Raw genomic sequence first — 57,671 nt, 5'->3', positions numbered from 1 at the left:
GTGCCGGTGTCGCCACTTCGCCGGGTGCGCTGCCCTCTCCGGCCCCTGTCCAGGGGCACCCGTACCGGACCGCCCCGGCCCGGCGGAGGGCGCCGCCGCGTCCCCCGCACCGGCAGGAGGACCTGCGCTCCACCCCGGGCGATGCCCACCCTGCCTCCGTACCGGCCACCCGGCCGGTACGGCACACCCCTCCACGCCTTTCCCCACCCCATGAAGCGGGCCCGTCCACCGCTACCAACGAACAGACGGGCCCTTGATCGGATCGAGGTCCAATCAATGAACGATGGTAGGTCCACCACCCCCGAACCCACCACCATCCCCGGCTGGCGGCTCATCCTCAGCGACGCCGGACGGCTCTGGGCCAGCCGGGAGCAGCCCTTCTCCCCGGCCGCGTTCCACGCCGGAGCCGAACGGACCGTCGACGGCGACAGTCTGGAGGCGCTGCGGGCCGAGACCGACCGGCAGGAGGCCCTCGCCCAGGAGGCCAACACCCAACAGGCCAACGCTCAGGCGGCTGCCGTCACGGAGACCGCCACCGGGCAGGTGATCTCATGATCCGGCGACGGCCCACCCGTCCCCGGGGCCGCCACCGCGACGGTGTGGCCACCGCCCCCGTACCCCGGTACACCTGGGACCACGAGGCCCGCGCCGAGGCCGCGATGCTGGAGATCACCTGGCCCGGCTGGTCCGTCCTCTACGGCACCGGTAGCCGCCTCTTCCACGCCATCGCCACCTGGCCCACTCCCGAGCCACTGCTCCTCTGCGACCGGACCATCGAGGGCCTGAAGACCCAGATGCGCGAGGCCGAGATGACCGCCCTCCTCCAGCGCTGGGCACCGACCTCCGCCTCGGCCGGCATCGGCCACTTCTGAGCAGGCACGGCGGCCCTCCCTTCCCCGGTCCGGGCCGCCGTGCCCTTGACGACGTACGGCACAGGGGCGAAGAGGCGCCCGCGCGGTACGTGACGCGGGCGGAGCTGTCCGGCCCGCTCGCGTCCTCCAGGCAGGAGAGACCCCTGGGTGGCCGACCCGACCCGCGAAGGTCAGGTACCGTCCGGCCCCTCGCGGTGCCACAGCCGGAGTTGCAGGTCCAGCACCACCCGGTCGTCGGGGTCGTCGAGCCGGTATCCGCCCACCTGCTCCAGCCGTGCCAGCCGGTAGCGGATGGTGTTGGGGTGCACGAGCAGTGTCCGTGCCGTGGCGCCCACATCGCCGAACGTGCCGAGGTAGGCGGCGATGGTCTCGATGAGACAGCTGTGGTGGCTCCGGTCGTACTCGACCAGACGGCGGAACCGCTCGTCGCTCAGCAGATCCGTCACCCCCAGCGTGGTGAGCGCCTCGGAGAGCAGCACCGCCGTGAGCTCGCCGTCGAGACTGATCACCGGCCGGTCGGGCGTGTACGCGACGGTCTCGCACACCCGGTCGACCTCCGCGCGGGCCGCGGCCACGGTCGGCACCGACAGGGACGAGGCGATCGCCGCCCGGAAGGTGGTCCCCAGGTGCCGCTCGAACGCCGTCAGGGTGCGCCGGGCCCAGTTCAGGTAGCGGTCCACCTCGACCCGGCCGGGGAGGACGGCGTACAGGCGCAGCCCGACCGGGGCCACCATCGACTCGTCGCGGACGGAGTGGGCGTGCACGGTCAGCATCGTCACCGCCTCGGTGGAGGAGAGCCACTGGCGCGCGCCGGCGTCGCCGACCGCTTCGAAGGCCACCACGGCGAACTCCTCGGGGGCGTCGAGGCTCAGCTGCCGGACGAACCCGGCGTCGTCGCGCTGCGGGTTGGGGGCGAGCATGCGCTGCACGAACTCGGTGCCCATGTTGTGGATGAGGCGGCTCTGGCCGACGAGCCGCGCGGCGAAGACCGATGCCGCGACCAGGTGTTCCTCGGTCTGCCGGGAGAAGGACCGGTCCGTCTCCTGCGCCCAGACGGTGCCCAGGTACTCGCCGGACCGAGGATCGTGCATGCCGACCCCGAGCCTGCGCCGAAACCCGATCTTCTCGTTCAGTGTCACCGTGGTACGGGGACGCCGCAGCCGGTCGTAGACCCGCATGGCCTGGAGTTCCGCCATGTGTTCCGCCGGGGGCTCGCGCCCGAGGATGGTGCGGCGCCGGATGTCGTCGGCCTGGTCGCTGTAGGGCGAGAAGGCGAGCACCCGTCCCTGCACGTCCTCGATGGAGATCAGCGTGCCGGTCATCATGCCGAGCGCCTTGGCGAGCCCGAAGAGGTCGTTGTGCTCGCCGAGCGCGGGGCCGGCTCCCTGCGGGAACCGCTCCTCGAACTCCCGGCCGAAGCGTTCGACCTCGGCGACCAGGCGCCACCACGGCGCCCGGTCGGTGACCCCGAGGACCGGGACCGGCACGTCGCGCAGCGACCACGGATCGACGTCCCCGAGTTTCACGACGAGCGCCCCGGGCCGGTGGCGGGCGAGGTCGGCGACCGCATCGGCCGCCGCCGGCCCGCCGGTGCCGAGCAGCAGCACGACGGCGCCGTCCAGCTCGTGATCATCGGGCAGGTCCGTCCCGTCGGACAGGTCGAGAACGACGCAGCCGCCGATGGGGACGTCCAGGCCTCCGGGGGCGTGGACCGCCGACACGAAGGGGTCGCGTACCGCGTCGAGGAGCTCGGTCAGGGTGGATGACCAGCGGGGATATCTGGTTTTCACAGGACTCCGGCACGTTGTGACTCGGGTGTAACCTACCTGTCCGAGTATCCAGCGAACTGGACAAAAATATAGAGGACTACACAAAGCCCCTAGGCCGTTCGGCATTTTAGGGTGACAGCACTCCCCCCGGCCGACCGGCCGAAACCCCAGGAATCAGGAGGACCGACATGACGTTGGTTCGCACCCGTCGCACCCGGCGCGCCCTCCACGTTGTCGCCGCAGGCGTGCTCGGCGCCGCCGTCCTCTCGGCGTGTGGCAGCTCCTCAAGCGATTCCGCGTCCGGCCCCGAGGCCGGTTCCGGCTCAGGCTCCGGCTCCGGCTCGCAGGTCTACACCATCCCCCAGCAGATCGGCGTTCCGCCGTACAGCTTCCTGGACGAGAGCGGCAAGCTCGTCGGCCTGCTTCCGGACCTGTCCACCGCGCTCGGCGAGGAGATGGGGGTGACCGTCAAGAATGAGCAGGCGTCGTTCGAGAACTCACTCCTGGGCCTGCAGCGCGGCACCTACGCCTGGGTGCCGGGCGCCGACGTCACGGCCGAGCGGCTGAAGAAGTTCGACTTCGCCACCACCCTCGTCGAGAGCTACGGCTTCCGGGTCAAGGCCGACGGCATCACCATCGGTGACTCACTCGACGACCTGTGCGGGCTCTCCGTCGCGGTGACCGCAGGTTCGAGCCCGGTCTCGACTCTCACGGACCAGTCCGGGAAGTGCGAGGCCGCCGGGAAGAAGCCCATCGACGTGCAGACCTTCGCCGACCAGGCGACCGCCGACCTCGCGGTCAAGAGCGGCCGGGCCGACACCTCCACGGCCACCGCCAGCGGCCTGGGCTACCAGACGCGCACCGAACCCGGCGTGTGGAAGATCACCGGGCCGACGTACCAGGCGATCGACATCGGGTTCGCCTCGATGAAGGGTGACGGCATGGCGGCCAAGTTGCAGCAGGCCACCGAGGCGCTGATCAAGAACGGTGGCTACGCCAAGATCCTCGCCAGGTACGGCACCGAGAACATGGCGATCACCACCTCGGTGATCAACCCAGAACCGAACGCATGAGTGAGATCCGGGCAGGTGGGGCCGGCGCGAGCGCCGTCCCCACCGGCCAGGCCGGGCCGGACGGGCCAGGCGGGGCGGCGGAGGAGTGGCGCCGGCGGATGGAGGAGATCTCGCGGCTTCCGCACGGGCGCCCGCTCCACCTCGGCCGGCTGATCATCGCGGTGCTGATGGTGGTCGCGGTCGCCGGCCTCGCGGTCAGCGTCGCCCGCAACCCCGCCTTCGAGTGGGCCACGGTGGCCGATTACTTCTTCTCCGAGCGGGTGCTGAACGGCCTGCTCAACACCATCACGCTGACCGCCCTGTCGATGGGGCTGGCCCTGGTGGTCTCGGTGGTCATCGCGAACATGCGGCTCTCGGCGAATCCGGTGCTGCGCGCGGTCAGCGGGACGTACGTCTGGTTCTTCCGGTCCATCCCGCTGCTGGTCCTGCTCATCCTCTGGTTCAACGTCTCGCTGATCTATCCGACGTTCAGCCTGCCCAACCCCTTCGGTGGCGACCTGTTCGCGCTGCAGACGCGCAACCTGATGACCGCCTACTGGTCGGCGGTGCTGGCCTTCGGCCTCCAGCAGGCCGCCTACACCTCGGAGATCATCCGTTCCTCGCTGCTGGCGGTCCCCAAGGGGCAGCGCGAGGCGGCGCTCGCCCTGGGCATGACGCCGTTCGACATCTTCCGCCGCATCGTCTTCCCCCAGGCGATGAAGATCGCGGTGCCGCCGGTGAGCAACGACCTCATCAACCTGATGAAGGCCACCTCGCTCGTCGCCTTCATCTCGGTCTCTGACCTGCTCTACAGCGTCCAGCAGATCTACAACCGCACGTTCGAGGTCGTCCCGCTGCTCATGGTGGCGACCATCTGGTACATGATCCTCGTCAGCGTGCTGTCGGTCGGCCAGTACTACCTGGAGCGCGTGCTCGGCAGGAGCACCGCCACGACGACGCGCCGCGCCGGACGAGTGAGGGCCCAGCCATGACGACGCCGCTGATCAGCGCACTGAACGTGCGCAAGTCCTTCGGCCAGCACACGGTCCTGCACGACGTGTCGCTGGACGTCCACCAGGGGGAGGCGGTCTGCCTGCTCGGCCGCTCCGGCAGCGGCAAGAGCACCTTCCTGCGCTGCCTCAACCTGCTTGAGCGCACCGACTCGGGAGTGGTCATGCTCGACGGCGAACTGCTCGGCTACGAGGAGCGCGGCGGCAAGATCCACCGGCTGTCGGCGAAGCGGGAGGCCAGGCAGCGCCAGCGCCTCGGCATGGTGTTCCAGCAGTTCAACCTGTTCTCGCACAAGACCGTGCTGGAGAACGTGGTCGAGGCGCCCATCCGGGTGCTGCGCCGCCCGGCCGACGAGGCGCGCCGTGACGCGCACGAGCTGCTCGACCGGGTCGGCCTGGCCGAGAAGGCCGACGCCTACCCGGCCCAGCTCTCCGGTGGTCAGCAGCAACGCGTCGCGATCGCCCGCGCCCTGGCCATGAAGCCCCAGGTGCTGCTCTTCGACGAACCGACCTCGGCGCTCGACCCCGAGATGGTCAACGAGGTGCTGCAGGTCATCCGCGGCCTGGTGCTCGACGGGATGACCACCATCATCGTCACCCACGAGATCGGATTCGCCCGCGAGGTCTGCGACCGGTTCGTGTTCATGGAGGACGGCCGCATCGTCGAGGAGGGGCCGTCCAGCCGGCTGTCCGGCGAGGCCGAGCACCCGAGCACCCGCGACTTCCTCAGCAAGGTCCTCTAGCCCCGGCGCCCGCGAGCGCCGCACACCATCGTGCCGCGGCACGAACTCGACAGAGAGAGGCAAGTCATGCCATCGACGGGCGGAGCCATGCCCTCTGTGGCCGTGATCGGCGGCGGGTTCGCCGGACTCGCGGCGGCCCACCAGCTGAAGCGGCACGGGTATTCGTTCACCGTGTTCGAGACCGAGGACGGGCCCGGCGGCACCTGGCGGGTCAACCGTTTCCCCGGTGCCGAGGTCGACACGCCGGCCCCGATGTACTCGTTCTCGTTCGCCCCGTACGACTGGTCACGGTCCTACCCCGGCCAGGCGGAGCTGCAGTCCTACCTTGAGCACGTGGCCGACCGATTCGACCTCAGGGCGCACTTCCGGTTCGGCCGCACCGTCCGGCGGCTGGTCTGGGAGGAGGACGGTCAGCAGTGGGCCGTGCACCTCGACACCGGGGAGGTGCGGCGTTTCACCGCCGTGGTGACCGCGGTCGGGCTGCTGAACGTCCCGAACGAGCCCGCCTGGCCCGGCCGCGAGCTGTTCACCGGCGACATCTTCCACACCGCGCGGTGGCGCCCCGACGTGGAGATCGACGGACGCCGGGTGGGAGTGGTCGGCACCGGCTCGACGTCCGCCCAGATCGTCGCGGAGCTCGGTGGCCGCGCCGGGCACCTGACGGTGTTCCAGCGCCAGCCGGCCTGGGTGGACCCGAAGGTCTCGCTCCCGTTCACCGAGGAGGAACGCGCCCGGCGGCGCCACCCGGTGACGCGGCGGCTCATCCGGTGGCGGCTCTTCCTGGAGCTGGAGCGCAAGTGGCTCGGTGGCCGGATCATCCGGCCCGGCGGGACCGTCGACACCCGGGCGGTCAAGGTCTGCCAGGACTACCTCGAAGAGGTGTTCGGCGACCACCCCGACCTCAAGGCGGCGCTGACACCGAACTCGGCCTACCTGGGCAAACGGGCGATCCACAGCTCCACCTTCTACCCGACCCTGCTCCGCGACGACGTCACCCTCGTTCCCCACGCGGTGGAGCGGATGACCGGGACCGGGGTGGTGGACGCCGCGGGCCGGGAGCACGAGCTCGACGTCGTGATCACCGCGACGGGCTTCCGCGCGGCCGAGTTCCTCTGCGGTCTGGAGGTACGCGGACGCGGCGGGCGTGACCTGCGGGAGAAGTGGGGCGACGACCCCATGGCGTTCCTCGGGATCATGGTGGACGAGATGCCGAACCTCTTCATGATGTACGGCCCCAACACCAACTACTACGCCCCGGTGTTCAACTTCGAGCAGCAGGCGAAGTTCGTGGTCCGGTCGCTGCGGGAGATGCGCCGCCGGGGGGCCTCGGCCGTCGAGGTCCGGCCCGAGGCGGTCAGGCGGTTGAACCGGTGGTTGAAGCGCCGGCTGGACGCCAGCTCGTTCGCCCAGGCACCGAACTACTTCCGCTCGGCGAGCGGCCGGGTGGTCACCCAGTGGCCGGACGGCGCCTCGGTCTACTGGTTGCTGACCCGGACCCAGCACGCCCGCGCCGCGCGGTTCTTCCACGCTCCGATGGCATCGGCGTCGTCCGAACCGTCACGCCATGGCTGAGTGACAGATACGGGGGCACGTCACGGCTCTGGCACGTTGGCTTCGACGAATGCGGGAGCCAGCAGTCGGATGCGTTCTTCCTCCATATGGCTCCGGAGTGACATGGCAACTATCGGTAATCCATGAAGAGTTGCCAGAAACAGCGAGTTGCCAAGGTTTGGCAACTCGCCGTTTCTGGCAAGTTTGACCAGCTGCGGGCCGCAGGTGGCTAGTTCTTTCGTGCGGCGGGGCGGATCGAGGTGGTCAGCGGCCGAGCAGCGTCAGGGCGGCGTCGACGATGGAGGCGGTGTCGATGCCGTGGATGCGGTAGGCGTCGTGCAGGTCGCTGGACTGGCCGAAACCGGAGACCCCGAGGTTGCGAATCCGGTCGCCGCGCACGCCGGCCAGGAAGGACAGCGTGTGCGGGTGCCCGTCGAGCACCGTGACGAGGGATGCGGGATGGTCGGCGGGGAACAGGACGTCGACGATGCCGCCGCCGGACGCGCCGAGGGAGCCCCGGGCCTGGAAGGACCGGTACACCAGGTCGGCACTGGTCAGGCAGACCACGCCGGCGACGATCGAACGCTCGGCCAGGTGTTCGGCGGCGGCGATCACCTCGGGCATGACGGCTCCCGCGCCGACGAGGGTGACCTGCTCGGCCGCCGGGTCGTGGTCGGTGATGCGGTAGCCGCCCGCGACGGCGTGCCGACGGCGTCGTTCGAGCAGTAGCTCGTCCTCGGGCACGCGCGCCAGGTCGGGGTTCAGCGGCCGGGTCGACAGCCGGAAGTACGAGGACGTGCCGCCCTCGACACCGACCCGCTCCATGGCGGCCAGCATCGTCCACTCCAGGTCCTGGGCGAACGCCGGTTCCCAGGCGATGCAGCCCGGCTGCTCAAGACCGATGGACGGAGTCGTGATCGACTGGTGCGCGCCGCCCTCGGACGACAGCGTCACACCGGACGGCGTACCGACGATGATCGACTGCCCGCCGGCGTAGATGCCGTACGACCACGGTTCGAGCGCGCGTGAGATGAACGGGTCGTAGAGCGTGGCGATCGGGATGAGACGCTCGGCCCAGCGACTCCAGGTGGCGCCGAGCTCGCCGAGCAGACCCACCAGGTTGACCTCGGCGATGCCGAGTTCGATGTGCTGGCCGCCGGTCCCCTCCGACCAGCGCAGCAGGCGTTCGGTGTCGTCGGCGAACCAGTCGTGCCGGTCCTCGATCGACCACACCCCGGTCTTGTTGATCCACCCGCCGAGGTTGGTCGAGGAGGCGACGTCCGGGCTGCAGGTCACCACCCGCGCGCCGGCCTCGGGGGCGGCGCGCAGGAAGTCGACGAGGAAGCGGCCGAGGGCGGCCTGGGTCGAGATCGGCGAGCGGTACGAGCGGCCGAGCGTCTTCGGCAGTGGGCCGAGGGCCTTGCCGGTGATCTGGGGGCGGCGCAGCGCCGCGCCTTGGGTGGCGCACAGGTCTGACGCGGCGGTGCCCGGTTCGAAGGCGCGCCAGGGGGCGGCGAGGTCGGTGCCGCAAGACTCGGCCAGCGCGAGCATCTGCGCCTCGGTCAGCAGCGCCGAGTGGTTGTTCGGATGTCCCTCGGTCGGCAGGCCGCGCCCCTTGACCGTGTAGGCGAACACCACCGTGGGCCGGGTGTCGTCCACCTCCCGGTAGGTGTCGAGCAGCAGGTCGAGGTCGTGGCCGCCGAGGTCGCGGACCGCCCGCGCCAGCTCGGCGTCCGGCAGGGACGCGACCAGGGCACGCAGTGTCGCGCCGCCGCGTTCCCCGACGAGTCGCGGCCCCACCTCGGCGGCGTCGACCCGCAGTAGGCGCTGGTACTCCTCGTTCGGCATCTGTTCGAGCCGCTGCCGCAGCTCGTCGCCGCCTGGCCGCTCGAACAGGGCGGTGATCGCGCGTCCCCACTTCAGGGTGATGACCTGCCAGCCGGCCGCCTCGAACATCGCCCGCAACCGGTGGATCTGCACGTCCGGCACCACCCGGTCGAGCGACTGGCGGTTGAGGTCGACGATCCAGAGCAACTCGCCCATCCGGGCCACGGACGGGTCGGCGACGGCCTCCCAGATCGCACCCTCGTCGAGCTCGGCGTCCCCGAGCAGGCTGACGAAGCGTCCCGCCGCCGGAGCCGACGCGAAGCGCGAGCGCAGGTAGCGGTGGGAGATGGCGGCCCATAACGGCGCGGTCGCGCCGATGCCGACGGAACCGGTCGAGAAGTCGACGGTGTCGGGGTCCTTGAGCCGGCTCGGATAGCTCTGCAGCCCGCCCAGCTCGCGCAACCTCGGCAGATAGGAGACATCGAGGTCGTCCAGCAGGTAGTTGATCGCGTGCAGCACCGGCGAGGCGTGCGGTTTGACGGAGACCTGGTCGAGGTGGGTCAGCTCGGAGAAGTACAGCGAGACCATGATGTCGACCATCGAGGCGCTGGAGGCCTGGTGACCGCCGACTTTCACACCGGTGTCGTTGGGCCGTCCGCGGTTGGCGGCGTCGACGATGGCCGCGGAGAGCCAGAGCACCCGCTGCGCGATCTGCCGCAGCACCTCGGTCTGAGCGGATGCCCTCGCACGCTCGTCGGCGGGTGGGGTCAGGTGGATCGCCATCATCTGTCTCTTTCCTGCGGAGACGTTCATTGCACCCGGAGGTGCCTCACAGGGCAAGAAAGACGCAGGAACCCGCCCCCTATCGCGTGTTCAAGCGGTCAGGCGGCCTGGGGTGCGCATCTTTCCACCCTCTCGGCGCTACCATCCACTCATGCCTCCGAACGCCGAACTGGACTCGACCGACCGCCGGATTCTGGACCTGCTCGTCGAGAACGGGCGTCGGAGCGTGCGCGACATCGCCATCCGGGTGCGGCTCTCGCCGAGCCCGGTCAAGCGGCGGATCGAACGGCTGGAGCGGCTCGGCGTCATCGTCGGCTACACCACACTGGTCGACGAGGGCCTGCTCGGTGACACTATCGAGGCCTTCGCGGAGGTCCGCTTCAGCGGCAACACGGACGTCGAGTCGATCACCGCCTCGGCCAGCCGCATCCCCGGGGTCACCGAGGTGTTCACGGTGGCCGGCGACCCCGATGCCCTGGTGCACTTCCGGGTCGACAGCCTCCAGCACCTGCACCGGTTGATCGACCAGATCCGCCGCGACGAAAACGTCATCGGCACCAAGACCCTCATGGTGCTGGACTCCTGGCGCCGGGTCGAGCGACCGTTCTGACCCGCGCGGTCGTCTTCCCCGTGTCACCGGCCGGTGCACGGTTGGCCATCTGTACGGCGCGATCAGCTTCATCAACGCCAGCACATCAGCGGCGTTGTCCCGCCCCTCGGCCCCGATCTCCAGCTGAATGTTGATCTCTGCCTTACCTCGCACCAGCGTGGAGAACGCGGCGTTGTCCTCGCCACTGGGACGCCTGAAGTAGTAGCCGGTGACCCCGGGGAGGATCTCCGGCAGCGGTGTGGCACCGCCTTCGATCTGCTCCTCGACCGGCCCCGGATATCCTCCCGGCGTGAGGTTGATCAGCAGCACATTCAGCCGCTCGCCCTCTCGCTGGGAGACCACACAGCCTCCAATTTCTCCGCTGCGGATGCCTGTCAGGAAGTTGTTCCAGGCCATCGGGGAGAAGGTCAGCATCGGGCCGGATGGGTTCTTGCTGTCGCGTACGGCGATGAGGCCCGGAAGGTTCGTGGCTACTTCCACACAGTCGTCTCCGTTGGGGCCGCTGTAGCTGGACTCGCGGAACTCGGCGCCGGACAGGTCAGGGGAAATCATACTCACTCCTCACAAGGAGCCGATCGGCTACTTAGAGTGACAGAAGTGCAAGGGTGTCCGACCGGCATCGCAGCCATCCATTGGTTACCTACGGTGTGGTTCCTTAGCTCAAGGTGAGGATGTCATGACACTTGCGGACCGATCCACGCAACGGTTCCACCTGTTCAAGAAGGTCACAGTGGGCTCGGCCCGCATGAACCTCTCAGAGAGCTGATCAGTCGGCAGGCGGAACGTCTTCCGGACGCGAGGGTTCTGCTTGCGGGTCGATGTACGTCCCTCTTCCGACCACGGTCCTGATCAGGCCACGCCCACGTAGTTCCCGCATCGCGCGCCGCACTGTCAGGTATGCCACCCCGTATTCGGAAGCAAGATCACGCTCTGCTGGGAGTCGCTGACCCGGCCGTAGGTCGCCGGCATCGATCAACGCCTGGATGTGATTGGCCAGCCGGACATACATGTATTCCGGGCTGTCCTCTTCTGGATCGAACGGCGAGACGCTGCTCATGACTTCACCGTATGGCTATGGTGACCTGCTGAAATCTATGGAAAGCCATGCATCGCTATACATGGCTATGCTCAATCGCGTAGCCTCTGGCCAAGTACAAAGTGGACGTCGGTACGCCGTCACGACGTTGCTGGAACCGGTCGCCGGACATCCCGCGCCGAAGGTTCGTTGACTGTTTTAGTTGATTGCTGGAAGTCGTTTCGAACTTTTTGCCGAGAATGGCAGGATATCGGCCATGCTTCCCCTTTATCGCATCGCGGCCGGATTCCTCATCACGTCCCTCGCGCTGAGGATCAACGGGTTCGACCTCCTCGTTGATGTCATTGGATGGGTTCTCGTGGTCTTCGGGCTGTCACGCATGGAGGCATCGGTCGATCCCGCCTTCCGCAGGGCCCGGGTAAGCGCCATCGTCACGGGGGTGATCTCATGTGCCGTACCCATCGGACTGACTGTGAACTCCGTGATCGGCCTGCTCTATACGCTCAGCACCCAGGTCACGATATGGCTGATCGCGGAGGGCATCATCGCCCGGGCGCGAAATGCCGGCGATGCCTCCACGGCCTCGACCTTCAACGTTCTCCGCTGGATTCTGGCCACGGTCATCGCCGTGGGATGGCTGGTGAGCTACGCGGTGACCTCGCCACAAGGCCTGGGAACCATCGCACTCATCCTTGCGGTCGTCGGATTCGTTGCGACCATCTGGTTCATCATCCGCCTCTACCGGTCGGCACGCCTGCCTTACCTTGCTTGACCTCTCAGTCACGTGCTGACACGAAGTCGGCTCTACCCTCGGGAGCCGGCCTGTGATCACGGTCCTCCGTGCTCCGTCATCCACACCCCGCGGGAACGGCTGCCGAAGGTGTTCGCCGAGTTTCACCGGGTGCCGGCGCCGGGCGGCCATGTGCTGCTCGCCTTCCAGGTCGGTGACGAGCCGCTGCACCTGGATCGGCCGTTCGGCCACCCGGTGTCGCTCGACTTCCACCGGCTGCAGCCGGACCACATCGCCGGCCTGTTGAGCCAGACCGGGCTGGTCATGCGTGCCCGGCTGCTGCGCGAGCCCAATGAGAGCACGGATACAACACAGCAGGCCTACCTGCCGGCCCACCGACCGGCATAGCTCAGCCGAACGTCGTGAACAACCAATCGGGTGGTCACCGGCTCTTGGGGGGCTCTCCTTCCAGCGCGCTCCTGATCATGGCGAAGCTCTCCGTGATCTTCCCGGCGAGGCTGCGCGGAATCTCAAGGAAACCCACCGTGTCGGCGTCGGCCCAGTAGCAGTAGGTCCCGTCGTCGGTGTTCCGGCAGGAGGCCGCGCCGCGGAGCGGGCCGGTTCCCACGTAGACCCAGTCCGTCTGCGGGTTCTCCCTCTCACGGTCCTGAGCGGTCAGCCAGTCCACGGCGGCCTTGGGGTCGGTCACCTCGGCCTGCGCCCCGGTGGCGTAGAAGGATTTCAGACGCGGGGTGTCCTGGTAGAGCGTGGTGAGCTGGGTGCCGAGGATCTTGTGGTGCGGCCCGTCCGGGAGCTTGAAACGTTCCTCGGCGGGGGTCGCCGATACCAGGTCCAGCGCCCCGATCGCGGTGGGGAAGGGGGTCGCGAAGGTTCCCGGGGGTTTCGGTGGGTTCTGGGCCGATGAGGCATTCTCCTGATCCGCTTCGACGGTGAAGGTGCATCCCGCGAGAACGCCGGCCGCGAGCGTCATGAGGGAGATTCTTGCGATGTTCATGACGTGAGGATGATCCAGTGCACTTGTGCACTGGTTGGATCTCCCTGAGAGCCGCCACACTCAGGTGCCTCACATCTGCGGTCGGGAACGGAATTTCCCACTCTCCTGGCGAACGCAGGATGGAGCAGGACGTTCGGACCAAAGAGATCCACGTCCTGCTGTTACATTTGTGGGCTTTCGCCCAGATATCGATTCCCCGCTTACCTGGGTGCCGGGGAGAACCGGGTGGAGGCCAAGAGACCTACGGCCGAGACCCGAAGCCCGCAGGGCCTTGCGGGTGATGGTCGGATTTCTGAGCGGGATTCCAGGGCCGCGCCGCAAGGATCGCTCTATCCGCATGACCGGCCTCGCACAGCAGGAGGACCGCCCATATCAGGGCGTGGATGTCACCGGCCTCGGTACGGGCCCGCAGCCAGGTGATTGCCTCCTGGGCACGGCCTGTCTCGTACATCAGGTCGACCGCGTGCGCCAGGGCGTCGGGGTAACCCGCCTCGGCACGGGTCCGCAGCCAGGTGATCGCCTCCTCGGCCCGATCCAGCTGGTACAGCAGGACGGTGAGCCGCCTGAGGGCGTGGGTGTCGCCGGCCTCGGCGCGGGTCCGCAGCCAGGTGATCGCCTCCTCGGCACGCTCGGACTCCTGGAGCAACTCGACCGCCTTCCACAGGGCGTCGATGTCGCCGGTCTCCGCCCGGGTCCGCAGCCAGGTGATCGCCTCCTCGGTCCGGCCCACCCGCTGGAACAACTCGACCAGCCGCCAGCGGGCGTCGGTGTTCCCGGCTTCCGCGGCGTGCCGGTAGGCGGCGATCGCCTCCTCGGTCCTGCTCGTCTCCTGGAGCGGTTCGACCAGCCGGCGGCCGTCGCGGGTGTGTCCGGCCCCGGCGGCGCGGTTGTGCGCGGCGGGGTCCTCTCCGTGCTGTCCCGCCCCATCGGGGAAAGCAGCGGTCCAGTTGGAGATGTCGGGCGGCCGCCGGAGCTGACCGCCGCTCTCATCGCGGCTCATCACTCATTGCCACTCGTCGCAACATCATCACTCCGTATGGAGCCTGCGGACGGCGAAAATAGACAATATTAAGGTGGCATAAGTAATTCCACCATCTCGTGAAGATTGGTTTTCTGCCTCCCTTTTGGGGGGCAATAATAGATATTTAGGTGTTGTCTAATATGATTTAGGCGATATTCCCGGGATTAGCGGGTGGTTTTGTGGGTCTGCCGGGCCCGTCAAGTTGGCCGAACGCCCGCTTCACGACGCCACCCGAACCGAACACCCCCTACGGCGTGGTCGGGATCCGCGCGGCGCGGGCACGCTGACCGTCCTGGCGGGCTGCTCGAATCGTGGATCCCTGACCCGTGCCCGGGCGCCGGTTCGAGCAGCCTCGATCACGCAGAGCCAGTGACAGGGCCAGTGACGGGGCCGGTAACGGGGCCGGTGACGGAGACGAACCCGGAACCGGGACGGTAGTCGGGGGACTGGTGCCTGAAGTAGGTGTTGTAGACCTGGCAGTAGTGACCACCGCGAGCCAGCAGCGTGCTGTGGTCACCCTCCTCGACGATCCGGCCGTGATCCAGCACGATGATGCGATCGACGTGCTCGATCGTGGACAACCGGTGTGCGATGACGATGGAGGTGCGGTCGGCCAGCACCCGGTCCAGGCCCTCCTGGATCTGGGCCTCGGTCAGCGGATCGACACTGGCGGTGGCCTCGTCCAGGACCACGATCGCCGGATCCTGGATGAGCAGGCGGGCCAGCGCGACGAGCTGGCGCTGACCCATGGACAGGGCGCGGCCGTGTTCGCCGACGTCGGTCCGCAGGCCGTCGGGCAGGGCGTCGATCCAGTCGCCGCCGCCGACCGCCGTGGCGGAGGCGAGCACCTCCTCGTCGCCGGCCTCCGGCCTCGGGTATCTGATGTTGTCGGCGACAGTGCCGCTGAACAGGAACGGAACCTGCGGAACCGCGCCGATCTGCCGCCGGTACCCGGCCAGATCCAGCGTGCGGATGTCACGATCGTCGATGTTCAACCGGCCGTCCTGGAACTCGTAGAACCGGGTGATCAGCTTGCTGAGCGTCGACTTGCCCGCACCGGTGTGACCGACCAGCGCGACGCTCTCGCCCGCCTCGATGGTGAGGTTGAAGTCCCGCAGGACGGTGCTGCCGGCTTCGTAGCCGAACCGGATGTCGCGAAACTCGATGCGGCCCGTCAGCCTGCCGACCGGCTGAGGGTCGGTCTGCACGACCCGGGATGGCGCGTCGATCAGGGCGAAGACCCGCTCCGACGCGGACAGGCCCTGCTGGAACTGGGACCAGAACGCGGCGATGGAGGTCAGCGGGAACCAGAAGAGCGCGACGCCCTGGAGGAAGAGGTACCAGTCGCCGGCGGACAGACCGCCGCCGAGCACCGTGGTACCGCCCAGTTGGATGAGCGCGACCGTGGCAAGCCCGGCGACGAGAAAGAGCACCGGGAAGATGCCGGAGAAGACGAAACCCTGCCTGAGCGTCACCTGGTAGCTCTGCTCGTTGATGGGCCGGAACTCGTCGTATACCCGCTGCTCCTGGCGGAAGTTCTTGGCGACGGTGATTCCGCCCATGGTCTCCTGCAGGGTGGCGTTCACCCGGCTCAGCGAGCGTTGCGCCCTGCGGGTGCTGCTGCGGGCGACCCGCCGGAACAGCAGTGCGATGCCCACCACCACCGGCACCACGAGAAGGGTCAGCAGGGCGAGCTCGACGCTGCGCAGGAAGAGCAGAATCGTGACGAAGCCAACCATCAACACCTGGCTGATCAGGTCCATCGTCAGGGTGGAGACGGTCGCGAAGTCATCGGTGTCGGAGGTGACCCGGCTGACGATCTTGCCCGACGGGTTCTCGTCGTAGAACGACAGGTCACGCTTGAGCACGGCGTCGAACGCGTCCTCGCGAAGACGCAGCACGATGTCTCCGGTGACCCTCGCGCTGTACCACTGGCGGATGAAATTGAACAGCCAGCCGAGCACCCCGGCGAGCAGCAGGCCGACGGTGAGCTGTCGGCTCACGTCGGCGATCGTGCCGTCCTCGATCCCGTCCACGCCCCAGCTGACCAGCAACGGCATGGCCGCCTGGGTCAGTGAGAAGAGCACGATCATGATCGCGACCAGGACCATCGCGCCCAGCTTCGGCCGGAAGTAGGAAAGGATCCGGCGGAGTAGATCACGATCGTTGTAGGTGCGGTCGTAGTCCTCGGCGTCGAGGCCGTCCATGATGAAGCCCATCAGCCCTGCCCTCCCTGCTCGCCCGCGAGGACCACGCCCGGGTCGGTGGTGCCTGTCAGGTCGACCTCGTCGTAGTGGGCGAAGATCCGCCGGTAGAGGCGACTGCGGGTGAGCAGTTCGTCGTGCGTGCCGTAGTCGACCAGCTCGCCTCGGCGGAGCAGCAGAACCTTGTCGGCCCAGCGGATCTGGGAGAGCCGGTGGGTGATCAGGAGCGTGGTGCGCCCGTCGAGAACGCGGTCGACGGCCTGTTGGATCCTGTCCTCCGTGGCGGAGTCGATTGCACTCGTCGAGTCGTCGAGCACGAGGATCGCCGGATCCGTCAGCAGTGCCCGTGCGATGGCCAGGCGCTGGCGCTGGCCGCCGGAGAGGGTGATGCCGCGCTCACCGATGACCGTGTCGTAGCCGTCGTCGAGCTCGCCGATGAACTCGGCGGCCTGGGCCTCCTCCGCAGCCTTCACGACGGCGCCCCGCTCCACCTGCTGGCCGACTCCGAAGGCGATGTTCTCGGCCACCGACCTGGAGAACAGCACGATGTCCTGCTCGATGGTGGAGATCTGGGAGCGCAGCGAGTCGAGGTCCCACTCGCGCACGTCCACGCCGTCCACCAGGATCCGGCCGGCGGTGACGTCGTAGATCCGGGGGACCAGCTTCGTCAGGGTGCTCTTGCCCGAGCCGGTCTCGCCGACGATCGCCACGGTCTCGCCCGGTTGCACGGTGAACGTCACCCCGCGCAACACCGGATCGTCCTCCCCGTAGCCGAACGTCACGTTCTCGAAGTGGATCGCCCCGCTGATCGGTGCGGCGTGGCCGTCGGCGCGCCGCCCGAATTCGGTCTCGGCGTTCATGATGCTCAGGATCCGGCGGGCGGACACGATGCCGAGCTGGACCAGCGAGAAGGTGAAGATCGACATGTTGGTCGGGAAACCGATCATGCTCATCAGGCTCATGAAGGCGACCAGTTCGCCGATCGTGATGTCGCCCGCGGCCCGGAGGTAGAGGCCGTGCCAGAGCGACCCGGCCATCGCGAAGGCGAAGAGCAGGGTCGGCAGGTAACGGGCCTGGACCAGGCCGTTGTGGACGAAGGAGTCGCGATAGCGTCGCGCGCGTGCCCGGAACCGTCGCCGCTCCTGGTCCTCCTGCGCGGACACCTTGATCACCTCGATGCCGCGGACCGCCTCGTTCAGCCCGGCGTTGAGATCGCCGAACTGCTCACGCATGCGGGTCGCCACCGGGTTGAGCTGCCTCATGTAGTGCCAGAGCGCGAGAACGAAGACGACCGCGAAGACGCCGGGCACCAGCAGCAGTCGCGGGTCGATCGCGGCGATGAAGACCAGGGGCACGAGGCCGGTCAAACCGGAGTCGACGATCAGGTCGATGCCCGGGGAGATCATGATGGAGAGCTGCCGGATGTCGTTGGCCGCCCGCGCCATCAGGTCGCCGACCCGCTGTCTGTTGTGGAAGGCCTGGCTCTTGCCGAGCAGGCTGACGTAGAGCTCGTCCCTGGTGTCCCGCTCCAGCCGCTTGGCCAGAACCTCGCCGGCCAGGCGCGCGATGAGGTCGAAGGCGCCGCGGGCCAGCACGATCGCCAGTAGTCCCAGCGAGATCAGGCCCAGTTCCCGTGCCCCGCCGCCGTCCTCGCCCAGCACGGCGTCGAAGGCCGCGCCGGTGAGCCCGGGGACCGTGGCGTTGAGCACGACCATGATCAGCGATGCGCCGAGGAATCCGGTCAGCTGGAGCGGATGGCGGCGAACATGGGACCAGAACCAGCGCACCGGACCCCGCCTGTCATGCGGGCGGCCGGAGATGGAGAACTCCGAACTGCTGGTGGTCACAGGCCCGCTCCCGAGCAGGTCAAGGATGAAAGTCGAACTTGCTTTCTATCATCGGGCGCCGACACTTTCCCACGCATTTTCTCGGCCCCGCCCTGCTCGTCACGGGCGGACGCGCGGGCCGACCCGGATATCGGGAGGCCGTCAGGCGAAATCGGCGGGGGCGCCGCTCGGCCTGTTCCGGGGCCGCCGCCTGCCGCCGAGCCGGCTCCTCGTTGCTGGAGGATGCCGCACTGCGCACTCGGGGGCGTCGGGTTGACTCTCCCCCGGGGGGAGAAGCGACGGTGGGTGGACCAAAGTGTGTGATTGGGGTTGGCGATGGCTCAGCTTGTGTTGATCGGTACGTTCTCGACCATGACCCGGCTGTCGGTCAAGGCATTGCGCCGCTACGACGAGCTGGGTCTGTTGCGGCCGGCGAAGGTCGACGCCTCCAGCGGCTATCGCTACTACGCGCTCAGCCAAGCAGGCAGGGCGGAATCGATCCGCAGGCTACGGGCACTCGATATGCCGATCGAGGAGATCAAGCGAGTGCTGGCCGCGTCCCCAGCGGACGTCTCCGGCTTGTTGGCCGAACACCGGCGACGCCTGCGGGTGGAGCGCGACCGCCACGATCACATGCTGGCCGTCATAACCCGATTGATCAACGGCGAGGAGAGCCTCATGCACTACGCGATCACTGTCGAAGCCCTGCCCACGCAGACCGTGGCCTCGGTGCGCTGCCATACCGACCTGGCCGGTATCAGCGCAACGATCGCCGAGGGCTTCGGCACCCTGATGGGGGTTCTCACGGAAGCCGGTCGGCACCCGGCCGGTTCCCCCTTCCTGGTGTTCCACGATGTCATCGACGCGGACAACGACGGCGACATCGATGTCTGCATACCGATCGAGTCGCCTGTTGCCGCGCCCCCTCCTGTGCAGGTCGGCCAGATGGCTGCGGCCACCGCTGCGGTCACCACCCACAGGGGCCGCTACGACGAGATCGCTTCCGCCTATCACGCCCTGACCACCTGGATCGCCGAGCACGGTCACGAGATCGCCGGTCCGCCCCGGGAAACCTACCTCAACGATCCGGCCGTGACCGCCGAGGCCGACCTGCTCACTCAAGTGGCATGGCCAATCCGATGACCAACGGAGTGATCATGCAAATCGACCGCTTCGCCGGAGGGGCTCATCGCCCCGGCTGAGCAGGCCGCGGGGCAGGTGCCGGGGGCCGAGATCGCTCGGCGCTGTGAGAATCCGCGCGGTGCGGTGTTCGTTCGGGCCCGTGCGGGGTGCGGCATGGCTGCGCCGTACGGGACCGCTCGGGCATGGCCGCCTGGTGTCGGGGCGTGAGCCAGATCCCAGGTCAAATGAACGACCGTGCCGCACGCCGGCCTGTGCACCGGCCATGACCTCTACGTTCGGTAAAGAACCGGTCTGGCGCGGGCCGGCCGGGGTGTCTACTCGGATGTCGGTCGTGGGTCCGTGATCTGCTGGTTTTTAATCCCGTCAAATGTCGGTGATTGATGTGCGATCTGCCGGTTTTAAGTGCCGCCAAGTGTCGGTTTGGATTTATGCTGGACTTAACCGTCGCAGAGGGGAGCCGCAGTGCCCGAGCTGGTCTCACGTCGTGTAACCGGTCATGCCGAGGAGTTCCTCGACGCCTTCAGGGTAGTGATCGTCAACGGACCGAGGCAGTCGGGCAAGACCACCCTGCTTCGGCAGCTCAACGGGGGAAGAGAGGGGACGTATCTCACCCTGGATGACGGCTCGTTGAGATCGGCGGCGCAGGCCGATCCCGCTGTCTTCATCGCCGACGGTGCGCGTCCGATGATGATCGACGAGATTCAGCGGGGAGGAGACGAGCTGATCCTGGCGATCAAGGCGGAGGTCGATCGGAAGACCGAGCGAGGGCAGTTCGTTCTGGCGGGTTCCACGAGGTTTCTGTCCACGCCGTCGTTGAGCGAGTCGCTTGCCGGGCGCGCGGGCATCCTTGAGGTCTGGCCCTTCGCCCAGGAGGAGCTTGCCGGAACGGGGGAGTCCTTTCTTGTGACGGCCTTCAACGATCCTGAGGCGCTGCGGTCCTCATCGCTCAGTGACTACGGCCGAAGGGACTACTTCGAACTGGTCTGCCGAGGTTTCTATCCGGAGGCGGTCGCGATGAGGTCGGAGTTCACCCGGGACAGGTGGTACCGGACCTATGTTCAGTCGGTCATCGACACCGACATCAGGGAGATGGCGCGAGTCGACGAGCCGAGTAGTCTCCGGCAACTGCTCAACCTCGCCGCGGCGAATACGGCGCAAGAGCCGAACACGGTCAAGATCGGCAGTGATCTCCAGCTCCATCGGAGTACGGTCAACCGTTATGTCGGCCTGCTGGAGACCGTCTTCCTGATCCGTCAGGTTCCAGCGTGGTCTCGGAACCTTGTGGCCCGGGCGGTTCGCCGTCCCAAGCTGCACGTCACCGATACCGGCCTCGCCGCTCATCTGATCGGTGTCGACGCGGACGGCCTGGCTGCCAGGGTCTCGCCCGCACGAGGCCCTCTCGTCGAGTCGTTCATCGTCAACGAGATCGCGAAGCAGGCCACGTGGGCGCCGTTCCGAGTCGGACTCCATCACTGGAGGGTCAGCCAGGGCGCTGAGGTCGACCTCGTACTCGAACGGAACAACGGACGGATCGTCGGTGTGGAGGCCAAAGCCACCGACTCTGTCAACAAGGACGACTTCAAGGGCCTGGTGGCTCTACGCGAGAGCCTCGGCGAAGATTTCGTTCACGGGTTCGTCTTCTACACCGGAGTGAGATCGCTCTCTTTCGGAGACCGGCTGACCGCGTTGCCCCTCAGTGCGCTCTGGGACAGGTAGTGCTTCGGGGGTGACCATGTGGGCCCCACGTCATACCGCGGTGAGGGGGCGCGGGGAAGGCTGCTCTGCGGTGAGGAAGGGGATCGAGTTCGGTGTCGGCGCCCTCGACCGTGACGCCCCCGGACGACGGCGTTCATGACCTGCCGGTGGCGGCGGGTGGTCGATCTCGGAGGCGGCTGCCGCGGCACCCTATGTCACTCCGTACCGGGGGAAATCGGAGTGCCCAGGAGAGAGAACAGCGGGTACCCTGCGCGAGGACCTGCGGAAGGGAATTGTCGTGGGGCACGTTGAGGTTGGCCAGCCCACTTGCAAACCGTGACCCCCATGAACCCCAGTGGTTTATCAACCTGATATGGGCTTCGTCCTTTCCAGCCGCGCGAGCCCTGTATTCCGCACGTGACCCCGATTGACCTGGGGTGATTACCCGCTGCACTGGATCATATATAGCTGCTGACCTGCGACGACGCGGCACGTGCGGAAAACGAGGCGAGCCGCCGTCTACTCGGTGGCGGTAATCCTGTGTCCGGCCGTAACAGGGTCGTACACTGCGGCTATGAGCGCGATGCGTGAGGAACTCCATCTGCTGGTGGACGAGTTGCCGGAGAGCCGGGTGTTGCCGGTGCTCGCGCTCGTCAGGGAGAACGTGTCGTCATCCCGTCGGCGGGAGAAGGCCGCGGTGGCTCTGGAAGCCATCCGTAACCGGATGCGAGGGGTGACCGAGGTGGACGAGGAGTTGGACCGGCTCCGGGACGAGTCACGTGGCTGACGCCTACATCGTTGACACCGGCGTCTTTCTGCGCTGGTTCGTCGATCAGCCTGGGTTCGAACATGCTCGCGAGATCCAGGAGGCCTTCTTGGGCGATCTCGTCGGGTTGGAGACAGCGGACTTCGCCCGGATCGAGGTGGCCGGAGTGCTGCGGAAGAAGGGGCTTCTGGCGGGCCGCCTGACAGCGGAGGAGTTCGCGATGGCCGTACGCGTCATCGACGATCTCGGTGTGACGGTTCACCCGATCGGTGCCGACCATCTGGAGCGGGCTGCCGGTCTGGCCGTACGGCTGACGTTGCGCATGTACGACGCCGTCTTCGCCCAACTGGCACTTGACCGGGGAGTCCCCCTGCTCACGACGGATGCCAAGCTCTGTCACGCGGTCGAAGGCGTGGTGAAGACCGAACTGCTCCGAGGCATGGGAGAGGTCTGATCTCGTCTGGTCACTGAGGCTGGTCGCGGAGCATGGGCTGGAGCGATCGCAGACTTTGGCGCCTCGTCGGCCGCGGGCTCCGGTCTGGTGTGAACGCGCGGTGCCGTGACGGCGGGAAACGAAGCGTTCTCGCTCCTCCTCCATGCGAACGGTTAGGCATTAACCGTTCGTATGGAGGTTCTGTGTGAACTCCTTGGGGTTGAGAGCGAATCAGCAGCGGGCAGTTCGGCTCACGTCGCCGGGTTACACCATGTCTCGCCCTACTCATGTCATGTTAGGAATTTCATCCCCGCATGTCCCGCTTGAGCTTGACGCAGAGGGTGACGGCGAAAATCGAAATGTCCGAGAGACCGGCTGGCGGGTACCCTGCGCGAGGACCTAGGAAGGGAATCGCAGTGGGGCACGTTGAGGTTGGGCATCTGACGTACGTTCTGCCGGACGGGCGGCCGTTGCTGGACGATGTGTCCTTCCGGGTCGGCGAAGGGGTCAAGGCGGCACTCGTCGGGCCCAACGGGGCGGGCAAGACGACGCTGATGCGGCTGATCGCGGGTGACCTGCAGCCGGTCGACGGGAGCGTCGCCAGTTCCGGGGGCCTGGGGATCATGCGGCAGTTCATCGGCAGCATCCGCGACGGCAGGTCCGTGCACGACCTGCTGGTCAGCGTCGCCCCTCAGCGGGTGCGGGAGGCGGCGGCGAAACTTGAGGCCGCCGAGCTCGTGATGATGGAGCGCGAGGACGAGAAGGCCCAGATGCGCTACGCGCAGGCCATCACCGACTACAGCGACGCCGGCGGTTACGACATCGAGGTGCTCTGGGACACCTGCACGATGGCCGCGCTCGGCATGCCGTACGACGGCTGCAAGTACCGCGAGGTCAACACGCTCTCCGGCGGCGAGCAGAAGCGGCTGGTGCTGGAGGCGCTGCTGCGCGGTCCCGACCAGACGTTGCTGCTCGACGAGCCGGACAACTATCTCGACGTGCCGGGCAAGCTCTGGCTGGAGCAGGCGCTCCGGGAGACTCCCAAGACGGTGGTGCTGGTCAGCCACGACCGGCAGCTCCTGGCCAACGCGGCAGATCGGATCATCACCGTCGAGTCCGGCAACATCTGGGTCCACGGCGGAGGGTTCGGCGGCTACGCCCAGGCGCGCAGGGAACGCAACGAGCGCCTCGACGAGCTGAAGAAGCGCTGGGACGAGGAGCACGCCAAGATCAAGCGGCTGGTCCTGATGCTCAAGCAGAAGGCCAAGTACATGGACACCATGGCCGCCGCCTACCATTCGGCCCAGACCCGGCTGCGCAGGTTCGAGGAGGCCGGACCGCCGGAGGCGGCGCCCAAGGAGCAGTTCATCAGCATGCGGCTCAAAGGTGGCCGGACCGCCAAGCGGGCGGTGATCTGCGAGCGGCTTGAGCTCACCGGCCTGATGAAGCCGTTCGACCTGGAGATCTGGTACGGCGAGCGGGTCGCGGTGCTGGGTTCCAACGGCTCGGGCAAGTCGCACTTCCTGCGCCTGATCGCCGGGGAGGAGGTCGGGCACACCGGCGTGGCCAGGCTCGGTGCCCGGGTCGTCCCGGGGCACTTCGCCCAGACGCACGCCCGCCCGGAGCTCATCGGCCGGACGCCCTGCGAGATCGTCATGACCGAGCACGCCCGGCTCAAGAACGAGGCGATGAAGGCGCTGTCCCGCTATGAGCTGGCCGGAACCATCGCCGAGCAGCGCTTCGAGACGCTCTCCGGCGGGCAGCAGGCCCGGCTGCAGATCCTGCTGCTCGAACTGTCGGGCACCACCCTGCTGCTGCTGGACGAGCCGACGGACAACCTCGACCTGGCCAGCGCCGAGGCTCTCCAGGAGGGGCTGGACGCCTTCGACGGGACCGTGGTCGCGGTAACCCATGACCGCTGGTTCGCCGATGACTTCGACCGGTATCTGGTCTTCGGGGCCGATGGAAAGGTCTACGAATCATCCGAACCGGTATGGGATGAGGCCAGGGTGGTCCGCCAGAGGTAAAGACTCGGGTCGTTCCCGGCGCGTCGGAGTGGGAGGGGGAGCGCCACCGGTTATCACGGCTAGGTGACGCACAGCACTCGAATCGTCGGCGCCCTCGCCCTCCTTCTCCTCATCGGAAGTGCCGGATGCACCGAGGATGAGGTGGAGAAGAAGCGGGCCGCCGCTCTCCAGCCGATCGCGGTCAGGGAACAGGCATCGTCCATCATCAAGGGTGACGATGGGTATGTGGTGAACTGGGCAGGAGTGCTGGCCAACACCAACCCGTGGCACTTCGGCGAGCACATCATGGCCACCGTGGTGGCCAAGAACGCCGAGGGCCGGGAGCTGGTCCGGCTGGAACAGCCGCTGGACGCGGTGCCTCCCGCCGGAACCCTGCCCTTCACGGGGCAGGTGGTGACCCAGGACAAGCCCGCCAACGTGAGCATCGCGTACCGCCCGGCACGCTGGCACCTGGCCGGCCGGATCGTCTCGGCCTTCCAGCCCTTCCCGGTCCGCGGTGTGCTGACCGACCGCACCGCCGACGGCAACTATCTCGTCACCGGCTACGTCGGCACCCCGTACGTGATGCCGACCCGGAGCCTGGCCGTCACCGCGCTCCTGCGCGACAAGCGGGGCAAGCTGCTCGGCGGTGGGAGCACGTTTGTGGACAACATCCAGGCGGGCGAGAACCGCCGGTTCATCCTGCAGATCAAGAGCGTCCAGAACACCCGTGACATCGCCTCCGCCGAGGTGACCGCGCGCACCTGGGGGTCGAGCAGCCGCCCCTTCGAGCAGCTCGCCCTCGGTGGCGCCCTGCCTCTGCACACGGTCAAGCCGAGGATGCCCCCGTTCGCCAAGGACCGGGGCAGGCAGGCCCCGCTCGCGAGCGTCGTCCGCCCGTGATCGGGACCCTTTCCCCGACATACCGGTAAGCGCAATTAATTCGACTAAATAGCCATTCTTTAGCATTTATGATTACGGATCGCGAGGGGCTGTTTACAGGATTGATTGACTCTGTGGAGACAGTTGCTGTCACCATGGAGAAAAGGCTGGAACTTATGGTCGCCAAGCGCTTACCTTCGGTCACATGACTGACGGTGTCCTGGTCGAAGCGCTGCGCGCGAGGGAACCTGCGGCTCTTTCCGGCCTCTACGACTCGTACGCGGAAAGCGTCTACCGATACTGCCATTCAATGCTCGGCGTCCCGGCGGGCGCGGAACTGGCGCTCCTTGACACCTTCGCCGCCGCCGAGGCCCATGTTCACGCGCTCGCCGACTCCCGTCGGCTGGAGGCGTGGCTGTACGCACTCGCTCGGGGGGAGTGCGTACGGCGCCGTCTCGCCGGGGAGTTCGACCCGCAGGTCGCCGTCCCGGTGGTCACCGGCGAGGTGGACCTGCGGGTGATGGCGTGGAACGCCACCCGGAGCCTGTCGCCCGAGGACCGGGAGGTCCTCGACCTGAGCTGCCGACACGGGTTCGGGCCCGTCGACCTCGCCGCGGTCCTGGGCGTCACCACCAAGGTCGCGGGCGCGCTGTACGAATCGGCGAGAGAGCACCTGCGCGACGTCGTCACCGTGGAGGTCCTCGTCCGCAAGGGGCCCCACGACTGCGCGAGCCGAGCCCGCATGCTGGCCGGCTTCACCGGCGAGCTCACCGCACAGACGCGCGAGCGGATGATCCGCCACGTGACCCGGTGCGACACCTGCGCTCCGCACCGGGTCAGGCAGGTCTCCGCGGCCAAGGTCTTCGACCTGCTCCCGGAGGCCACGCTGCCGCCGACGCTGCGCGCGCGGGTGATGGGCTGCTTCACCGACCCCGAGCGGATCCCCTACCGGCATGAAGTCGCCCACCGGGCCGGCCCTCTCGACAGTGCCGGGTTCCCCGCCGGTACGGCTCGCGGAGGTCGGCGCCGGCCCTACGCGACGGCCGGTACGGCGGCCGGTACGGCGGCCGCGGTCGCCGCGGCGGCGGCGCTCGTTCTGTTCCTCACCCAGACCACGCTCGTCCCCGAAGGGGCGGGTCCCGGTGTCGCCTCGGAGGTGTTCTCGACGGCGGCGGAGCCCCCGGTCGCCCAGAGGCCGGATGAGCACCGGAGATCAGAGGAGCCTGGTCGGCTGGAGGAGCCTGGTCGGCTGGAGGAGCCTGGTCGGTCGGGGGAGCCTGGTCGGTTGGGGGAACTCGGTCGGTCGGGGGAGCCTCGACGGGGGGACCTGCCGCCGACGCCGGAGCCCGTCGGGCGGATCGGTTCGCTCGGGTCGACGGAGCCGGTCAGCGTCACCGGACCCGGCTCCGTGATCGACCGGCGGATGCCGGTGCCGGGCCCGACCGGTCACCCGGCGGAGACCCCGCCCCTACCGCCGGGCAACGGACCTTCGGGGCGTGGACCGGCCGGCAGGCCGGCTGTTCCCGCGGAGAGTCCGCCCCTGCCGGTGCTGCCGGGGGCCGGCGCGCCGGACCGGCACCCTCCGCACCGCGACCACCACGGACAGCGGTCCTTCCGCCCCTGCCGTGGCACACACCGATCGGCGGACCCGGGCACTCCGCAGGCGATCCCGACGCCCTGGCGGGGGAGTCAGAGGCCTCCGAGAGAAGAGCACAGGCCACCCCGAGCGAACCCCCGGCCCCCGCAAGGCGACCCGAGCCCCCCGCGGGCGAATCCTCGGCCGTCGCTTGCCGACCCGCGGATTCCGTCCACCGGTTCCAGGCCGTCGCGGGGAGACCTGAGGCCTCCGTACCCCGGGCCGCGGAGAAACCTCAGCCATCTGATGCCCAGCCATCCGAGGCCCGGTCAGGGGTGGTCCCCGGACACTTCCCGACCGGCTTTCACCGGATCGAACACCGCCCCACCCCCAACGCCCGGCTCTCCCGCGTTCTCCGGGCCGTCCGCCTCCTCCGAAGGGCCGGTCGCGCCCCTCGCCGAGCGGCGGCCTCCAGGCGGTGACGGGACGCCGGCCGCCTGAGCGCCGAGACGCTTTCGGTATCCCGTCGACGGTAGGGGCCGAGCCCTTCGCGAGCGGCGGTATTGTGGCGGGCGATGACTACGTGGCGTGAGTGTCATGTGTGCGTAGAGTGACGAATGGGAATGTTGAGATAGGCCGCCTGGCAGGCGGCGACGCGCCGCGTTCTGCGGTGAGACCGCGGCAAGCGGTGTTTCACGGGGGACTCCGGGGGGAGACGCATGCATTCAGTCAGACGGCGCCGTCATGCCGCCGCGGTGGCGGGCCTGGCCTGCTGCCTGATCGCCGGTCAGGGGCTCCCCGCCGGCGCCGTGCCCGGCCGGTCGGGGCCGGCCGACGACGCCGCGCCTGGCGGCGTGTCGGGCCCGTCGGCCGAGGAGGTCGCCGAGGCGAGGGCCATGGCCCGCGAGCGTGGTGAGAGGCTCGGCGCGACCACGGTCCTGGTCGCCGAGGCACGGGCCAGGCTGGAGGAGCTCGTCGCCGACGCGGAGAGGCTCGTCGAGGCGTACAACGGTGAGCTGGTCAGGACGGCTCGCGCCAAGGAGTTCTCCGGGCAGGCGGCCGAGCGGGCGAAGATCGCCGGCTTCCAGGTCGGCAAGGCGCGTGAGGCGGTGGCCGCGATCACGGTCCGGAGCTACGGCGGGCTGGACATCGCCCAGCCCATGATGGCCATGATGACCGGCAACGGGGGACCCGCGGACGACGGCTACCTGCGCAGGGCCAGCATTCTGGCCCATATGGGCGGGGGGCAGGCGGAGACGCTCAAGCAGCTGCGGGAGTCCCAGGAGGTGCTCGCCATCCTCCAGGCGCAGGCGGATGACGCGTACGCCAAGCAGCGGGAGGCACAGGCGGAGGCCGAGGAGGCGAAGCAGGCCGCGGAGGAGGCCGTCGCCAGGCAGGTCGACGAGACTCGGCGGATCGAGGAGGAGCAGGCGCGGCTGGAGAAGCTGGCCGACGAGGCACGGAGCACGGCCGAGAAGCTCGCCAGGGAGCGCGAGGTGGCTCTGGAGCAGGCCAGGATCGCCAGGGAGAACGCCGAGCGGGCCCGGTTCCAGGCGGCCGCGATGCGCCGCGAGGCGGCCCGGATGGGGGTGGCCTCAGGGGAGCCCGCGTCGCGCTGGGCGCTCAACATGACCGCCGAGTCGGCCAGGGGCGACATCGCCGCCGACTGGGCGCTCACCCAGCTCGACAAGCCGTACGTGTGGGCGGCAGACGGGCCGGCCGCCTACGACTGCTCGGGGCTGACCATGCGGGCCTGGGAGAGGGTCGGGATCGTCATGGACCACTGGACCGGCACCCAGTGGACCTCGGGCCCGCACGTGCGGCTCAGCGAGCTCCGCCGGGGCGACCTGCTCTTCTACGGCCAGGCCACGGGGAATCCCGGCGACATCCACCATGTGGGGATCTACGTCGGCCGGGGGCTGATGGTGCACGCCCCGCAGACGGGGGACGTGGTCCGGGTCGCGCCGATGTGGCGCAGCGACCTCATCGGCGCGACCCGTCCCACGTGACGGCGTGAAAGGACCGACCCGTCCCGCGTGGTGGCTCAAGGGTGTTGAGCCATCCCGTGTGACGGCGTGAAAGGACCGACCCGTCCCGCGTGGTGGCTCAAGGGTGTTGAGCCATCCCGTGTGACGGGCGGAAGACCGGCCTGTCCGGTGGTGACGGCCCGGCAAGCACTGAGCCGTCACCCGTGACGGCTCAGTGCTTGCCGGGGTCCTCGTCCTGGGCGCGCTTGATGGAACGGACGATCTCCTCCTCGGCCTCCACCCTGCCGACCCAGTTGGCGCCCTCGACCGACTTGCCGGGCTCCAGCTCCTTGTAGACCTCGAAGAAGTGCTGGATCTCCAGGCGGTCGAACTCCGGCACGTGATGGATGTCGCGGATGTGCTCCATCCGGGGGTCGGTGGCGGGGACGCACAAGACCTTGTCGTCGCCGCCCTTCTCGTCGGTCATGCGGAACATGCCGACCGCCCGGCACTTGATCAGGCAGCCGGGGAAGGTCGGCTCCTGGAGCAGCACCAGGGCGTCGAGCGGGTCACCGTCCTCGCCGAGGGTGTTTTCGATGAAGCCGTAGTCGGCGGGGTACTGCGTGGAGGTGAAGAGCATCCGGTCGAGCCTGATGCGGCCTGACTCGTGGTCCACCTCGTACTTGTTCCGTTGCCCTTTGGGAATCTCAACGAGAACGTCGAACTCCACCGCGGTTCCTCCACTCAAGGCCCCCCGGGCACCCCCGGCTGGGCGTTAATGTCTCGTAGGCGCTTTATGCCTGATGGATACGATGATGAAAGGTCGACGAGATCATGCGGCGTGAGCAGTGGGTGGCCTTGGTCACTCTCTTCCTGCTGCAGATTTTCGTCGTCGCGGCCGGGGCACACCTGCTCACCAGTGATGTGCTGGTCAAAGGTGAATCCGCCGAGCGTGCCATGTCAGCGGCGCCGCCCCCCGTCCCGGTCATCACCGCGGGTCCGGTGCTGGCCGCTGGGGGGAACGGACCTCTCCCCGCCAAGGGTACTTTGGCAGGGCGGTTAACCGAAGCGTTGGGTGACCCCGCCTTGGGGGGAAATGTCGGGGCCACGGTCATCGACGCCGAGACGGGCGCCGTGCTGTTCGGCAGCCACGGGACCAAGGGCATCACCCCCGCCTCCACCACCAAGGTCGTCACCGCTGTCGCGTCGCTGGCCTCGCTGGGGCCCGACGCCAGGCTCAGCACCCGGGTGGTGCGGGGCTCCGCGCCAGGCTCGATCATCCTCGTCGGCGGCGGTGACCCCACCCTGGCGAGTCCGAGGACGGCGGCGAGCCAGGTCTATCCCAAGCCCGCATCTCTCGCCACCCTCGCCTCGCGCACCGCCAGGGCGCTGGCGGCGGCGGGGACGTCCAAGGTGACGGTGGCCTACGACGACTCCCTCTATATGGGGCCGCGCACCGCGGTGTCGTGGAAGCCCGGCTACGTACCCGAGGGCAGCGTCGCCCCCGTCACGGCGCTCATGGTCGACGAGGGCAGGATCTCCCGCGGCGGCCAGAGAGCCTCCGACCCCTCCCGTGCGGCGCACGCCGCGTTCGTGTCGCTGCTGTCGAAGTACGGCGTCACGGTTTCCAAGTCCGCCAAGCGGTCCAAGGCGCCGGCCGGTGCCAAGGAGATCGCCCGGGTCGAATCCGCGCCGGTCTACGCCCTGGCCGAGCGGGCACTCACGCTCAGCGACAACGACCTCTCCGAGGCGCTGGCCAGGCACGTGGCGATCAAGGAGGGTGAGCCCGCCTCCTTCGACGGCGGCGCCGCGGCCGTCGGCAAGGTGCTGGCCAGGCTCGGCGCGGAGAAGGGCGTGCTGGTCTTCGACGGCAGTGGGTTGTCACCCAGAAACCGCATCACCCCCCAGGCCCTGGCCCACCTGGTCGCGGTGGCGGCCTCCCCGGCCAACCCCGGCCTGAACCCGATCGCCAGCGGCATGCCGGTCGCCGGCTTCAGCGGCACCCTCGGGCACAGGTTCGACAAGATCCGCTCCGCCCACGGGCTCGTCCGCGCAAAGACGGGCACCCTGGACGGGGTCAACACGCTGGCGGGTATGGCCACCACGCGTGGCGGGCGCCTGCTGACCTTCGCCTTCATGGCGGACGAAGTCCCACCCGGCTGGGGCAAGGCGGAGGCGGCCCTCGACAGGCTCGCCGCGGTGGTGGCCGCTAGTTGATCATGGGTTCCGGGTGCGCGGCCCGGGAAGGGAGCACGTACGGTGGACGGTATGCAGGTGATCGACTGGGATCTTGCCGTAGCGACCGGAACGCGCCTGGTGCGCCCCGGGCCGCAAGTGAGCCGAGAGGAGGCCCGGCAGGCCGTCGCTGATTTGCGGCGGCTCTCGCGCGAGGCCGAAGGGCACGTCCGAGAGTTCACCCGAATCGACACCGAGACCGCGCCGCAGCCCGCGACCGTCGTCGACAGGCCCGGCTGGATCAAGGCCAACGTCGATGGGTTCCGGGTGGTGCTGGAGCCGCTCACCGAGCGGATGGCCGCCCGCGGGATCCAGACGCCGGCGATCGTGGGCGCGGTGGGCTCGCGCATCACCGGTGTCGAGGTGGGTGCGGTGCTGGCCTTCCTCGCCTCTCGCGTCCTTGGGCAGTACGAGCTGTTCCTGCCGCCGGATCCGACCGGCCAGGCGGCCACGGGACGCCTCACCCTGGTGGCGCCCAACATCGTCCACGCCGAGCACGAGCTCAACGTCAACCCGGGTGACTTCCGCCTCTGGGTCTGCCTGCACGAGGAGACCCACCGGGTGCAGTTCACCGGCGTCCACTGGCTGCGCGAGTACGTCAGGACGCAGACGACGGACTTCCTGCTGGCCTCCGACATCGATCTGCCCACCCTGCTGGAGCGGCTTCGCTCGGCCGCCGGCACGTTCACGGACGTCGTCAGGGGCGGCGAGGGCAATCTGATCGACGCGATCCAGACGCCCGAGCAGAGGGTGATCCTCGACCGGCTCACCGCGGTGATGACCCTGGTCGAGGGGCACGGCGACTACGTCATGGACGCGGTCGGCCCCTCGGTGGTCCCCTCGGTCGCCGACATCCGGGCCAAGTTCCACCATCGCCGTGAGGGTGGTTCCCGCTTCGACCGCACCATCCGCAGACTGCTCGGCCTCGACCTCAAGATGAAGCAGTACGCCGAGGGGTCGGCCTTCGTCCGCACGGTCGTCGGCCAGGTGGGCATCGACGGTTTCAACAAGGTCTGGACCTCGCCCGATACCCTTCCCACCCAGGGTGAGATCTCCAAGCCCGAGCGCTGGATCGCCAGGGTGATCGACGCCCCGGCCATCCCCAAGGTCGGCGGAACCGCCGGCTGATCGCGACCGGCTGAGGCGTCCGGCCCCCGCGACAACACGCGGGGGCCTTCTCCTCCTGGGGTCACGGTGCCGTGGCCCTGTCCGAGGCCGTACGACGGCGGGCAGCCGACCTTCACGGCGCATGCCGTCACGGCGGTCACGGTGCCGTGGCCCCGTCCGAGGCCGGACAATGGCGGGCATGGGTCCGCATCCCGCCGTCGCCGATGTCCGCCGTGCCGTACGGCACGTGCTGAGCGACCTGGAACCGGGCGAGCTGGTGCTGGCCGCGTGCAGCGGCGGCGCCGACTCCCTGGCCCTGGCCGCGGCGCTGGGTTTCACCGCGCCCAGGGCCGGGCTTCGGGCCGGCCTGCTGACCGTCGACCACGGCCTGCAGGCGGGTTCCGGGGAGCGTGCGGCCGACGTCGTGCGGCTGGCTTCAGCTCTGGGGCTCGATCCGGCCGAGGCGCTCGCCGTCTCCGTCGGCGTCTCGGGAGGCCCTGAGGCGGCGGCCAGAGCGGCCAGGTACGCGGCTCTGTCACAGGCGGCCGAGCGCCTCGGGGCGGCGGCCGTGCTGCTCGGGCACACCAGGGACGACCAGGCGGAGACCGTGCTGCTCGGGCTGGCCAGGGGGAGCGGCCCCCGGTCGCTGGCCGGGATGCCCGCGCGGACCGGGATCTACCGGCGGCCGCTGCTGGGGCTCGGTCGCGCGACGACGCTGGCCGCCTGCGCGGCGCTCGGACTCACCCCGTGGGACGACCCGCACAACCTCGACACTCGCTACACCCGGGTCCGGGTTCGCGAGCGGCTGCTCCCCGCCCTGGAGGACGAGCTGGGCCCCGGTGTCGCCGAGGCGCTCGCCAGGACCGCGGACCTCTGCCGTGACGACGCCGACGCGCTCGACGCCTGGGCCGCGGAGGCCTACGCCCGCATCGCGGTACGAGATTGCGCTCTTAGCGATATCGGCGCGGTGACGATGGCCGTCCGGGACCTGGAGGGCCTTCCTGCCGCCGTACGTCGCAGGGTGCTGCGGAGAGCGGCGATCGACGCGGGGGCGCCACCTGGCACTCTCGCGGCCTCGCACGTCCTCCAGATGGACCGTTTGGTCACGGCATGGCGGGGACAGCGGCGGATAGAGGTGCCCGGGGGGGTGGGGGCGATCCGACGGTATGACACCCTGATACTCGCCAGACAGTCAGTCAGCCCCGTTTCGTAAGGAAAATCCCAGGTGGACGCAGCCGACATGGGCAAAGACCTCTCGAAGGTCCTCATCCCCGAGGAAGAGCTCCAGGCCAAGATCAAGGAGCTCGCGGGCCGGATAGACGAGGACTACGCGGGCAAGGACCTGCTGATCGTGGGCGTGCTCAAGGGCGCGGTCATGGTGATGGCGGACCTGGCGAGGGCCCTGCACGTACCGGTGCAGATGGACTGGATGGCCGTGTCGTCCTACGGAGCGGGCACCAGGTCGTCGGGCGTCGTGCGCGTGCTCAAGGATCTCGACACCGACATCGCCGGGCGCCACGTGCTGGTCGTCGAGGACATCATCGACTCGGGCCTGACCCTGTCGTGGCTGGTGCACAACCTGAAGTCGCGCAACCCCGCCTCGGTGGAGATCTGCGCCGCGCTGCGTAAGCCGGAGGCGGTCAAGGTGCCGATCGACGTCAAGTACATCGGCTTCGACATTCCCAACGAGTTCGTCATCGGTTACGGCCTCGATTACGCCGAGCGCTACCGAAACCTCCCCTTCATCGGAACTCTCGCCCCGCACGTGTATGGAGCGGGCTGAAAAGTACGCCCTGCGCGAAGAGTGTCATTCACAAACGCGACATTGCCCATAGCGGCGGGGAACACGGACCTACCTGACGTACGTTGGTAGGGAAAGCCGGTGCTGTCCGCGCGGTGACCCCGCACGCCACGCCGGTGTACCTTCGGACGACCGAAGAGGTGGCCTCCGCCACTTTCGGACAGTCAGTTGGAGCGGTTAGGGATACCGCGAACCCCGGGTCCGCCCGGGGTTGCCAGGTTCTGGTCAGGAAGGGACGGGCCCGCCGGGGTTCCGCATCGGATGGATCTCAAGCGATTTACACGTGGGCCACTGCTGTGGATCCTGGGCATCGTCGTTCTGCTGCTTCTCGTCACCACCATGTGGGGCGGCGACGGCAACTTCGAGAAGAGAGACACCTCTCAGGTCATCAGCTGGATCGACGAGGGCAAGGTCTCCAACGCGAAGATCATCGACAAGGAACAGCGCATCGAGGTCACGCTGACCGACGGCAAGCGCTACTACTCCTCGTGGGTGACAGGCCAGGGCGTTCAGCTCGCCGACCAGCTCCAGACCGCCGTCGAGGCGAAGAAGCTGGCCAAGGGCTACACCGTCGACGTGCCCAAGGAGAACTTCCTCCTCAGCCTCCTGGTGAGCTTCCTGCCGATCGTCATCATCGTGCTGATCTTCCTGTTCATCATGAATCAGATGCAGGGCGGCGGCTCCCGGGTGATGAACTTCGGCAAGTCGAAGGCCAAACTCATCACCAAGGACACTCCGAAGACCACCTTCGCCGACGTCGCGGGTGCCGACGAGGCCATTGAGGAACTCCAGGAGATCAAGGAGTTCCTGCAGGCCCCGGCCAAGTTCCAGGCGATCGGTGCCAAGATCCCCAAGGGTGTGCTGCTCTACGGCCCGCCGGGAACCGGTAAGACCCTGCTCGCCAGGGCCGTCGCCGGTGAGGCCGGGGTGCCGTTCTACTCCATCTCCGGCTCCGACTTCGTGGAGATGTTCGTCGGCGTCGGCGCCTCGCGAGTCCGCGACCTGTTCGAGCAGGCCAAGGCGAACGCCCCGGCGATCATCTTCATCGACGAGATCGACGCGGTGGGCCGCCACCGCGGCGCCGGTCTCGGTGGCGGTCACGACGAGCGTGAGCAGACGCTGAACCAGCTCCTCGTCGAGATGGACGGCTTCGACGTCAAGGGCGGCGTGATCCTGATCGCCGCGACCAACCGGCCGGACATCCTCGACCCGGCGCTGCTGCGCCCCGGTCGTTTCGACCGCCAGGTCACCGTCGACCGCCCCGACCTGGAGGGCCGCAAGGGCATCCTCAAGGTGCACGGTCGCGGCAAGCCGTTCGCCGAGGGCGTCGACCTCGACATCATCGCCCGCAGGACACCCGGTTTCACCGGTGCCGACCTGGCCAACGTGATCAACGAGGCCGCGCTGCTCACCGCGCGGGCCGACGAGAAGCTGATCACGATGGAGCTCCTTGAGGAGTCCATCGACCGTGTGATGGCCGGCCCCGAGCGCAAGTCCCGCGTCATGTCGGACCAGGAAAAGAAGATCATCGCGTACCACGAGGGTGGTCACGCCCTGGTCGCGCACGCGCTGCCCAACTCCGACCCGGTCCACAAGATCACGATCCTGTCCCGCGGACGCGCCCTCGGCTACACGATGACGCTGCCGATGGAGGACAAGTTCCTCGCGACCCGCTCGGAGATGCTGGACCAGCTCGCGATGCTGCTCGGTGGCCGCACGGCCGAGGAGCTCGTCTTCCACGAGCCCACCACCGGCGCCTCCAACGACATCGAGAAGGCCACCTCCATCGCCCGCCGCATGGTCACCGAGTACGGCATGAGCGAGCAGCTCGGCGCCCGTAAGTTCGGCAGCGGCAACGGCGAGGTCTTCCTCGGACGTGAGATGGGCCACGAGCGTGACTACTCCGAGAAGATCGCCTCCACGATCGACGAGGAGGTCCGCCGCCTCATCGAGTCGGGCCACGACCAGGCATGGGAGATCCTCGTCGAGTACCGCGACGTGCTCGACAACCTGGTGCTGGAGCTGATGGAGAAGGAGACCCTCTCCCGCGAGCAGGTCCTGCGGATCTTCGCCCCGGTCGTCGTCAAGGAGAAGAGGCCCTCCTACTCCGGCTACGGCAAGCGGCTGCCCTCCAGTCGCCCGCCGATCCTGTCCCGCAAGGAGCAGTCGGGCAACGGCTCGCTCCCTCCCGGTGAGCAGGTTACCGAGGGTAACGGCATTCTCCCGAACGGATCGGGCCGGCCTGACTCCGTGCAGAGGGATGGGAACTGAGCGTGGGTGTCAAGCCGCTTCAGCTCGACACGGTCCGGCTGGAGAGTGCGGTCCGTGAGATCCTCATCGCCATCGGCGAGGATCCCGACCGCGACGGTCTCCGGGACACCCCGGCCCGCGTCGCCCGCGCCTACGCGGAGCAGTTCGCCGGACTGGGGCAGACCCCCGAGGACGTCCTGACCACGGTCTTCGACGTCGACCACGACGAGATGGTGCTCGTCCGCGACATCGAGGTCTACTCGACCTGCGAGCACCACCTCGTGCCGTTCCACGGCGTCGCCCACGTCGGCTACATCCCAAATGAGAAGGGGCAGGTCACCGGCCTGTCCAAGCTCGCCCGCCTGGTCGACGTCTACGCCAGACGTCCCCAGGTGCAGGAGCGGATGACCTCCCAGATCGCCGACGCGCTCATGGACGTGCTGGAGCCGCGCGGGGTCATCGTCGTGATCGAGTGCGAGCACCTCTGCATGACCATGCGGGGTGTCCGCAAGCCCGGCGCCAAGACGATCACCTCGGCCGTGCGCGGGGACTTCCGTAGCAGTGACAGGACCCGCGCCGAGGCGATGGCCCTGATCATCCGCTGATCTCGCAGAGCATCAACGAAACCCCGTCCGGACCTGGCCCGGACGGGGTTTCGCGCTGTCGCCCGGAGAAATCCCCCAAGCTGACCTTGATCCGGCTAATATCGCCATACCCGGCAGGGCCGGGTGCTCTGTGATCTTCGGATCGCGGCGGACACGCCCCAGGGTCCCCCCGGAGGAGGACGCATGCAGGCCGGACACCCCGACCGAAGGCCGTCCGCTCCGTGACGGGTGTACGGATTCGTGGTGGCACAAGCCGGACCCGCGAGACGGGCGGACGGTACGCAACGCCTAGGCTTGTCCGCATGACTACGTGGAGTGTGCCCGGACTGCCGGACGCGGGCCGGTGTCTCGTGATGGGCGTGGTCAACGTGACTCCTGACTCCTTCTCCGACGGCGGCCGATGGTTCGACCCCGCGGAGGCCGTGCGTCACGGCCTGGAGTTGGTCGAGCAGGGGGCCGACATCATCGATGTGGGGGGCGAGTCCACCAGGCCGGGCGCCGCGAGGGTGCCGCTTGAGGAGGAGATGGCCAGGGTCGAGCCGGTCATCAGGGAGCTGAGCCGCGCGGGGGTCGCCGTCAGCGTCGACACCATGCGGGCCGAGGTCGCCCAGGTGGCGGTGGAGGCCGGGGCGAAGCTGGTCAACGACGTCAGCGGGGGGCTGGCCGACCCGGCGATGCCCCGGGTCGTGGCCGCCTCCGGTGTGCCGTACGTGGTGATGCACTGGCGGGGGCACAGTCACGCCATGGCGGATCGGGCCGTGTACGGCGACGTGGTGAGCGAGGTCTGTGACGAGCTCACCGGGCGGGTCGCCTCCGTGCTGGCAGAAGGGGTGGCGAAGGAACAGATCGTGCTCGATCCCGGGCTGGGGTTCTCCAAGAACCCCGACCACAACTGGGCTCTGATCGCGGGCCTCGACAGGCTCGCAGAGCTGGGCTATCCGCTGCTCGTCGGGGCCTCGCGGAAACGTTTCCTGGGCCGCCTGCTGGCCGCCCCGGACGGCACGCCACGTCCTTTCAGCCGTAGTGACGATGCCACGCTCGCCGTTACCGCCCTGGCCGCGCAGGCGGGGGCCTGGTGCGTGCGCGTGCACGATGTCCGCCCGAACGCGGACGCCGTCCGTGTGGCTGCCGCAGTTCAGAGAGCGAGACCATGAGCGTCGACACCACCGCCGTCGAGACGGTCAACCAGGCGTTCTACACCGCCATCGAGGACGCCGACCTCGACAAGATGACCGAGATCTGGGCCGAGGACATCGAGGGCGAGCAGGTGAGCTGCGTGCACCCCGGGTGGCCGATCGTGAACGGGCGGCAGGAGGTGCTGCGCTCATGGGCGCTCATCATGGCCAACACGCCCTACATCCAGTTCGTGCTGACCGACGTCCGCGTCATGGTCCTGGGCGACGTCGCCATCCTCACCTGTGAGGAGAACATCCTCACCGCGGGAGACGAGGGTGATTCCAGCTTCGCCGCGGGCAAGGTGGTGGCGAGCAACACCTTCGTGCGCACGTCCGCGGGGTGGCGGCTCTGGCTGCATCACGGCTCGCCCGTGCTGCAGGGTGACGACGACGAAGAGGAAGAGGAGGTGGCGTGAGCGAGCGCACCGGCGAATGGCCCGACGGGAACGGTTCCCGGGTGGCCGAGGGGCGGGCCGGTGACGGATCCCACGGCCAGGAGCCGCTGCGGATCCACGACGGCGTCGCCGACCTGATCGGCGATTCGCTCCAGGATCGGCCGGCGGATCCGGCCGGTGCGGCGGCGTACGGCCTGCCGTCGGGCCAGGTGGCGGACCGGATCAGCCTGAAGGGGCTGCGGGTGCGCGGGCGGCACGGCGTGCTGGCGGCGGAGCGGGAGCTCGGCCAGGAGTTCGTCGTCGACGTCACGCTCTTCCTCGACACGGCGCCCGCGGCGGCCGGTGACGACCTCGGCAAGACGGTCCACTACGGCGAGCTCGCCGAGGATCTGGCGAGGGTCGTGGCGGGCGAGCCGGTCGACCTGATCGAGACCCTGGCCCAGCGCCTGGCCGATGTCTGCCTGGCCCGCGAGCTCGTCCGGTCGGCGGAGGTGAGCGTGCACAAGCCCGCCGCGCCGATCCCGATGCCGTTCGACGACGTGATCGTGACGATCACCCGGAGCAGGGCATGAGGGCGGTCCTGGCACTCGGCAGCAACCTGGGTGACCGCTTCGGCACCCTGCGGGGCGGGCTCGACGCCCTCTTCGCCAAGCCGGGGCTCACGCTCGTCGCGGTGTCGCCGGTCTACGAGACCGACCCGGTCGGCGGCCCGGAGCAGGGCGCCTATCTCAACGCGGTGGTGATCGCCGAGAGCACGCTGGAACCCCGGGCGCTCCTCGATCGTGCTCAAGGTGTGGAGAACGCCTTCGGCCGGGTCCGGGTGGAGCACTGGGGAGCGCGCACCCTGGACGTCGATCTGATCACCGTGGGAGATGTCGTCATGGACGACCCAGACCTGACCCTGCCGCATCCCAGGGCGCACGAGCGGGCGTTCGTGCTGGTCCCGTGGGTGCGGGCCGATCCGGACGCCGTCCTGTCCGGGCGTCGGGTGGCCGATCTGCTGGCCGGTCTCGACCAGGACCGTGTACGGCCCCGTCCCGAGTCGCTCCTCCAGGGGCCCGGGTGAGGCCCAGCCGTCCCGGCGTCCTCGTCGGGCTCTTCATCGTGGTCACGATCCTCACCTGGGCACTGCTCAAGCCGCTCTACGTGTCCCTGCCGACCATGCCGTGGACGGCGATCCCGACGGTGCTGGTGCTGGCGATCGGCGAGGCCTACAGCGGGTGGATGACGAAGGCCAGGATCGAGCGCAGGCCCGACACCAAGCCCGTCGAACCCCTGGCCGTGGCGCGGCTGGCGGCCCTGGCCAAGGCCTCCGCGTACGCCGGGGCGGCCTTCGCGGGCCTCTTCGCCGGATTCACCCTCTACACCGCCGAACTGCTTGACCAGAGGGTCCCCCGCCAGGACTTCTTCATCACCGGAGGGTCGCTGCTGGTGTGCGTGCTGCTGGTCTGCTCGGCCCTGTACCTGGAGTACTGCTGCAAGGTGCCCAAGGACTCCGGGGACGACGACCGCTGAGAGTTCCGGCCGCGTCGGGGTGTACCGCGCCGCGTGTGCCCAAGGACTCCGGGGACGACGACCGCCGAGAGTTCCGGCCGCGTCGGGGTGTACCGCGCCGCGCGTGTGCCCGGTTCTCCGTGGCGATGGTCGTTCAGGGGGTGCGTCAGCGTCCTCTCGCACTCCACTTCCGGCCGAAGAGCATGATGACCGGGAGGGTGCACACCAGCGCCCCGGCGACGGTCAGGGGTCGTTCCAGCCACCAGAGCAGGTCGGGCCGGACCCGGCTGCCCGGCCCGCTGCCCGCCAGCCACCAGGTCAGTGCCACCCAGATGGCCATGCCGGTCGTGTGGAACAGGAAGAGCGGAAGCGCGAACCGGTTGACCGTCTCGTTCACACGCTGCCACCTGGGGCGATCGAGCAGGCGTTCCATGGACGGCCTCAGCGCCTCCACCAGGCCGATCTGGAAGATCAGCAACGCCACGATGACAAAGGTGGGCGGCGCCATGTTGGACAGCTTGTCACCCGGCACGCCCACCATCGAGCCCGGGTAGATGCCCGAGTAGACCAGGCCGAAGAGTGCGAAAAGCCCGGTCCACAGGATGGCGACGTCGAAGCGGCGGGGAAGCGCCACCACCCGGGCGTAGAAGAACCCGGCCTGGTGGGCCAGCCCCCAGACGATGATCATGTTGAGCCAGCCCACGGCCTCGTACCCGTAGCGCAGTCGCAGCACGTCGACGACGAGCGCCGCCCCCGCCAGCCAGATCAGGATCAGCACGTCGTAGTGCCGGTGCAGCCAGAGCGCGACCGGGAGCAGGGCGACCAGCATGAGGTAGACGCCGATGAACCAGAGCGGGCTGATGACGAGCAGGACCACCCGGTCCATCCACCTGATCCCGAACGCCCACGTCACGGCCGCGCCCAGCACGATCCAGGTGCCGGCCAGCGCCAGCGTCGGGATCGCGAGACCACGGATGCGCCGCCACACGAAGGTGCCGATGCCCACCCCGCGTCCGTAGGCACGCTCCCAGGACAGTAGGTGGACGTACCCGCCCACATAGAAGAAGAGCGGCAACACCTGGAGCAGCCATGTCAGGATCCACAGCCCTGAGGTGAAGCCCAGCGGGCTCGTCGGTGAGGGGCCGTCCGGCCCCCACTGGAGGATCGTGAAAGCCCAGTGCCAGACCACCACGACGAGCAGGCTGAACGCGCGCAACCAGTCGACGTACCGGTTCCGTTCCGGCCTGCCGTCGGCCGGAGGGGCACCGGGAGGCACGGAGCCGGTGGGGGGTTTCGAGGCCGCGAAGGTCTCGGGGTCGACGGGGTCGACGGGATCGACGGGGGATGCGGGTGTCGTCGGAGGAGCCGCCTTCTTCTTGCCTCGCCTGGGTTCGATCATGAGGTCCTAACCGTGCCTCACTTGTCGATGTCGCCGACGACGAAGAACATCGAGCCCAGGATGGCGACCATGTCGGAGACCAGGTTGCCGGGGAGCATCTCGCGCAGCACCTGGATGTTGTTGAAGGAGGCCGAGCGGAGCTTCAACCGCCACGGCGTCTTCTCCCCGCGCGAGACCAGGTAGTAGCCGTTGAGGCCGAGCGGGCTCTCCGTCCAGGCGTAGGTGTGGCCCTCGGGGACCTTCAACACCTTGGGCAGGCGCTGGTTGATCGGCCCCTGGGGCAGCTCGTGCAGCCGCCGCACGCAGGCGTCCGCCAGGTCCAGGGAGACCTTCACCTGCTCCAGCAGCACCTCGAACCTGGCGTGACAGTCTCCGGCGGAGCGGGTGACGACCTTCACCGGCAGCTCGCCGTAGGCGAGATAGGGCTCGTCCCTGCGCAGGTCGAGGTCGACGCCGGAGGCGCGGGCGATCGGGCCGCTCACGCCGTACTGCATGATCGTCTCGCGGTCCAGCACGCCCACCCCGCGGGTACGGGCGAGGAAGATCTCGTTTCCGGCGATCAGATTCTCGATGTCGGGCAGCCGTCGCCGCACGTCGGCCACGGCCGTCGTGACCCGGCCCAGCCACCCCTCGGGCAGTTCCTCCTTGAGGCCGCCGACCCGGTTGAACATGTAGTGCATCCGCCCGCCGGCGATCTCCTCCATCACGGCCTGGAGGGTCTCGCGCTCCCGGAACGCGTAGAACACCGGGGTGATCGCGCCGAGTTCCAGCGGGTAGGAGCCAAGGAACATCAGGTGGCTGAGCACCCGGTTGAGCTCGGCCATCAGGGTCCGCGTCCAGACCGCCCTGACCGGCACCTCCATGCCGAGCATCCGCTCCACCGCGAGGACGACGCCCAGCTCGCTGGCGAACGCCGACAGCCAGTCGTGCCGGTTGGCCAGCACGATGATCTGCCGGTAGTCGCGTACCTCGAACAGCTTCTCCGCGCCCCGGTGCATGTAGCCCACGATCGGCTCGGCCGAGCTGATCCGCTCCCCGTCCAGGGTGAGCCGTAGCCGCAGCACGCCGTGCGTGGACGGGTGCTGCGGCCCGATGTTGAGGATCATGTCCTCGGTCGCGAGCTCCTTGCCGTGCGCTTCCCGCACGGCGGCGGCTCCTGCTCCCATCCCCACGTTCAGCTCACGGCGAGGCTCATTCATACGCCTATGCTGTCACGTCAGCCGCGCGAGGCAAGATCCCGCAGGGCGGCGATCAGCCGATCGACGTGCTCGGAGGTGGTGCCGATGCCGATGGAGGCGCGCACGGCGGAGGCGGTGAGGTCCTCGCAGCCGCCGTCCTTGGCATCCAGCAGGTGCCGCACGAAGGGGTGGGCGCAGAACTTGCCGTCGCGGACGCCGATGCCGTAGTCGCCGGACAGGGCCTCGGCGACCTCGCGGGCGGTGAAGCCGTGCACCACGAAGGAGACGATGCCGACGCGCGGGTGGTCAGGACCCCACAGGGACAGCTCCTGCACGCCGGGAACGGAGGCGAGGCCCGCGCGCAACCGGCCGAGGAGGCGCTCCTCCTCGCGGACCAGGGGGGACCAGCCGGTGGCGGTCAGGGCGTCGCAGGCGGCGGCCAGCGCGATGGCACCCAGCACGTTCGGGGTTCCGGCCTCGTGGCGGATCTCGGGGTCGTCGTGCCACTCGGTCTCGTCATCGTTCACCGCCTTCACCGCGCCGCCGCCCCGCAGGTACGGTTCGGCGTCGGCCAGCCAGTCGGAACGGCCGATCAGCGCGCCGGTGCCGAACGGGGCGTAGAGCTTGTGGCCGGAGAAGACCACGTAGTCCAGGTCGAGCGCGGTCAGGTTGAGGCGGCGGTGCGGGACGAGCTGCGCGGCGTCGACGAGGACGCGGGCGCCGTGGCGGTGGGCGATGTGGGCCAGCGCGGCGATCGGCCAGAGCTCCCCGGTGACGTTGGACGCGGCGGTCACGACCAGCAGCTTGGGGCCTTCGATCGAGGCCAGGGCCTCGTCGACGGCGCGGACCGCCTCGCCGGGGAAGGCGGGGACCGGCAGCCGCAGGGCACGCTCCCAGGGGAGCAGGGAGGCGTGGTGCTCGGTGTCGAAGACCACGGCGGTGGTGCCCTCGGGCAGGCTGCGGGCCAGCAGGTTGGTCGCGTCCGTGGTATTCCTGGTGAAGATCACCGAGTCGTCGGGACGGGCCCCGACGAAGGCGCGTACCGTCTGCCTGGCCTGCTCGTAACGGGCCGTGGTCAGCTGGGACGCGTACCCCGCGCCTCGGTGGACGCTGGAGTAGGCCGGGAGCGCGGCGGCGACGGCGGCGCTCACCGGCTCCAGACAGGGGGCGCTCGCGGCGTAGTCGAGGTTGGCGTAGCGGACGAGCCTGCCGCCCCTGACCGGAACCTCCAGGTCGGAGCCGAGCACGGCGGGGATCGGCCTGTCGTCGGACGTACGGGTCGCGGGGACGGTCGCGGGGGCGGCGGCTGTGGCGGTGCAGATCGTTGGTGCGGACATGCCAGGGCTCCTTCGAGGTCATCGGACCCCGACCCGTGACATGGGTGCCTGGAGCCCGCGCTTGCCCGGCACACCTCGTGCCGGACCAGGTCCTCACCCGGGGCACCCCGCCGCGGACGCGAGGGTTGCCGGCCAGCGAGCCGGGGCTTGTCACTGGCACTCATGACCTACGGGGGAACTATAACCGAGGTCTGGTGGGAGTCCGCAAGTGATGTCTCCCATATTCGGGAACTCGCGACGGGTTTCGTTCGTCTGGGCAGTGGGCCTGATAGAGCCAGGCGAAGGGTGATGTTTGTCCCGGTAGTGGGCTGAATAAAGCCGAATGTCGGGTCTCGTCGTGCCGGTGATGATCAAGTAGAACCAAGTGGAGGCGTAGATGTTGGATTGGGTGACCAACCCGGAGATCTGGATAGGGTTCGTCACCCTTGTCGCTCTGGAGATCGTGCTCGGTATCGACAACATCATCTTCATCTCGATCCTGGCCGGAAAGCTCCCGCCCGGACAGCGCGACAAGGCGCGCAGACTGGGCCTCCTCGCGGCCCTCGTCAGCCGGTTGGCGCTGCTGCTGGCGCTGGCGTGGGTGGTGAAACTCACATCGCCGCTCTTCGAGGTCCTCGGTCAGCCGATCTCGGGACGGGATCTCATCCTGCTCGCCGGCGGTCTCTTCCTGCTGGGCAAGAGCGTCATCGAGATGCACGACAGCATCGAGGGCAAGACCGGGCACGGCAGTGCCAAGGTCGCGGCCTCCTTCGGCTCGGTGATCGTCCAGATCATGCTGCTGGACATCATCTTCTCCCTCGACTCGGTCATCACCGCGGTCGGCATGGTCGACCAGATCGGCGTCATGGTCGCGGCCGTGATCGTCTCGGTCCTGGTGATGCTCTTCGCCTCAGGCCCGATCAGCCGCTTCGTGGACAAGCACCCGAGCATCAAGATGCTCGCCCTGTCGTTCCTGGTGCTGATCGGCGTCGTGCTGATCGCCGAGGGCCTCGGGCAGCACATCTCCAAGGGGTACATCTACTTCGCGATGGCCTTCTCGCTCATCGTGGAGCTGCTGAACATCCGCCTGCGCGCCAAGACGGCCCGGACCGAGGAGGCTGACAAGCCGGCCCGGACCGAGGAGGCTGACAAGCCGGCCCGGACCGAGGAGGCTGACAAGTCGGCCGAGGTGTAGCCGGACGGTGTTCCGGCTCGTCGTGGGGCTGTGGGCGTGCCACAAGATGCCCCCCCGGCGCGTGGCGCGATGGTGTTCTCGCTTGTCGTGAAGCCGTTGGACACCCGTCCGCACACCACGATGTTCCAGCTCAAGGGAGCGAACACGTCAACCAAGGAATATGGCGACATTACGATGTCTGTGTGCGCTTTGATCCTTGGAATCCGGAATTCGTCGCCCATCCGTACGACGTCTACGACGAACTTAGGCGGCAGCAGCCGGTCGGCTTCTTCGAACCGACCGGCCAGTGGCTGGTCGCCCGGCACGCCGATGTCAACGCGCTGCTGCGCGACCGCCGACTCGGCCGCTCCTACCTGCACGTGGCCACCCACGCCGAGTTCGGCAGGCCCGACGACCCCGAGTTCCAGGACCCGTTCTGGCGGGTGGTCAGGGCCGGGATGCTCGACGTCGAGCCGCCGGTGCACACCCGGCTCCGGCGCCTGGTCTCCAAGGCGTTCACCCCGCGCATGGTCGAGGCGCTCCGTCCCAAGGTCGCCCGGATCGCCGGGGAGCTGGTGGACCGCTTCGTCGAGCGCGGCGGCGGAGACCTGATCTCCGAGGTCGCCGAGCCGCTCCCGGTGACCGTGATCGCGGAGATGCTCGGCGTGCCCGAGGCCGACCGGCACCTGCTCCGTCCCTGGTCCGCCGACATCTGCGGGATGTACGAGCTGCACCCCTCCGTCGAGGCCCAGCACACCGCCGTACGCGCGGCCGAGGAGTTCTCCGCCTACCTCGTCGAGCTGGCCCGGGCCCGCCGGGCGAACCCCGGTGACGACCTGATCAGCGCGCTCGCCCTGGTGGCAGAGGAGGGCGACAGGCTCACCGAGGAGGAGCTGGTCGGCACCTGCGTGCTGCTGCTCAACGCCGGGCACGAGGCCACGGTCAACGTCACGGGAAACGGCTGGTGGTCGCTCTTCCGCAACCCGGCCGAGCTGGAGCGGCTCCGCGCCGACCACGGCCTGCTGCCCACCGCGATCGAGGAGATGATGCGCTGGGACACCCCGCTGCAGATGTTCGAGCGCTGGGTCCTGGAGGACATCACCGTCGGCGGGGTGGACATCCCGCGCGGCACCGAGGTGGCCCTGCTGTTCGGCTCGGCCAACCGCGACCCAGAGGTCTTCGCCGACCCCGGCCGCCTCGACGTCGGCCGGGTGGACAACCCGCACATATCCTTCGGCGCGGGCATCCACTTCTGCCTGGGTGCCCCGCTGGCCAGGATCGAGCTGATCGAGTCCTTCGGCGCACTCCTGCGCAAGGCGCCGAAGCTGGAACTCGTCACCGAGCCCACCTGGGGCCCGGGCTACGTCATCCGGGGCCTCACCGCCCTCGACGTGCGGGTCTGAACCGGCCCGTACGGAGCCCACCTGGGGCCCGGGCTACGTCTCCGGCGGACCAGCTCGTTCCCTCGGGTCCGTGCGAGAGCCGTCCAGAAGGCGGCGGAGTTCTGGACGGCCAGATGGAGAGAGGCCATGCGTTCGGCGGGAATGGCGTGCGCCGGGAGAGTGCTCATGGCGATAGACCCTATGAGGCGAAAGGATCTTTGTTCAGCTCCGTTTCCCCGCCGGCGGGCGGACCGCTTCGGAGACCGATGGTCGCCGGGCGGTCTTCTCAGAGGCGGGTCTGGGAGAGCCAGCCGAAGCCGCCGAGGCCGCCGGGGGCGATCAGCTCCGCCTCCTCGGAGGCTCGGGCGAGGGCTTGCAGGTAGCCGCGCGGGTCGCTTCCGGCCTGTTCGACCGGAGGGCGGTTTCCGGTGATGCCAAGGGCGCGCAACGCCTCCCGCTGGGTGGTCAGCGCCGCCGTGACGGCCCCGGCGCTTTCGCCGGCGGCCGCGCAGGCGTCAAGCGCCACGTGGGCCGTGATGTCGCACGAGCCGTCGGGCACCGGCGCGACCATCGCCCCGTCGCGGTATCCGGCCAGCGTGCCGTACGGCGGCCGGTCGGTCAGGGAGTGGGCGTAGTCGATCGCGATCGCCCGGCCGCGTGCCAGCCGTACGATCACCGACGCCCAGGCCCGGTCGCGGGGCCTGCCGATCTCGGCCCGCTCGCCGGCGGCCCGCATCGGCCACCAGCGGGCCAGCCACGCGAGATCGGCCTCGGCCGGCCTGCCACCGAGCCGCTCCTCGCCGTCGGTGACGTTGACCAGGACCAGCCGGGGTCCGTCGGCCGTCTGCTCCACGATGTCGACGGGAACGTTGTCCAGCCACTCGTTGGCGATCACCAGGCCACAGATCCCGTCCGGCGCGGCCCTTGCCCAGACGATCTCCTCGGGCAGTGTCGGCGGCCGGGTCGCCAGGTCCACCGCGGTCACTCGCAGCCTCGACCGCAGCGCGGGTGGTGCGGCGGCGAGCACCCCGGCCGCCAGCACGCCCTCGCCGGCGCCGATGTCGACCAGGTCGAGCACCTCGGGGCCGCCGAGCACCTCGTCAACGGCGGTCAGCTCGCGCAGCACGGCCTCGGCGAAGACGGGAGAGGCGCCGACCGAGGTCCGGAAGTGACTGGAGGGTCGTTCACGGAGGTAGAAACCGCTCTCGCCGTAGAGCGCGTGCTCCATCGCGGCGCGCCAGGTGAGCCACACGCTCTCAGACGCTACCCGTCGAGGCGAAGGAACGAGATCAACTCGCGCTGACGCTTCGAGTGAGTACATGACCGCATTCTGTCACCGGCTTGTACGATCGTTGTCGATGCCACGTCGGCGCGTCGTCACCCGGATCGCCGTGTGAGCCGGGTTTCCCGCTTCTCGGCAGGTCTCGCAGACCTGTGTTGCCCGGTGCGGGGCTCTCGGGGTGGGACGTTGACGCGCTGTCACCTGGATCGTGTCAGGAGCCGGGGCGTCGGCTCTCCGGCGAGTCTCGTACGCTCTCGGATACCCGGTTCGGGGCTCCCGCAGCGAACACGGCCGTCGCGAGCGAACACGCGCCTTGACTCGGTTGCGGCAGTGTGGCCCGTTACGCTGGTCAATCAGGCACGGAGCCCCACATGGTCGAAGGACGGGACGTCATGGACGCAGTCGATCGCCCGGCACGGCTGGCCGTCGGAGTGGTTGGAGCGGGCAGGGTCGGTTCGGCGCTCGGTGCGGCGCTCGCCAGGGCGGGACACCGGGTCGTCGCGACGAGCGGCGTCTCCGACGCCTCCAGAGAGCGGGCGGTCGAGCGCCTCGGACTCATCCCGATCCGGCCCGAGGACGTGGTGGCCGGCGCGGACCTCGTCCTGCTGACGGTCCCCGACGACGTGCTGCCCGATCTGGTCTCCGGCCTGGTGGAGACCGGTGCCGACCTGCGGGGCAAGCTGGTGGCGCACACCAGCGGCGCGTACGGCCTGGCGGTGCTCAATCCGGCGATCAAGGCCGGGGCGCTGCCGCTGGCGCTGCATCCCGTGATGACCTTCACCGGCCGTGACGACGACCTGCGCCGTCTCACCGGAATCTCCTACGGGGTGACCGCGCCCGACGGGCTCCGTCCGGTGGCAGAGGCCCTCGTCATCGAGATGGAGGGCGAGCCGGTCTGGATCACCGACGAGGACAGGCCGCTCTACCACGCGGCTCTCGCGGGAGCGGCCAACCACATGGTGACGCTCGTCGCGGAGTCCTCCGCGCTGCTGGAGAGGATCGGCGTGGAGCAGCCGGGCAGGATGCTCGGCCCGTTGCTCGGTGCGGCTCTGGAGAACGTGCTGAGGCTCGGCATCGCGGGGCTGACCGGCCCTGTGGTGCGCGGCGACGCCGGTACCGTCCGCAGGCACGTGGACGCGCTGATCCTCGCGGCCCCGGAGGCCGCGGACGCCTACGTGGCGCTCGCCAGGCTCACGGCCGACCGGGCGCTGGCGGCCGGGCTGCTCAAGCCCGAGGCCGCCGAACGCCTCCTGGACGCCCTGGGGGGCAACATCTGGACCTGAGACCCCCGGCCGATCTGGACCTGAGATCCCCCGGCCGCCGGTTCGACGGAAGAAACCGACACGATGGAGGAAACCGACCCGACGGAGGAGATCGGCCTGTTGAGGGGGCCGACCCGGCGCGGGAGCCGGTCGGTGTCGTCGGTTTCCCCCGGCCACCGGCCTGACGGAGGGGGCCGACCGGCAGGGGGCCGGTCTGACGGGGGGAGCCGGTCGGTGCCGTCTCCTCCCTCCGTAGGCTTGGGGCGGGGGTCTCCACTCTCGGGGCGGGGGTCTCCACTCTCCAGGAATTTCGACTCTCCAGGAATTTCGATGAACGTCGCCCTTCTCCGGCCAGGAGGCCGGAGCACCCCCGGGAGGTTCCAGTGATCGTGGCGGACGACCGCGCAGGGCTGCTCAAGGCCCGCGAGACCCTGGGGATCGGCGCGGGTGCCTCCGAGGGCGGGAGCGCGCTGGCGCTGGTGCCGACCATGGGCGCGCTGCACGAGGGACACCGCTCGCTCATCCGCCTGGCCCGCCGGAGGGCGGCCCACGTGGTGGTGAGCATTTTCGTGAACCCGCTCCAGTTCGGCCCAAGCGAGGATTTTTCCCGCTATCCCCGTACATTCGACGCCGACCTGGAGGTCTGCGAGGCCGAGGGGGTGGACGTGGTGTTCGCCCCGTCCGTCGAGGACATGTACCTGCCGGACAGGCAGGTCGGCGTCTCCGCGGGACAGATGGGTGCGATCGTCGAAGGGGAGTTCCGGCCAGGCCACCTCGACGGCATGCTGACCGTGGTGCTGAAGCTGTTCAACCTGGTCCAGCCAGATGTGGCGGTGTTCGGGCAGAAGGACGCGCAGCAGCTGGCGATGATCCGCCGGATGGTCGCCGACCTGAACCTGCCGGTCTCCGTCCTCGGGGCGCCCACGGTCCGCGAGCCGGACGGGCTGGCGCTGTCCAGCCGCAACCGCTACCTGTCGCCGGAGGACCGGGTGGCCGGCCTTGCCCTGTCCCGCGCCCTGAACGCGGGGGCCGGGCAGCGCACGCCGGCGGAGATCCGCCGGGCCGCGCTCGCCGTGCTGGAGGCCGAGCCGTCGCTGGCCGTCGACTACCTGGTCCTGGTCGACCCCGCGACCTTCGCCGAGGTCGGTGACGACCACGTGGGCGAGGGGATCCTCGCGGTGGCCGCGCGGGTGGGGTCCACCCGGCTGATCGACAATGTCACGCTCACCCTTCGCTGACCTCTGGAAGCCCTCCCGCGACGCGGTGGCGCCCGGTTCCTCGCGTGTGGGTTCGTCGTGCGCCCGGCAGGCGGGGCGTGCCTCTCATCCGCGCCCCACCCCGGGGAACAGCCGCGCCGGGGATGGCGTTATCGTCACGCTGACGAAATGAACGGCCTCTATGACTCCGCGAGGAGGCGGCAATGAGCATCCCGGCCATACCCCAGAGGTTGACCGCTCCTGTTCCGGGCTGGACGGTCCAGGCGGACGTGGTCGTGGTGGGCTCCGGCATCGCGGGTCTCACCCTGGCACTGCGGTACGCCGGCCTCGCCCCCGAGGCGAAGGTCCTGGTCGTCACCAAGGATGTCCTGTCGTCCGGGTCCACCCGCTGGGCCCAGGGCGGCATCGCCGCCGTGCTCGACCCGCGGGACACCCCCGCCGAGCACCTGTCCGACACGCTCCTCGCAGGGGTGGGCCTCTGTGACGAGGAGGCCGTCCGGGTCCTGGTGACCGAGGGGCCCGACGCGTTGCGCGGCCTGATCGCGATGGGCGCCAGGTTCGACACCGACGATTCGGGGGAACTCCAGCTCACCAGGGAGGGCGGACACCGGCGTAACCGCATCGTGCACGCGGGCGGCGACGCCACCGGGGCCGAGGTGCAGAGGGCACTCGTGGCGGCGGTCAGGGAGTCGGGGATCGAGGTGATCGAGCACGCCCTCGTACTCGACCTCCTCAAGGACGCCGAGGGGCGTGCCGCCGGTGTGACCCTGCACGTCATGGGCGTGGGTGAGCGCGACGGGGTGGGCGCGGTCACGGCCGGGGCCGTGGTGCTGGCCACCGGCGGCATGGGCCAGGTCTACGCCGCCACCACCAACCCCGTCGTCTCCACCGGGGACGGGGTGGCGCTCGCGCTGCGGGCGGGCGCCGTCGTCAGGGACCTGGAGTTCGTCCAGTTCCACCCGACGGTGCTCTGGCTCGGCGAGGACTCCACCGGCCAGCAGCCACTGATCTCCGAGGCGGTCAGGGGCGAGGGCGCGGTGCTGGTCGACGCGGACGGCACCCGGTTCATGCGGGACGTCCACGAGCTCGCCGACCTCGCCCCGCGCGACGTCGTGGCCAAGGCGATCATGCGGCGGATGAGCGCCACCGGCGCCGACCACGTGTATCTCGACGCCCGCCACTTCGGCGAGGAGAAGTGGCGCACCCGCTTCCCGACGATCCACGCGGTCTGCCTGGAGCACGGCATCGACCCGGTCACCCGGCTCGTCCCCGTCGCCCCCGCCGCCCACTATGCCAGCGGCGGCGTCCGTACCGATCTGCGCGGCCGTACCAACGTGCCCGGCCTGTACGCGTGCGGCGAGGTCGCGTGCACCGGTGTGCACGGCGCCAACCGGCTGGCCTCCAACTCCCTGCTCGAAGGCCTGGTCTTCGCCGGGCGCATCGCCGAGGACATCCACGCGGGGCGCGAGGCCGCGGGCGAACCGGCCCCGGACGACCGTCCCGCCGGCCTGATCGATCCCAGGGCCCGGGTCAGGATCCAGGGGCACATGAGCCGGGGGGCGAGCGTGCTGCGTAGCCGGGAGTCCCTGAGAGAGGTCGCCAGGGCCCTGCTGAACCTCAGGTGGACCCCGGTGGCGGTCGAGCCGTGCACCGAGTCGTGGGAGACCACAAACCTGCTGACGGTCGCCTCCGCGCTCGTGGCGGCCGCCCGCGATCGCCAGGAGACCAGGGGGTCACACTGGCGTGAGGACTTTTCCGAGCGAGACGACACCTGGTGGCTGGGCCACCTCGACGTGACCCTGACAGCGGAGGGACCGACCATGACATACGTACCGCACGGGCAGCGCGCGACCGTGCTGCCGCCCCAGGTGGAGAACGACCTCACCGAGGCGGGCCTGGACCCGGTCGCGGTGGTCGCGGTCCTTGAGGCCGCGGCGGTCGAGGACGTGGCGGGGGGCGACGTCACCAGCATCGCCACCATCCCGGCGGAGCAACGCGACACCGCCGACGTGGTGGCACGCGCGGACGGCGTGGTCGCGGGGCTGGCCGTGGCCGAGGGCGCGTTCTCCTACCTCAGCGGGGGCCGCCTGACGGCCGAGCGCAGGGTCAAGGACGGCGAGTACGTCGCCAGGGGTGACGTACTGATGACCGTCACCGGTCCCACCAGGGACCTGCTGACCGCCGAGCGCACCGCGCTCAACCTGCTCACCCACCTGTCCGGTATCGCGACCCTGACCGGCCGGTGGGTCCGGGCCGTCGAGGGGACCGGGGCCCGGATCCGGGACAGCCGCAAGACGCTGCCCGGACTGCGCGCCCTGGAGAAGTACGCGGTCCGCTGCGGTGGTGGTATCAATCACCGCATGTCACTATCGGACGCCGCGCTGATCAAGGACAATCACGTGGTGGCCTCCGGTGGGGTCGCCGAGGCGTTCCGTGCGGTCCGTGACGCCTACCCCGGTCTGCCGATCGAGGTCGAGGTCGACCGGATCGACCAGATCGAGCCGGTGCTGGCCGAGGGAGCGGAGGAGATCCTGTTGGACAATTTCACGGTCGAGGAGCTGGCGCGGGCCGTACGGCTGGTGGACGGCAGGGCGCGGCTGGAATCCAGTGGAGGATTGACCCTCCAACTCGCTCGTGATGTGGCCGAAACAGGTGTTGACTACCTTGCCGTGGGCGCGCTCACGCACTCGGCACCGGCGCTGGACATCGCCTTGGACCTTCGGGGGAATTGATGCTGCTTGCCATCGACGTCGGCAACACTCACACCGTTCTCGGCCTCTTCGAGGGAGAGGACGTCATCGAGCACTGGCGGATCGCCACGGACGCCCGGCGCACGGCGGACGAGATCGCCGTCGTGCTCCAGGGGCTGCTCGGGCAGTCGCCGCTGCTCAAGGGCGCCGACGTCAACGGCATCGTGATCTGCTCCACCGTCCCCTCGGTGCTCAACGAGATGCGCGAGATGTGCCGCCGCTACTACGGCGACGTGACGGCGGTGATCGTCGAGCCAGGCGTCCGCACCGGGGTGCCGGTCCGGATGGACAACCCGAAGGAGGTCGGCAGCGACCGCATCGTCAACGCGCTGGCGGCCATCCAGCTGTACGGCGGGCCGTGCGTCATCGTCGACTTCGGGACCGCGACCTCCTTCGACGCCGTCTCCGCCAAGGGGGAGTACGTCGGCGCGGTGACCGCCCCCGGCATCCAGATCTCGGTGGACGCGCTCGCCGCGGCGGGGGCGCAGCTGCACAAGGTGGAGCTGGTCCGCCCCCGCTCCGTGATCGCCAAGAACACCGTCGAGGCGCTCCAGGCCGGCATCATCTACGGTTTCGCCGGTCAGGTGGACGGGATCGTCGAGCGGATGGCGGCCGAGCTCGCCACCGACCCCGACGACGTCACGGTGGTCGCCACCGGCAGCGCGGCGCCGCTGGTGGCCAGCGAGGCGCGCTCGATCGACATGCACGAGCCCTGGCTCACGCTGATCGGCCTGCGCCTGATCTACCACCGCAACGCCACCTGAGAGCGTCGTGACACCGGTGCCGCGACACACCAGGTGACGTGCACACCAGGCGACGTGACACCGGCGAGAGCGCCACGACGCCGCCCGGGAGCGTCGTGACGCCGTTGAGGGCGTGTGTCCCCGGAGAGCACTGCGGCGTCACCGAAGGCGTCGCGGTGCCGGACGGTCGGCGACCTCATGAGGTTCGCCACATCGGTACCCTTTGGAACTGTGACCGATGAAGTGACCAACCCCGCCGAGGATCTGCCCGAGCAGATGCGCGTGCGCCGGGAGAAGCTCGACCGTCTCCGCTCCGAGGGCGTCGACCCCTACCCGGTGAACTTCCCGCGCACCGCGACCAACGCCGAGATCCGCCAGAAATACGCCGATCTCTCCGCTGACACCGCGACGGGCGACAAGGTGGGTGTCACCGGTCGGGTGATGCTGTCCAGGACCGGCGGCAAACTCTGCTTCGCCACCATCCGCGACGGCTCCGGCGACCTCCAGGTCATGATCTCCCTGGACAGGGTAGGCGAGGAGTCCCTGGCCTCGTGGAAGCGCGACGTCGACCTCGGCGACCACGTGGGCATCGAGGGTGAGGTCATCACCTCCCGGAGGGGTGAGCTGTCCATCCTCGCCGACCGCTGGGCGATCACTTCGAAGTGTCTGCGCCCGCTGCCGGAGAAGCACGCCGGGCTCACCGACCCCGAGGCGCGGGTCCGCCAGCGCTACGTCGACCTCATCGTCAACGACGAGGCCAGGAAGCTGGCCTACACCCGCAGCGCCGTGGTGCGGGCCGTCCGCGACTTCTGGCACGAGGAAGGTTACCTGGAGGTCGAGACGCCGATGCTCCAGCCGATTCACGGTGGAGCCACGGCCCGGCCTTTCAAGACCCACATCAACGCCTACGACATGGAGCTCTACCTCCGCATCGCGATCGAGCTCTACCTCAAGCGGCTCGTGGTCGGCGGTATCGAGAAGGTCTTCGAGATCAACCGCAACTTCCGCAACGAGGGCGCGGACTCCACGCACAATCCCGAGTTCACGATGCTTGAGGCCTACGGCACGTATCTCGACTACAACGACATGGCCGACCTGACCCAGCGGATGATCCAGAAGGCGGTCGTGGCGGCTCTCGGTCACTCCGTGGTCGTCCACCAGGGGCAGGAGATCGACCTCGGACTGGCGAAGTGGCCGCGGATCACCCTCTACGGGTCGGTCTCGGAGGCACTGGGCGAGGAGATCACCACCGCGACGCCCCTGGAGTACGTACGCAAGCTTGCGGACGCGCGGGAGATCCACTGGGACCCCAAGTGGGGCCAGGGCAAGCTCGTCCAGGAGATCTTCGAGGCGCTCGTCGAGCACACGCTCATCCAGCCCACGTTCGTCATGGACTATCCGGTGGAGACCTCCCCGCTGACCCGCCAGCACCGCGACAACCCGCTCCTCACCGAGAAGTGGGACCTGATCGGGTTCGGCACCGAGCTCGGCACCGCCTACTCGGAGCTGGTCGACCCCGTCGAGCAGCGCCGCCGTCTCACCGAGCAGTCTCTGCTCGCCGCAGGCGGGGACGCCGAGGCCATGCAGCTTGACGAGGACTTCCTCACCGCACTGGAATATGCGATGCCGCCCACCGGCGGCATGGGGCTCGGCATCGACCGCCTCATCATGGCCTTCACCGGCAAGAACATTCGCGAGACCATCCTGTTCCCGCTGGTCAAGCCGACCGGCTGAGCCTGACGGGCAGCGCCGCCGGGCCGTGTGGGACGAAGTCCCGGTCCGGTGGCGCGATCGTTTCCGCCAGGCGGTGCCGGCCAGGGCCGGACGACGGCCTGGGCAGACGACGGCCTGGGCGGTGCTCAAGGTCGAGCCGGTCGGGCTCGGCGAGCACCCTCGAATCCCGGTCGACGGTACCGGGCAACCGCCCTCACCGCTTCGCCCTCACCACCTCGCGATCACCACCTTGCGATCACCGCTTCGCGCCCCCCAGGGCTCCGTGTCGGCGCGCGTGGGCGTGAGCACGGCGCGTGAGCACGGCGCGTGAGCACGGCGCGTGAGCACGGCGCGTGAGCAAGGCCTGGGCGTCAGCAGGGCCGGAAACCGCAGTCCGTGCTCACGCTCCCTCATGCGATTTCGGACGATTTTCTGCATAGCGCAGAAACTACCTTTTAAGCATGTCCAATATTGGGCAACGCCCAGTCGTCGCCATCCGATACTTCGCGAATGCCGCAAAGGTCATCTCGTAGGCTTCCCATTTCAGAGTTTTCCGCGAGGTGTCGTCAAGGCGCCAGGCGGCGTGGCCGTCGAAGAGTGCCAGGAAGAGAGCGGTTTTCCCGGGAAAACGGGTGACTCGCTTCCGTCGAGGATCCCGCCCCGCGGGTGCGCGTCGTCGCGACGGTTCCGGTGAAACCTTGTTCTGCCAGGACCTCTGTCGTCGCAGCTAGGGGGTGCCTACGGGCTCGTGCCGGGACTCGGTCGTGACTTAACCCCAAAGGCACTGACATATCATGAGTACTTCACGTATCGCCTACTATGTCAATAGTGGGCGCGCGCTATGAAGAGTAGAACTTGACGACCTTTGAACAAGGCGTTTACCGTTCCTGGCGGACGGTATTCATTTCCGGCGTCTGGGCGCCCGGTTTCCAGAGTGGGGGGAGTGACTCTTGATGGCATATCCAGAAGTGGATTCTCGCCATGGCGACAGCCCCCTGGGCATGAGCGATATCGGTCTCAGTGACGACGACCTCGTGCTGCTGGCTGAGCTCGCCAAGGGCGTCACCGTCGACAGGGTGGGCCGCCGCCTCGATATCAGCGGCCGGACCGTCAGGCGCAGGCTCAGGGGCATCTGCGACCGTATCGGTGTCGCCACGGCGATCGAGGCCGTGGCCTGGGCGGCCCGCCGCCGCCTGATCTAGGCCCTTGGATCTTCTGTCACCGCGGGTCGCGGTGGGCGTCTCGCCGCGTCGTCGTCGGTCACCGTCCCCGCGAGGCCCCGCCTGACCGGTCCTCGCCACGGCGGGATCCGCGGCACAGGACCCGGTGCGGGTTCTCACGTCCACGGAGTCCGGCGGCTCGCGACCTGTGAGGTCCGGTTCGGAGGCTCAGTCGGCGATTCGCACCCCGCCGGCGAAGGGCCGGTTGTCGATCGTGGCGATGTGGACGACGTCACCCGTCTGGGGCGCGTGGACCATCAGGCCCGCACCGATGTAGATCCCGACGTGGTGCAGGTCGCTGTAGAAGAAGACCAGGTCGCCTGGGCGCAGCTCGTTTTTGGAGATGTGGGTGCCCGCGGTCCACTGGTTGCCGGTGTAGTGCGGCAGGCTGATGCCGACCTTCTGGTAGGCCCACATGACCAGCCCGGAGCAGTCGAAGGAGTTGGGGCCCTCGGCGCCCCAGACGTACGGCTTGAGTTGCTGGGTGAGTGCCCAGCGGGCCGCCTCCGCCGCCTTTCCGCTGCCGACGATGGGCACGCCGACCTTCACCCGGGCTCCCCTGTTGCTGACGGCTCTGGTGCGCACCTCGCTGAACAGGTCGCTCTCGACCCGCGCGACCAGCCGCTCGATCTTGCTGCGCTTGCCTTCGATCTCCTCCAGAAGCGCCTTGACCTCTGAGGTCCTCGCCTTGGCGCCGGCCTGCGCCTGCTCGGCGGCCTCGATCGCCCGGCCGACCTGGGCGACCTCCTCACTCTGCTGCTGCTGGAGGGCGTAGTTGGTGGTGGCCTGGTCGAGAAAGGTGTCGGGGTCGGTCGCCTGGGTGAAGACGAGTCCGGAGTTCAGGCCGCCGGACATGTAGTTGCTCTGAGCGAGGAGGGTCGCCTTGATGCGCCGGGCCGCAAGTTCCGACTCGCTCGTCGCGAGGGTCTTCTTGGCGCTTTCCGCGGCTCGCTGGGCCTGCTTGAGCCTGACCCGCTCGCCGTTGTACTGCTCGGCGAGCGTGCCGATCTCCTCGTGCAGTTTCTCGGCCTGCTTGGCCAGTTGCCGGAGGCTGGGCTCCGGGTCCGCCGTGGCCGAGACCAGGGGGGTGCCGAGGGTCATGGTGGCGAATACCAGGCCGATGACCGCCATGCGGCGGCTCCGCCTCCGCGACGCGCGTTCTCGATGGCGGGCGTCGCCCCCCGCGTGCTTTCCTGCACGGTCGCGCGTGCGCTTCACCAACAGGCTCCTCTCTCGGCCGCCTACCGGGTTAGCTGACGGGTTCGGGCCGGAGGCAGCCCTACCGGGTGCGCCGGTGGCACTCGGATTCACCCCGAAGGACGTGGTGGGTCCCCGGTTCCCCGGGACGGGGGATTCGGCGGGTCAGGCTTTTTGCATCTCTGACATCGAGCACGGAGATTAGTGCACTCCTGGTTCCTGCTCAACCAGAACTGCGAACTTAGTGGAGGTTCCGCAA

49 protein-coding genes, 1 pseudogene and 2 riboswitches (1 of these 52 cut by a window edge) are annotated in these 57,671 nt (G+C 68.9%); of the genes and pseudogenes, 36 read left to right on the top strand and 14 right to left on the bottom strand.

What is annotated here, in order from left to right:
- Together OG884_RS15195 and OG884_RS15190 are read left to right on the top strand one after the other, a co-directional pair.
- On the top strand, nt 1-555 hold the 3' portion of the coding sequence (locus OG884_RS15195) for a hypothetical protein (protein ID WP_326645996.1). 489 nt of this gene lie to the left of the window's left edge; 555 of the gene's 1,044 nt are visible here — the last part of the coding sequence; its start codon lies off the left edge, out of view; its stop codon occupies nt 553-555.
- Nucleotides 552-872: a hypothetical protein gene (locus OG884_RS15190; protein WP_326645995.1), complete on the top strand. Its 321-nt coding sequence runs from the start codon at nt 552-554 to the stop codon at nt 870-872. The genes OG884_RS15195 and OG884_RS15190 overlap by 4 nt, the downstream gene beginning before the upstream one ends.
- A 170-nt stretch (nt 873-1,042) precedes the next feature.
- Here the strand turns inward: OG884_RS15190 and OG884_RS15185 are convergent, their stop codons facing one another.
- Nucleotides 1,043-2,662, bottom strand: coding sequence for a helix-turn-helix domain-containing protein (locus tag OG884_RS15185; RefSeq protein ID WP_326645994.1), 1,620 nt, complete (start codon nt 2,660-2,662; stop codon nt 1,043-1,045).
- A 167-nt stretch (nt 2,663-2,829) separates the two neighbouring features.
- Here OG884_RS15185 and OG884_RS15180 point away from each other — a divergent pair, with 167 nt between their 5' ends.
- The 4 genes from OG884_RS15180 to OG884_RS15165 all read left to right on the top strand — a co-directional run bounded on the left by OG884_RS15180 (nt 2,830) and on the right by OG884_RS15165 (nt 7,018).
- Nucleotides 2,830-3,714 carry a transporter substrate-binding domain-containing protein gene (locus tag OG884_RS15180; RefSeq protein ID WP_326645993.1) on the top strand — a complete coding sequence of 295 codons (885 nt, stop codon included), beginning with the start codon at nt 2,830-2,832 and terminating at the stop codon, nt 3,712-3,714.
- Entirely contained in the window at nt 3,711-4,685 is a 975-nt protein-coding gene (locus OG884_RS15175) for an amino acid ABC transporter permease (protein ID WP_326645992.1), read from the top strand. Before OG884_RS15180 ends, OG884_RS15175 begins: the two co-directional genes overlap by 4 nt.
- Nucleotides 4,682-5,446 (top strand): amino acid ABC transporter ATP-binding protein, encoded by a 765-nt coding sequence (locus tag OG884_RS15170; protein WP_326645991.1) that lies wholly within the window; start codon nt 4,682-4,684, stop codon nt 5,444-5,446. Before OG884_RS15175 ends, OG884_RS15170 begins: the two co-directional genes overlap by 4 nt.
- An 87-nt stretch (nt 5,447-5,533) precedes the next feature.
- Nucleotides 5,534-7,018 (top strand): flavin-containing monooxygenase, encoded by a 1,485-nt coding sequence (locus OG884_RS15165; protein ID WP_326645990.1) that lies wholly within the window; start codon nt 5,534-5,536, stop codon nt 7,016-7,018.
- 243 nt (nt 7,019-7,261) lie between these two features.
- On the opposite strand, the gene OG884_RS15160 is transcribed toward OG884_RS15165, so the two are convergent.
- Nucleotides 7,262-9,610: a transketolase-like TK C-terminal-containing protein gene (locus tag OG884_RS15160; RefSeq protein WP_326645989.1), complete on the bottom strand. Its 2,349-nt coding sequence runs from the start codon at nt 9,608-9,610 to the stop codon at nt 7,262-7,264.
- A 148-nt stretch (nt 9,611-9,758) separates the two neighbouring features.
- Here OG884_RS15160 and OG884_RS15155 point away from each other — a divergent pair, with 148 nt between their 5' ends.
- Entirely contained in the window at nt 9,759-10,217 is a 459-nt protein-coding gene (locus tag OG884_RS15155) for an Lrp/AsnC family transcriptional regulator (protein WP_326645988.1), read from the top strand.
- 375 nt (nt 10,218-10,592) lie between these two features.
- Here OG884_RS15155 and OG884_RS15150 read toward each other — a convergent pair.
- Together OG884_RS15150 and OG884_RS15145 are read right to left on the bottom strand one after the other, a co-directional pair.
- Nucleotides 10,593-10,769: pseudogene (locus OG884_RS15150) on the bottom strand (DUF397 domain-containing protein); the annotation flags it as partial.
- Between the two features lie 214 nt (nt 10,770-10,983).
- On the bottom strand, nt 10,984-11,274 hold the full coding sequence (locus tag OG884_RS15145; RefSeq protein WP_326645987.1) for a winged helix-turn-helix domain-containing protein: 291 nt from the start codon (nt 11,272-11,274) through the stop codon (nt 10,984-10,986).
- Between the two features lie 181 nt (nt 11,275-11,455).
- Here OG884_RS15145 and OG884_RS15140 point away from each other — a divergent pair, with 181 nt between their 5' ends.
- Together OG884_RS15140 and OG884_RS15135 are read left to right on the top strand one after the other, a co-directional pair.
- Nucleotides 11,456-12,025, top strand: coding sequence for a hypothetical protein (locus tag OG884_RS15140; protein ID WP_326645986.1), 570 nt, complete (start codon nt 11,456-11,458; stop codon nt 12,023-12,025).
- 108 nt (nt 12,026-12,133) lie between these two features.
- A complete protein-coding gene (locus OG884_RS15135; RefSeq protein WP_326645985.1) occupies nt 12,134-12,391 on the top strand; it encodes a hypothetical protein in 258 nt (85 codons plus the stop codon).
- Nucleotides 12,392-12,425: 34 nt separating this feature from the next.
- Here OG884_RS15135 and OG884_RS15130 read toward each other — a convergent pair whose 3' ends face one another.
- The 4 genes from OG884_RS15130 to OG884_RS15115 form a co-directional block, all read right to left on the bottom strand.
- The gene (locus OG884_RS15130; protein ID WP_326645984.1) at nt 12,426-12,998 is read right to left on the bottom strand and encodes a hypothetical protein; all 573 of its coding nucleotides are present in this window, start codon (nt 12,996-12,998) and stop codon (nt 12,426-12,428) included.
- Nucleotides 12,999-13,239: 241 nt separating this feature from the next.
- On the bottom strand, nt 13,240-13,998 hold the full coding sequence (locus OG884_RS15125; protein WP_326645983.1) for a tetratricopeptide repeat protein: 759 nt from the start codon (nt 13,996-13,998) through the stop codon (nt 13,240-13,242).
- Between the two features lie 377 nt (nt 13,999-14,375).
- On the bottom strand, nt 14,376-16,238 hold the full coding sequence (locus OG884_RS15120; protein ID WP_326645982.1) for an ABC transporter ATP-binding protein: 1,863 nt from the start codon (nt 16,236-16,238) through the stop codon (nt 14,376-14,378).
- Nucleotides 16,238-18,070, bottom strand: a complete 1,833-nt coding sequence (locus OG884_RS15115; protein WP_326645981.1) for an ABC transporter ATP-binding protein — start codon at nt 18,068-18,070, stop codon at nt 16,238-16,240. The genes OG884_RS15120 and OG884_RS15115 overlap by 1 nt, the downstream gene beginning before the upstream one ends.
- 315 nt (nt 18,071-18,385) lie before the next feature.
- On the opposite strand from OG884_RS15115, the gene OG884_RS15110 reads away from it, so the two are divergent.
- The 8 genes from OG884_RS15110 to OG884_RS15075 all read left to right on the top strand — a co-directional run bounded on the left by OG884_RS15110 (nt 18,386) and on the right by OG884_RS15075 (nt 28,559).
- Complete coding sequence (locus tag OG884_RS15110; RefSeq protein ID WP_326645980.1) at nt 18,386-19,192, top strand: MerR family transcriptional regulator; 807 nt, start codon at nt 18,386-18,388, stop codon at nt 19,190-19,192.
- A 462-nt stretch (nt 19,193-19,654) separates the two neighbouring features.
- Nucleotides 19,655-20,908: an ATP-binding protein gene (locus OG884_RS15105; RefSeq protein WP_326645979.1), complete on the top strand. Its 1,254-nt coding sequence runs from the start codon at nt 19,655-19,657 to the stop codon at nt 20,906-20,908.
- A 553-nt stretch (nt 20,909-21,461) separates the two neighbouring features.
- Entirely contained in the window at nt 21,462-21,674 is a 213-nt protein-coding gene (locus OG884_RS15100) for a hypothetical protein (RefSeq protein WP_326645978.1), read from the top strand.
- Nucleotides 21,667-22,107: a type II toxin-antitoxin system VapC family toxin gene (locus OG884_RS15095; protein ID WP_326645977.1), complete on the top strand. Its 441-nt coding sequence runs from the start codon at nt 21,667-21,669 to the stop codon at nt 22,105-22,107. The genes OG884_RS15100 and OG884_RS15095 overlap by 8 nt, the downstream gene beginning before the upstream one ends.
- Before the next feature lie 395 nt (nt 22,108-22,502).
- Nucleotides 22,503-24,113, top strand: a complete 1,611-nt coding sequence (locus OG884_RS15090; RefSeq protein WP_326645976.1) for an ABC-F family ATP-binding cassette domain-containing protein — start codon at nt 22,503-22,505, stop codon at nt 24,111-24,113.
- A 63-nt stretch (nt 24,114-24,176) separates the two neighbouring features.
- Nucleotides 24,177-24,995 (top strand): hypothetical protein, encoded by an 819-nt coding sequence (locus OG884_RS15085; protein WP_326645975.1) that lies wholly within the window; start codon nt 24,177-24,179, stop codon nt 24,993-24,995.
- Nucleotides 24,996-25,179: 184 nt separating this feature from the next.
- Complete coding sequence (locus OG884_RS15080; RefSeq protein ID WP_326645974.1) at nt 25,180-27,051, top strand: RNA polymerase sigma factor; 1,872 nt, start codon at nt 25,180-25,182, stop codon at nt 27,049-27,051.
- Nucleotides 27,052-27,269: 218 nt separating this feature from the next.
- On the top strand, nt 27,270-28,559 hold the full coding sequence (locus OG884_RS15075; RefSeq protein WP_326645973.1) for a C40 family peptidase: 1,290 nt from the start codon (nt 27,270-27,272) through the stop codon (nt 28,557-28,559).
- 190 nt (nt 28,560-28,749) lie between these two features.
- On the opposite strand, the gene OG884_RS15070 is transcribed toward OG884_RS15075, so the two are convergent.
- On the bottom strand, nt 28,750-29,247 hold the full coding sequence (locus OG884_RS15070) for an inorganic diphosphatase (RefSeq protein WP_326645972.1): 498 nt from the start codon (nt 29,245-29,247) through the stop codon (nt 28,750-28,752).
- 104 nt (nt 29,248-29,351) lie between these two features.
- Between OG884_RS15070 and dacB the strand changes: the two genes are divergently transcribed.
- The 11 genes from dacB (at nt 29,352) to OG884_RS15015 (ending at nt 39,600) form a co-directional block, all read left to right on the top strand.
- Complete coding sequence (gene dacB / locus OG884_RS15065) at nt 29,352-30,734, top strand: D-alanyl-D-alanine carboxypeptidase/D-alanyl-D-alanine endopeptidase (RefSeq protein ID WP_326645971.1); 1,383 nt, start codon at nt 29,352-29,354, stop codon at nt 30,732-30,734.
- Between the two features lie 51 nt (nt 30,735-30,785).
- A complete protein-coding gene (locus OG884_RS15060; protein ID WP_326646931.1) occupies nt 30,786-31,880 on the top strand; it encodes a zinc-dependent metalloprotease in 1,095 nt (364 codons plus the stop codon).
- A 178-nt stretch (nt 31,881-32,058) separates the two neighbouring features.
- The gene (gene tilS / locus OG884_RS15055) at nt 32,059-33,072 is read left to right on the top strand and encodes a tRNA lysidine(34) synthetase TilS (RefSeq protein WP_326645970.1); all 1,014 of its coding nucleotides are present in this window, start codon (nt 32,059-32,061) and stop codon (nt 33,070-33,072) included.
- A 12-nt stretch (nt 33,073-33,084) separates the two neighbouring features.
- Nucleotides 33,085-33,642 (top strand): hypoxanthine phosphoribosyltransferase, encoded by a 558-nt coding sequence (gene hpt, locus OG884_RS15050; RefSeq protein ID WP_326645969.1) that lies wholly within the window; start codon nt 33,085-33,087, stop codon nt 33,640-33,642.
- 279 nt (nt 33,643-33,921) lie between these two features.
- Nucleotides 33,922-35,931: an ATP-dependent zinc metalloprotease FtsH gene (gene ftsH / locus OG884_RS15045; RefSeq protein WP_326645968.1), complete on the top strand. Its 2,010-nt coding sequence runs from the start codon at nt 33,922-33,924 to the stop codon at nt 35,929-35,931.
- Between the two features lie 2 nt (nt 35,932-35,933).
- Nucleotides 35,934-36,515 carry a GTP cyclohydrolase I FolE gene (gene folE, locus OG884_RS15040; RefSeq protein ID WP_326645967.1) on the top strand — a complete coding sequence of 194 codons (582 nt, stop codon included), beginning with the start codon at nt 35,934-35,936 and terminating at the stop codon, nt 36,513-36,515.
- Nucleotides 36,516-36,817: 302 nt separating this feature from the next.
- Entirely contained in the window at nt 36,818-37,669 is an 852-nt protein-coding gene (gene folP, locus OG884_RS15035) for a dihydropteroate synthase (RefSeq protein WP_326645966.1), read from the top strand.
- Entirely contained in the window at nt 37,666-38,106 is a 441-nt protein-coding gene (locus OG884_RS15030; protein ID WP_326645965.1) for a nuclear transport factor 2 family protein, read from the top strand. Before folP ends, OG884_RS15030 begins: the two co-directional genes overlap by 4 nt.
- 188 nt (nt 38,107-38,294) lie before the next feature.
- Entirely contained in the window at nt 38,295-38,657 is a 363-nt protein-coding gene (gene folB / locus OG884_RS15025) for a dihydroneopterin aldolase (protein WP_326646929.1), read from the top strand.
- Nucleotides 38,654-39,151: a 2-amino-4-hydroxy-6-hydroxymethyldihydropteridine diphosphokinase gene (gene folK / locus OG884_RS15020; protein ID WP_326645964.1), complete on the top strand. Its 498-nt coding sequence runs from the start codon at nt 38,654-38,656 to the stop codon at nt 39,149-39,151. Before folB ends, folK begins: the two co-directional genes overlap by 4 nt.
- Nucleotides 39,148-39,600, top strand: a complete 453-nt coding sequence (locus OG884_RS15015; RefSeq protein WP_326645963.1) for a DUF3180 domain-containing protein — start codon at nt 39,148-39,150, stop codon at nt 39,598-39,600. Before folK ends, OG884_RS15015 begins: the two co-directional genes overlap by 4 nt.
- A 145-nt stretch (nt 39,601-39,745) precedes the next feature.
- On the opposite strand, the gene OG884_RS15010 is transcribed toward OG884_RS15015, so the two are convergent.
- Genes OG884_RS15010 through OG884_RS15000 form a run of 3 tightly spaced genes read right to left on the bottom strand, consistent with a single transcriptional unit; the run spans nt 39,746 to nt 43,493 of the window.
- Entirely contained in the window at nt 39,746-40,978 is a 1,233-nt protein-coding gene (locus OG884_RS15010) for an acyltransferase family protein (protein WP_326645962.1), read from the bottom strand.
- Nucleotides 40,979-40,995: 17 nt separating this feature from the next.
- Nucleotides 40,996-42,177, bottom strand: a complete 1,182-nt coding sequence (locus OG884_RS15005; RefSeq protein ID WP_326645961.1) for an NADH-quinone oxidoreductase subunit D — start codon at nt 42,175-42,177, stop codon at nt 40,996-40,998.
- A gap of 17 nt (nt 42,178-42,194) precedes the next feature.
- The gene (locus OG884_RS15000) at nt 42,195-43,493 is read right to left on the bottom strand and encodes an aminotransferase class V-fold PLP-dependent enzyme (protein ID WP_326645960.1); all 1,299 of its coding nucleotides are present in this window, start codon (nt 43,491-43,493) and stop codon (nt 42,195-42,197) included.
- 52 nt (nt 43,494-43,545) lie between these two features.
- Nucleotides 43,546-43,661: riboswitch (SAM riboswitch) on the bottom strand.
- Nucleotides 43,662-43,869: 208 nt separating this feature from the next.
- On the opposite strand from OG884_RS15000, the gene OG884_RS14995 reads away from it, so the two are divergent.
- The gene (locus OG884_RS14995; protein WP_326645959.1) at nt 43,870-44,667 is read left to right on the top strand and encodes a TerC family protein; all 798 of its coding nucleotides are present in this window, start codon (nt 43,870-43,872) and stop codon (nt 44,665-44,667) included.
- A gap of 182 nt (nt 44,668-44,849) precedes the next feature.
- Nucleotides 44,850-46,049: a cytochrome P450 gene (locus tag OG884_RS14990; protein ID WP_326645958.1), complete on the top strand. Its 1,200-nt coding sequence runs from the start codon at nt 44,850-44,852 to the stop codon at nt 46,047-46,049.
- A 265-nt stretch (nt 46,050-46,314) separates the two neighbouring features.
- Here OG884_RS14990 and OG884_RS14985 read toward each other — a convergent pair whose 3' ends face one another.
- The gene (locus OG884_RS14985) at nt 46,315-47,280 is read right to left on the bottom strand and encodes an SAM-dependent methyltransferase (protein WP_326645957.1); all 966 of its coding nucleotides are present in this window, start codon (nt 47,278-47,280) and stop codon (nt 46,315-46,317) included.
- Nucleotides 47,281-47,702: 422 nt separating this feature from the next.
- Here OG884_RS14985 and OG884_RS14980 point away from each other — a divergent pair, with 422 nt between their 5' ends.
- From OG884_RS14980 to OG884_RS14955, 6 genes are all read left to right on the top strand, one after another.
- The gene (locus OG884_RS14980; RefSeq protein WP_326645956.1) at nt 47,703-48,593 is read left to right on the top strand and encodes a Rossmann-like and DUF2520 domain-containing protein; all 891 of its coding nucleotides are present in this window, start codon (nt 47,703-47,705) and stop codon (nt 48,591-48,593) included.
- 389 nt (nt 48,594-48,982) lie between these two features.
- Nucleotides 48,983-49,810, top strand: coding sequence for a pantoate--beta-alanine ligase (panC, locus tag OG884_RS14975; protein WP_326646928.1), 828 nt, complete (start codon nt 48,983-48,985; stop codon nt 49,808-49,810).
- A gap of 182 nt (nt 49,811-49,992) precedes the next feature.
- A complete protein-coding gene (locus OG884_RS14970) occupies nt 49,993-52,521 on the top strand; it encodes an L-aspartate oxidase (RefSeq protein WP_326645955.1) in 2,529 nt (842 codons plus the stop codon).
- Entirely contained in the window at nt 52,521-53,303 is a 783-nt protein-coding gene (locus OG884_RS14965; RefSeq protein ID WP_326645954.1) for a type III pantothenate kinase, read from the top strand. The genes OG884_RS14970 and OG884_RS14965 overlap by 1 nt, the downstream gene beginning before the upstream one ends.
- Before the next feature lie 177 nt (nt 53,304-53,480).
- The gene (lysX, locus tag OG884_RS14960) at nt 53,481-55,016 is read left to right on the top strand and encodes a bifunctional lysylphosphatidylglycerol synthetase/lysine--tRNA ligase LysX (RefSeq protein WP_326829156.1); all 1,536 of its coding nucleotides are present in this window, start codon (nt 53,481-53,483) and stop codon (nt 55,014-55,016) included.
- Nucleotides 55,017-55,996: 980 nt separating this feature from the next.
- A complete protein-coding gene (locus tag OG884_RS14955) occupies nt 55,997-56,197 on the top strand; it encodes a LuxR C-terminal-related transcriptional regulator (protein ID WP_030905642.1) in 201 nt (66 codons plus the stop codon).
- A 186-nt stretch (nt 56,198-56,383) separates the two neighbouring features.
- Here the strand turns inward: OG884_RS14955 and OG884_RS14950 are convergent, their stop codons facing one another.
- A complete protein-coding gene (locus OG884_RS14950) occupies nt 56,384-57,433 on the bottom strand; it encodes a C40 family peptidase (RefSeq protein WP_326645952.1) in 1,050 nt (349 codons plus the stop codon).
- Between the two features lie 5 nt (nt 57,434-57,438).
- Nucleotides 57,439-57,585, bottom strand: a riboswitch (cyclic di-AMP (ydaO/yuaA leader).
- Between the last annotated feature and the right edge of the window lie 86 nt (nt 57,586-57,671).

The sequence above is a fragment of the Streptosporangium sp. NBC_01755 genome, from assembly GCF_035917995.1.
Lineage (GTDB): Bacteria > Actinomycetota > Actinomycetes > Streptosporangiales > Streptosporangiaceae > Streptosporangium.
Note: the sequence above shows the minus strand (reverse complement) of the source record. Positions and strands in the feature narration are given on the sequence as shown.

What these genes read in the sequence shown, in the direction of transcription:
- OG884_RS15190 (WP_326645995.1), top strand. Translation starts at nt 552, where the DNA reads ATGATCCGGCGACGGCCCACCCGTCCCCGGGGCCGCCACCGCGACGGT.
- OG884_RS15180 (WP_326645993.1), top strand. Translation starts at nt 2,830, where the DNA reads ATGACGTTGGTTCGCACCCGTCGCACCCGGCGCGCCCTCCACGTTGTC.
- OG884_RS15175 (WP_326645992.1), top strand. Translation starts at nt 3,711, where the DNA reads ATGAGTGAGATCCGGGCAGGTGGGGCCGGCGCGAGCGCCGTCCCCACC.
- OG884_RS15170 (WP_326645991.1), top strand. Translation starts at nt 4,682, where the DNA reads ATGACGACGCCGCTGATCAGCGCACTGAACGTGCGCAAGTCCTTCGGC.
- OG884_RS15165 (WP_326645990.1), top strand. Translation starts at nt 5,534, where the DNA reads ATGCCCTCTGTGGCCGTGATCGGCGGCGGGTTCGCCGGACTCGCGGCG.
- OG884_RS15160 (WP_326645989.1), bottom strand. Translation starts at nt 9,610, where the DNA reads ATGATGGCGATCCACCTGACCCCACCCGCCGACGAGCGTGCGAGGGCA.
- OG884_RS15155 (WP_326645988.1), top strand. Translation starts at nt 9,759, where the DNA reads ATGCCTCCGAACGCCGAACTGGACTCGACCGACCGCCGGATTCTGGAC.
- OG884_RS15145 (WP_326645987.1), bottom strand. Translation starts at nt 11,274, where the DNA reads ATGAGCAGCGTCTCGCCGTTCGATCCAGAAGAGGACAGCCCGGAATAC.
- OG884_RS15130 (WP_326645984.1), bottom strand. Translation starts at nt 12,998, where the DNA reads ATGAACATCGCAAGAATCTCCCTCATGACGCTCGCGGCCGGCGTTCTC.
- OG884_RS15125 (WP_326645983.1), bottom strand. Translation starts at nt 13,998, where the DNA reads ATGAGCCGCGATGAGAGCGGCGGTCAGCTCCGGCGGCCGCCCGACATC.
- OG884_RS15120 (WP_326645982.1), bottom strand. Translation starts at nt 16,238, where the DNA reads ATGGGCTTCATCATGGACGGCCTCGACGCCGAGGACTACGACCGCACC.
- OG884_RS15110 (WP_326645980.1), top strand. Translation starts at nt 18,386, where the DNA reads ATGGCTCAGCTTGTGTTGATCGGTACGTTCTCGACCATGACCCGGCTG.
- OG884_RS15100 (WP_326645978.1), top strand. Translation starts at nt 21,462, where the DNA reads ATGAGCGCGATGCGTGAGGAACTCCATCTGCTGGTGGACGAGTTGCCG.
- OG884_RS15080 (WP_326645974.1), top strand. Translation starts at nt 25,180, where the DNA reads ATGACTGACGGTGTCCTGGTCGAAGCGCTGCGCGCGAGGGAACCTGCG.
- OG884_RS15075 (WP_326645973.1), top strand. Translation starts at nt 27,270, where the DNA reads ATGCATTCAGTCAGACGGCGCCGTCATGCCGCCGCGGTGGCGGGCCTG.
- dacB (WP_326645971.1), top strand. Translation starts at nt 29,352, where the DNA reads ATGCGGCGTGAGCAGTGGGTGGCCTTGGTCACTCTCTTCCTGCTGCAG.
- OG884_RS15060 (WP_326646931.1), top strand. Translation starts at nt 30,786, where the DNA reads ATGCAGGTGATCGACTGGGATCTTGCCGTAGCGACCGGAACGCGCCTG.
- tilS (WP_326645970.1), top strand. Translation starts at nt 32,059, where the DNA reads ATGGGTCCGCATCCCGCCGTCGCCGATGTCCGCCGTGCCGTACGGCAC.
- ftsH (WP_326645968.1), top strand. Translation starts at nt 33,922, where the DNA reads ATGGATCTCAAGCGATTTACACGTGGGCCACTGCTGTGGATCCTGGGC.
- folP (WP_326645966.1), top strand. Translation starts at nt 36,818, where the DNA reads ATGACTACGTGGAGTGTGCCCGGACTGCCGGACGCGGGCCGGTGTCTC.
- OG884_RS15030 (WP_326645965.1), top strand. Translation starts at nt 37,666, where the DNA reads ATGAGCGTCGACACCACCGCCGTCGAGACGGTCAACCAGGCGTTCTAC.
- folK (WP_326645964.1), top strand. Translation starts at nt 38,654, where the DNA reads ATGAGGGCGGTCCTGGCACTCGGCAGCAACCTGGGTGACCGCTTCGGC.
- OG884_RS15010 (WP_326645962.1), bottom strand. Translation starts at nt 40,978, where the DNA reads ATGATCGAACCCAGGCGAGGCAAGAAGAAGGCGGCTCCTCCGACGACA.
- OG884_RS15005 (WP_326645961.1), bottom strand. Translation starts at nt 42,177, where the DNA reads ATGAATGAGCCTCGCCGTGAGCTGAACGTGGGGATGGGAGCAGGAGCC.
- OG884_RS15000 (WP_326645960.1), bottom strand. Translation starts at nt 43,493, where the DNA reads ATGTCCGCACCAACGATCTGCACCGCCACAGCCGCCGCCCCCGCGACC.
- OG884_RS14995 (WP_326645959.1), top strand. Translation starts at nt 43,870, where the DNA reads ATGTTGGATTGGGTGACCAACCCGGAGATCTGGATAGGGTTCGTCACC.
- OG884_RS14980 (WP_326645956.1), top strand. Translation starts at nt 47,703, where the DNA reads ATGGACGCAGTCGATCGCCCGGCACGGCTGGCCGTCGGAGTGGTTGGA.
- OG884_RS14970 (WP_326645955.1), top strand. Translation starts at nt 49,993, where the DNA reads ATGAGCATCCCGGCCATACCCCAGAGGTTGACCGCTCCTGTTCCGGGC.
- OG884_RS14965 (WP_326645954.1), top strand. Translation starts at nt 52,521, where the DNA reads ATGCTGCTTGCCATCGACGTCGGCAACACTCACACCGTTCTCGGCCTC.
- lysX (WP_326829156.1), top strand. Translation starts at nt 53,481, where the DNA reads ATGAGGTTCGCCACATCGGTACCCTTTGGAACTGTGACCGATGAAGTG.
- OG884_RS14955 (WP_030905642.1), top strand. Translation starts at nt 55,997, where the DNA reads ATGAGCGATATCGGTCTCAGTGACGACGACCTCGTGCTGCTGGCTGAG.